We start from the raw sequence: 55,469 nt of genomic DNA on the forward strand, positions 1-55,469 counted from the left end.
GGCGGTGGGGTGCCACCAGCACCTGTCCGGCCAGGCGCGTCTGCCCGGCGACGACGCGCCTGGCCGGACAGGCCCTAGGCTTCCGGACGGCACTGGCCTCGACGCAGGAGTGGAATTGATGGTCGACCCCGCCGGGAAGCACCCGTACCCCGACGCCCTCCGGGCGGACGCGACGCCCGCACCGCACCCGCTGCTCGCGCCGGTGACCGGGCTCCTCGGCACCTGGGCGGGTCAGGGCCGCGGAGGCTATCCGACACTCGACGAGGAGTTCGTCTACGCGCAGGAGGTCACGTTCAGCCACGACGGCCGGCCGTTCCTCCACTACGAGGCGCGCGCCTGGCTGCTGGACGCCGACGGCGCTCCGCTGCGCCCGTCCGCCCGGGAGAGCGGCTGGTGGCGGATGCAGGCCGACGGCCGGGTGGAGGCGCTGATCACCCAGCCGACCGGCGTCGCGGAGATCCTGGTCGGCCGGGCGGACGCCGGTACGGCGGAGCTGACCACCTCGCAGGTGGCGCTGACGCCCACGGCCAAGGAGGTCACCGCCACCCGCCGCCGGTACACCTGGACGGACACCGACACCCTCGGCTTCCTCCACGACCTCGCGGCGGTCGGCCACCCCCTGCATCACCATCTCTCCGCACGGCTGCGGCGCACGGACGCGGGCTGAGGCGCCGGGGCGGACGGGTCGTACGGGCCCGTCGTGAGCACGAGGACGACGCCGGCGCCGTATCCGTACCCTGGACGCATGCGCATGCGCCCCACACTGAGCTGGATCCCCTCCGGGGAGCTGCCGCCGGGCACCACGGATCTGGAACCGGTCGCCTCCGCCCTGAGCACCGGGGGCGTCCTGGTGCTGAGCGGCGCCGGCATCTCCACGGAGTCGGGCATCCCCGACTACCGGGGCGAGGGCGGCAGCCTGCGCCGGCACACACCGATGACCTACCAGGACTTCACCGCGACCGCCCAGGCACGGCGGCGCTACTGGGCCCGCAGCCACCTCGGCTGGCGGACGTTCGGCCGCGCCCGCCCCAACGACGGACACCGGGCCGTGGCCGCCTTCGGGCGCCACGGTCTGCTCTCGGGAGTCATCACGCAGAACGTCGACGGACTGCACCAGGCCGTGGGCAGTCAGGACGTCGTGGAGCTCCACGGCAGCCTGGAACGGGTCGTCTGCCTCTCCTGCGGCGCCCGCACCCCGCGCCGCGAACTCGCCCGGCAGCTGGAGGAGGCCAATCCCGGCTTCGCGCCGGTGGCCGCCGCCGTCAATCCGGACGGTGACGCCGACCTCACCGACGAGCAGGTCGGGGACTTCCACGTGGTCCCGTGCACGGTCTGCGGCGGCATCCTCAAGCCGGACGTGGTCTTCTTCGGCGAGTCCGTCCCGCCGGCACGCGTCGAGCACTGCCGTCGGCTGGTGCGTGAGGCGACTTCCCTGCTGGTCCTCGGCTCGTCCCTGACGGTGATGTCCGGACTGCGGTTCGTCCGCCAGGCGGCCGACGCCGGAAAGCCGGTGCTGATCGTCAACCGCGACGCGACCAGGGGCGACCGGCACGCCGTGACCCGGGTCGCGCTCCCCCTCGGTGCGGCCCTGACCACCGTCGCGGGCGAACTCGGCATCGCCCTGGACGAAGCCGTGGCCTGAACCGGGACCGGGCCGGTGCGGCGCGTCCGACGGCCGCCCGGAGCGGCTCATCGAGTAGCCCGCCCGGGTGAACGGCCGGATACTGGCTACATGGCCCAGAAGACCGCGAAGGCACACGGGCCGTCCACCGTGACGGTCAAGGGGCGGGACTACCGGCTACGCAGCATCGGATTCTTCGTGCTCGCAGCCCTGACGATCTGGTTCATCGCCGCGAACACCGGCTCCGTGACCATCAGGCTGTGGATCCCGAAGGTCACCCTCCCCCTGTGGATCGTGCTGACCGTCACGCTCCTCGTCGGCATCCTGCTGGGGCTGCTGATCGCGTACCGCCGGGCCCGTCGCTGACCCGTCACGCGATCGGAGCCGCGCTCGGGGACGGCGCGGACCCCTGACCGGCCAGGACCGGCGGAATCCAGGTGACCCGCGAGGGGGGCGCTGCGTACCATCGGGCGCCCGCTGTTCGTGTCCTCGCCCCTGATCGGTCGTTTCGTGAAGTCTCTGGTTCCTGGTGTGCTGCGTGACGAGCCCCAGTTCGCCCGTCTGTTCATCGGGCAGTCCCTGTCGGTGCTCGGCGACCGTGTGTCGTTCGTGGCCGTGCCCTTCGCCGTGCTCTCCGTGGGCGGGTCCGCCTCCGACGTGGGGCTGCTGGCCGCCGCCGGGCTCGTGCCCATGCTGCTGTTCGCCCTGGTGGGCGGGGTGTGGGCGGACCGTTTCCCGCGGCACCGCATCATGCTGGCGTCGGACCTGGTGCGGTTCGTGGTGCAGGGGCTCGCCGCGGTCCTGCTGCTGACCGGCGTCGCGGAGGTCCGGTATCTCGTACCGCTGATGATCGTGTTCGGCACCGCCGACGCGTTCTTCATGCCGGCGGCAACCGGGCTGATGCCCCTGCTCGTCGGGGCCGACCGGCTGCGGGAGGCGAACGCGCTGCGCGGGTTCGTCCAGTCGGCCAGTCTGGTGGCCGGCCCCGTCCTGGCGGGAGGCATGGTGGCCCTGGCGGGACCTGGCGGCGCGCTGGCGGTGGACGCGCTGACCTTCGCGGCCAGTGCCGCGTTCCTGGCCCGGCTGACACCCCGCGCCGTGGCGCCCGTGACGTCGTCGCCCTCCTCGGGCGGAAGCTTCCTCAGGGAGCTGCGGGCCGGCTGGGCGCAGGTGCGGGGCCGCTCGTGGGTGTGGTCCGGCATGGTGGCGATCTCGGTCTACCACGTCGTCGTACTGCCGTCGGTGTTCGTGCTGGGACCGGTCCTGGCCGACCGGCAGTGGGGTGGCGCGGCCGGCTGGTCGATCGTGACCGCGGGCTTCGGCATCGGGTCGATCGTCGGGGACGTCTGCGCCTACCGGCTCAAGGTCCGGCGCCCCATGGCGCTCGCCGCGGCGGCGCTCGCCGTGGGTTCCTGCCAGGCGGTCATCATCGGGTCGGGCGCGACGGTCGCCGTGACGGCGGCCCTCGAAGCGGTCACCGGTGTCGCGGTCTCCCTCTTCTTCGTCACGTGGGAAACGGCGCTGCAGACCCACATCCCGGAGGACGCCCTGTCCCGGGTCAGCTCGTACGACTATCTCCTGTCGACGGGTCTCATGCCGCTGGGGCTCGCGCTGGCCGGCCCGGTGTCCGCGTCCCTGGGCGTGCGGCCCACGCTGTACGCCATGACGGTCGTCGCGGTCCCCGCCGCGCTCGCGCTCCTCTGCGTCCCCGGCGTACGCCGCCTGCCGGCGCACGCCTCCACGGCACCGGGCGACACCGCGACCCTCGCCGACCGCCCTCCCGGCGCCGCGGAGCTCAGCGCTCCGTAGGCGTTCGGCGGCGCTTCGGCCCGTCCAGGATGAAGATCGTTAGCCCATCCGCCGCCCCGTGACGGACCGTCAGCCGGACCGGTCCGACTCCCTCGACCTGGGCGAACACCGGCGTGTCGGGGGCGGTTGCGGCCGCCCGGGTGACCTCCGTCGCCCGCGCTTCCTGTTGCGGAGCTGACGGAGCGTCGGTTTTCTCGTCGGTGGAGATCACAGGAGCGCCGAGCGGACGGTTCGGCCACTGCCTTGCCGGAGGGTTCCCTTGCGAAACACACACGTTGGCGTCGGTGTCGGACTGCTCCTCGGGCTCATGGCCCTCCAGAGCCCGGCCGCCGCGGCCGCCGACGACACGCAGCTGCGGATCAACCCGGGCAACGCCCTGCCGGGTTCGACGGTCAGGGTCACCACCACGGCCTGCGGCCCGGACGTGACGTACGGCAAGGGCCAGTCGACGGTGGGGGGTCAGTTCAACATGTTCGGCGGCAACCGCAAGGGGGTCCTCGCGGGAGAGTTCCGGATCCCGGAGGAGGGGGCGTCCGGCATCGACACCGTCACCGTGAAGTGCCCGCCGCGGATCAAGCTGACGGACACCTACGAGATCGCCGAACGGTCGCCGAACGGCGCGATCCAGGCCGGATTCGGTGACGCCGAGGACAGCAACACCCAGGTCGCCGCGGGCGGTGCGCTGATCACCGCGGCCGCGGCCGGGGCCCTGTTCCGGATCCGCCGCCGCTCGCAGGCCGGCGCCCGGTCCTGACCCTCCGCTCCCGTCACCCCGGCCCGCCCGGGGTCCGTACACGCCCTGCGGGAACGGACCCCGCCGGCTCCCTCCAGGCAGGAGGCTCGACCGTGAAGGACCAGAGGGACAAGGCCGGTACGGCCCCGGGCACGTTCGTCCCACCGGTCGCCTATCTGGTCCTGTCGCTGGTGGCGGGCGTTCTGCTGGTGCTCGGCACGATGGTTGACCGGCGGCCCCCGCAGCCGTCGGCCGACCAGGCCTTCTCCGCCCCCGCGGGGGGACACGCCGGCGCTGCGGCACACCCGGCCGTCGCGCCGCTGCCCCGCTCCGAGCCCGTCCGGCTCCGTATCCCCGCGATCGGTGTCGACGCCTCCCTGGTCCGGCTCGGCTTGGACAGGGCGGGCGCGTTGCGGCCCCCGCCCGAGGGCGACCCGCATGTAGCCGGCTGGTACGGCGGAGGCACGGCACCCGGCTCGCGGGGCACGGCCGTGACCACCGGGCACGTGGACACGCGCGCCGGAAGTCCCGGGGTGTTCTACCGGCTCGGCGCCGTCACCAAGGGCGAGACCGTCGAGATCAGCCGCGCGGACGGCCGTACCGCCGTCTTCACGGTCGACGCGGTGGAGGTCTACGACAAGCACCGGTTCCCCGGGTCCAAGGTCTACGGCGGCTCCGGCCGGCCCGAACTCCGCGTGATCACCTGCGGCGGCCCGGCCGGTGACGACGGATACCGCGGCAATGTCGTGGTGTACGCGACCCTCACCGCCGTGCGCGCGGCACGGACGCCTCCGCGGACCTGAAGCACGCCTCCGCGGACCTCAAGCACGACACCCGCAGGGGCGCGGGCGGGAGCCCGGGCCCGAGGGACGTGCGCCCCGGGTACCTCTCCCGTCACGGCGCACGCCCTCGGTCCGGGCAGGTGTCAGCTCTTGGGCATCAGGACGGTGTCGATGATGTAGACGTTGGCGTTGGCGGTCTTCACGTTGCCGCAGACCACCTTCGCGGAGTCGTTGACCGTGTACGACTGGCCCGAACCGGAGGTCGTGAGCTTCGACTTCTCCAGCGTGGTGAACGAGCCGTTCTCCAGGTCCTTCGGCGTCAGCTTCTGGCCCACCACGTGATAGGTGAGGATCTTCGTCAGCTGCGCCTTGTCGTTGAGGACCTTGTCCAGCGTCGCCTTCGGGATCTTGGCGAACGCGTCGTTCGTCGGCGCGAACACCGTGATGTTCTGCGCGTTGTTGAGCGTGTCGACCAGACCCGCCTTCTTCACCGCCGTCACCAGCGTGGACAGCGCCGGGTTGTTGGAGGCCGCGGTCGCGACCGGGTCCTTGGCCATGCCGTCGAACGAACCGGCACCGTCCTTGGGAACCGACGAACAGCCAGGACCGAACGGCTGGTCCATACTGCTCGCACTCGCGCTCGCACTCGAACCACCCATGTCACCACCGCTCTTGGCCGCCGAACCGGCCGTCGTCGAGGCCGAGTCGGCCTTGCCCGAATCACTGCTCCCACTGGAGCAGGCGGTCATCACCAGGGGCAGCACTGCGGCAGCGGCGAGAAGACCGGTGGTACGACGGATACGCGTGTTCATCTTGTTCTCCTGATTCGTGGGCGCGGCACGATGCGGCCGCGTCCGGGGGTGTGACAGCGAAATGGCTCGATGGGCACGGGGCCCTGGTCATGGGGCGGGAGCGGTCATTCGACGCTCACGACGACGGAGTGCCAGCCGCTGGCGCCGTCGGGAATGGTGCGGGTGCGCCGGTCGGTCTGTACGGTGCCGGCGCGGTCGGTCGCGCGGACGGTGAGGGTGTGGCCTCCCTTGACGGCCCGCCAGGGAAAGGACCACTGGCGCCAGGTGTCGCGGGTGTCCTCGGCGGCGAGGTGGGCCGTCTGCCAGGGGCCGTCGTCGACGCGGACCTCGACCTTGTCGATGCCCCGGTGCTGGGCCCAGGCGACCCCGGCGACCATCACCGTGCCGGACCCGGGCCGGGCGAACGGCTTGGGCGTGTCGATCCGCGACTCGGTCTTGATCGGGGCCCGGCGGGCCCAGCCGCGCTTGACCCAGTACGGGTCGTAGGAATCGAAGGTGGTGAGCTCGATGTCCTCGATCCACTTGCACGCCGACACGTACCCGTAGAGTCCCGGGACCACCATCCGTACCGGGAAGCCGTGCTGGAAGGGCAGCGGCTCACCGTTCATGCCGAGGGCGAGCATCGCGTCGCGGCCGTCCATGACGTCCTCGACCGGGCTGCCGATCGTCATGCCGTCCACCGAACGGGCCACCAGCTGGTCCGCCGGACCTCCCCGGGAGGGCGGCTTCACCCCGCACTCGCCCAGCAGGTCGGCCAGACGCACGCCGGTCCAGCGGGCGTTGCCCACGTACGGGCCGCCGACCTCGTTGGAGACGCAGGTCAAGGTGATGTCCCGCTCGATCAGTTCCCTGCGGAGCAGGTCGTCGAAGGAGTAGGTGGCCGGACGGCGTACGCCCTTGCCGTGGACGCGCAGACGCCAGCTCGTGGCGTCCACCTTGGGCACCACCAGCGCGGTGTCCACCCGGTAGAAGTCACCGGTGGGGGTGAGGAACGGACTGATCCCGGGGACACGGAGTCCTGCGCCCTTGGGCACCGGTGCCGCCGGTGACCGGGGGCTGGGCAGGACGACGGTCCGGCGCGAGGCGATCGCGCCCTGTCCACGGGAGGCGTTCAGCGACCGGCCGGCCACGCCCACCACGGCGGAGGCCGCCGCGGCCGAGGCGGCCGCCAGGACGAATCCCCGCCGGTCCCATCCCTCGGACACGGACGGCCCCTCGCCCGTTTCCTCTGCCGCTTCCTCCGGCACGGACCCGGGCGCGGTCGCCGGTGTCCGAACGACCGCGGTCAGACGGCCCACCAGCGCGTAGAGGAGCAGAGCCCCGGCACAGGCCCCCACCACGGACGGCAGCGCGTCGACGAGGCCGGTCGAGTCGGGCCTGCCGACGGCGGCCGCCGCGCCCACGACCCCGAAGAGAAGGACCCCGGCGGCTCCGACCCGCCGGAACCGCACCGCCAGCACTCCCAACACCAGCGCCAGCACCGCGAGCACGGCGAGGATGCCGAGCTGCAGTACGAGCTTGTCGTCGGTGCCGAAGTGCCGGATCGCCCAGTCCTTGACCGGAGCGGGCGTCGCGTCGATGGACGCGCCGCCCACCGCGACGACCGGACCGGCCTGCGGACGCACCGCCGCCGCCACCAGTTCGGCCACCGCCAGTGCGGCGAAGCCGGCCAGCGCCCCGCTCAGCGCACCCAGCGCCAGACGCGGCACGCCGATCCGTGCTCTCCGGTCCTTCTCTTCATCCCTCACATGGGGAATCCGGTTCTGCGCGCCGGGCGGATTGGCCCCTCACCCGATCAGGTGAAAAGAAGGATCCCGCCCATCCGCCGGGCGTTCCGCAACGGATCATCCCACTTGAACGTCTCGGCGTTTCCGGCCGTTGGGGCCGCGGCGCTCCTTGCCCATGCTCCCCGTCCGCGGGAAGGTGGAAGAACGGTCAGGAGCGGTCGAAAGCCTCGGAGGGGACAGGCCGCATGTCTCAGGATGAAGCCGCCGCACCGCGCACCGGCCGCCGGGAGCAGAACGCGACGCTCACGGTGAGGCGCGTCGGGGACGGCGTGGACGTACTGTGCCTGTCCGGCGTCCTCGACACCGAGGGAGCCGCAGCGCTCGGCCTCGAACTGGCCGGACGCCTCCGCACCACACGCCCGGACCGGCACCTGGTCCTCGATCTGACAGGGCTGCGGCTGGTCAGCGCTGCGGGCATCCAGGTCCTGGACACCCATGTGCGTCACCTGTCCGACACCCCGGTCCCGGTGATCGTCGCCGCGCCGCACGCGCGGGACATCTTCACCATCGCTCCCGCCCACGGTCTGCTCCTCTGCGCCACCCTGGACGCCGCCCTGGCCACACTGCCCGGCAGCGCGTCCTCGGGCGGCACGCTTCCCGGCCCCGCACTCCCCGGACCCGGCGGTGCGCCGGGCACACCCGGGGAAGGGCCGGAGGACATCCTCGGCCGGCGCGCCGAAGCCCGTACGAACGCCGTCATCGGGATGGCGCAGGGGATCATCCTCGAACGCTATGCGCCGGCCGACGTCCGGAATGCCGCCGACCTGCTGCGCCAGGCCTCCGAACGCCACGACGTGCCCCTGCGGGTCCTCGCCTCCGCCATCGTGACGGCCCCCCGCCCCACGGCACGCCCGGACGCGTGGTTTCCCGGCCGGCCGGCCGTTCCCCCGCCCCGCTCACGCCTGCTCGACGGCGCGGACCAGCGGGCGCACGACCGGGACCATGTGCTGCGCGTCCTGGTCCGCGACGTCGTGGCGGCCACCGACGCGGACGGCGCCGAGGTGCACCTGGTCGACCCCGCTCTGGGCGACTCCCTGGTCCTGGAATCGCACGCGGGCCTCGGCTCCGCCTACCGGCATCACGTCGCACAGGTCTGCGGCCCACCGGCCGCGTGCGCCCGGGCCCGCCTGCTCGGACAGCCGGTGCTCGTCGCGGACGTCCTGACCGACCCGGACCTCACGGCCACGGTCGAGGGCCGCGCCGCGTCGGCCATGGGCAGCCGCGCGCTCTACGCGATACCCGCCGTCTCCACGGACGGCGCGTGCGAGGGCACCGTCACGATCCACCACGCCCGGCCCGGCCCCGGGCCGACCCACGACCAACGCGCCGCCCTGCGGACCCTGGCCGACGATCTGGCCCACTGGCACGCCTGGTACCGGCGCTCGGTCGTCCTCGACGCCCTGGAATACGTTCACGCGCACGCCTGAGACGACCGGGCTCGCGCGCCTGCCCGGTCGTCGCACCGATCCCGGCGGCAACGCCGTATGTCCCGGCCGGGGGCCGGGACATACGGAACGCGGTGCGCCGGCCGGTCAGTGGTGCGCGCCGACCGGCGCCGTGATTCAGCTCGGCAGCTTCCAGTTCTGCGCCGCCGAGCCGTTGCAGGTGTAGATCTGGAGCTGGGTGCCGGTCGTCGTCGTGGAGTTGGGGTCGTCGAGGCACAGTTTCGACTGGGGGTTGACCAGCGATCCGCCGGCGCCCGTGGTCCACTGCTGGGCGCCGGTGCCGTTGCACGTCCACAGCTGGACCAGGGTGCCGTTGGCCGTCCCGCTGTGGTCCACGTCCAGGCACTTGCCGAGGCTGCGGATCGTGCCGTCGCCGGCGACGGTCCAGTCCTGGGCGTACGTGCTGTTGCAGGTCCAGAGCTGGACGTGGGTGCCGTCGGTGGTGGAGGAACTCGCCACGTCGGCGCACAGGTTGGCCGCCACCGCGGAGGTGACGGGTCCCGTCCGGGCCAGGGCGGGGGCCGTCGTGTCACCCGCGTAGGACGGCGGGGCCGCGGACGCGGCCGTCGCCCAGGAGGTGTTGGCGGCGGTGCCGAGCGTGTAGTTCAGCGTGCCGCCCGAGGTGATCGCCGAGGCCGGGGCGTAGGCGTTGTTCCAGGCGGAGCCGTTCCAGGTCGCGGACTGGACGTAGGGGGCGTTGTCGGCGGCGCCATTGCCGTTGATCGTCAGGGTGCCGCCCGACGGGAGGGTGACCACGGCCTGGGTGAACAGGGGTGAGCCCAGGGCGAGATCGGAGGTGCCCGGGGTCTCGGGGAACATGCCGAGCGCCGACCACACGTACCACGCGCTCATCGCGCCGAGGTCGTCGTTGCCGTCGGCCAGCCCAGCGGGCGTGTTCGACCAGATCTGGTCCTGGATCGCCCGCACGGTCCCCTGCGTCTTGTAGGGCTGCCCGATGTAGTCGTACTCCCAGGGCAGTTCGATGCTGGGTTCGTTGCCGACCCACGCGTAGCCCTTGTCTCCGGTGTAGCTGCGCAGCACGGTGTCCAGGTAGTGGCTCATCGCCGTGTTGCCGCCCTTGGCGCGGGCCAGGCCGCCGATGTTGAACGGGATCATCCCGGTGTAGATCCAGGAGTCGGCCTCGACCATGTCGGTGCCGCTGGTGGGATCGAAGCCGCCGGTCCAGGAGCCGTTGGCGTTACGGGGCTCGACGAAGCCGGAGGCCGGGTTGAGCACGTTGCGCCAGCCCTGGGCGCGGTTGGCGTACGTCTTCTGGTCGGCGGTGTCGCCGAGCGCCCCGGCCATCGCCGAGAGCGCGAAGTCGGCGGTGTTGTACTCCAGCGTGGTGGCCACCGGACCGTAGAAGTTGCAGCAGCCGTAGCTGCCGTCGTGCGGCATGTAGCCGGGCGAGTTGAGGTAGTTGAGGCCCGGCCGGTCGTTGTTGGCGGTGTTCGCCTGCTTCACCATGTCGGCGAGGGCGGTCGTCGTGTCGAAGTTCCTGGCGCCGAAGGCGTAGTAGTCGGCGAGGATGCCGTCCGCCGGGTCACCCACCATGACGTACGACTCGCCGTTGTTCTCGGACCACTTGGGGAAGATCCCGGTCTGGGCGTAGTCGTCGACCATCGACTGCGCGGTGTCCGAGGCGGCCTGGGGAGCGACGAGGCCCTCCAGCTGGGCCTGCGAACGGTAGATGTCCCAGCCGGAGTAGTTGGCGTACTCGGCCTGGTGGCCGGAGTCCACGGTGTGGGTCCTGCCGTCGAAGCCGTAGTACTGGCCGTTGGTGTCGCTGATGACGTTCGGGTGCAGCAGCGAGTGGTAGAGCGCGGTGTAGAAGGTCTGCTGCTGCGCGGCCGTACCGCCGGCGATCTGCACCTTGCCGAGCGCGCTGTTCCAGGCGTTCTGCGCGGCGGAGCGGGTCGCGTCGAAGTCCCACCCGGTGTTCTCCGCCGCCCGGTTGGCCGTCGCGTTGGCCACCGAGACGTAGGAGATGCCGACCTTGGCCTGCACCACCGGGTTGGCCGTGGTGTTGAAGGTGACGTAGCCGTTCGAGGCGGCGGCGTTCGGAGAGGCGCTGTCCTTCGTGGCCTTCGGCGCCGCGGCGGCGGGCATCTTGCCGTGCAGCACCGGCTTGTTGGGCTTCTCGGCCGCGTTCTTGGACGCCGTCTTCGGCTGCGCGGGCTCGGCCTCCGCCGTCTTGGCGATCGAGGTGCCCTGCGAGGCGAACGGCTGGTCGAAGACCATGTCGAAGTACACGGTGTAGGTGTTCCCCGCGCCGCAGAAGTGCCCGCTGGTGACCTGGCCGCTGACTTCGGTGCTCGACACCTTGGTGAACTGTGTCGAGGAGGCGCCGTTCTGACTTCCCGTCAATTTGAAGATCAGGTTGGACTGGGTGCTCGACGGGAACGTGAAGCGTGCCATGCCGCTGCGCGTCGTGGTGGTCAGTTCGGTGGTCACCTGGTTGTTGAGGGCGACCTTGTACGACCCCGCGGACGCCGACTCGTTGGCGTGCGAGAACGCGTCCGTCGCCCCGGTGTTCACGGCGCCGACGGTGGGAAGCACCGGGACGTCACCGGCCGCGCCGCAGCCGGGCCCGGCGATGTGGGTGAGGCTGAAGCCGGTGATGGACGAGTCGTTGTACTCGTAGCCGCCGCCGTCGGGGCGCGACGGCGTGTCCGGGCTCCACTGGACCATGCCGAACGGCACGTCGGCGCCGGGGAAGTCGTCGGCCTGGTTCGACGTTCCGATGAACGGGTTGACCACGGTGGCGGGGGACGTGACCAGCGCGGCCTTTCCGGCGGCCCAGGCGGGTGCGCACAGTCCGGCGGTGGCCAGCGCCGTCGCCGCGAGTAAACCGATCGCGGCCCTTCCCGGGGGTCTCGACAGTCGTGTCATCACGGGGGTTTCTCCTCTGCTCGGGAGCGGGAGCCGAAACTGATTGACAACGTTGTCTTCCTGGCGGGAGACGGAACTTGATCAGCAGTCGGGTTCGACAACGTTGTCGCATCGTCGGGACAAGGCGTCCGGCGATGCGTACGCGGGGGCGCGGCCCCTGGGCCGCGAGCACCTGGGGGCACGGACGAGAACTGTCCGTGAAGCTAGCTACAAGGCAGGGTCATGTCAACGATTCGCGCAGAGGGCCGAGAACGAGGCCCGTCGGCGACGCTCCCGTCGGACGCGCGGCGGACGCGGGCGCGTGCGAAGATGCGCCGTCCGCCGTTCGGACGGACCGTGGAGAGATGACACATCCACTCGTACCCCCCGGTGAGACACCGCCCGTCGAGGGTTGTACCGCGGAAGCGCACCAGGAGCGGCCCGACGGCGGGATCTGGGAACACCCGTATCTGTGGCTCTCGTTCATCGTCGTGGGCTCGGTGATCGTCGCCGGGTACTTCGTGGCCCGGATCAGCGGATTCTGAACCGCCCGGCCCGCGCGACGCACGCGGGCGGCGGTCCGGGGCCACGGTTGCCCGGGCACCACGGCGGCGCGGTGCGTCTCGGTCGTCTCGGGCCGGCGGGCCCCTGCACCTGAACAACACCGGTGACGACAGGCCCTGTTCGGCGCGGACCGAGCGGGGTCGAGGAGGCGAGGAGCAATGGCGAAAGTGCTGTTCATCATGACGGGTGCGACGTACTGGGTGCTCAGGGACGGCACCCGGTACCCGACCGGCTACTGGGCCGAGGAGTTCGCCATGCCCTACAAGTCGGTCACGGAGGCGGGCCACGAGGTCGTGACGGCGACTCCGGGCGGTGTGACGCCGACCGTCGACATGATGAGCCTGCGCCCTTCCATGGTCGGCGGCGAGGAGACGGCGCTGGAGCTGGAGGAGATCATCCGCTCCGCCGAGACCCTGCGCCGGCCGCTCAAGCTGTCGGACGTCCGGCTGGAGGACTACGACGCCGTGTTTCTCCCCGGGGGCCACGGCCCGATGTCGGACCTGGCGTACGACGCCGACGCCGGCCGCCTGCTGACGGCCCAGCTCGCCTCGGGCAGGCCGCTGGCCATCGTGTGCCACGCGCCCGCCGCCCTGCTGTCCACGAGGATCCAGGGCAGCTCGCCGTTCGCCGGATATCGCGCCACGGGTTTCACCAACGACGAGGAGCAGGCCGTCGGTCTGGCCGCGAAGGCGCCGTGGCTGCTGGAGGACGAGCTGAAGGACCAGGTGGGCGTCGAGTTCAGCCGCGGCCCCATGTGGGAGCCGCACATGGTCGAGGACCGCAACCTCCTCACCGGGCAGAACCCCCACTCCGCGGCGATCGTCGCGGACCGCCTGCTCGAACTCCTCAAGTAGGAACGCCCGACGCTGCCGGTGCGCGGGCGGCCGGTGGTGCGGAGGCGGAGCGCTGCCGTAGCCTCGCAGACGGAACCAGTTCCGGATGCGGCGGCGTGCAGGAGGTCGGATTGACCGGCGACGAGGCGGCTGCGACGCGGCCCCGCAGACCCCTGCGGGCCGACGCGCGGCGCAACGAGGACCGGCTGCTGGAGGCGGCGGCCGCCGCGTTCGAACGGGACGGCGCCGGCGCCTCGGTCAAGGACATCGCCCGGTCGGCCGGTGTCGGCGTGGGCACGCTCTACCGGCGGTTCCCGTCCAAGGAACTGCTCGTCGCGGCGATCTACCGGCTGGAAGTTGAGCGGCTGTGCGAGGCGGCGCCGCGGCTCGCGGGCGAGCTGCCTCCCCCGGACGCGCTGCGGGCCTGGATGGAGCGGTTCATCGACTTCATGGCCGCCAAGGAGGGCATGGCCGACGCCCTGCGCGCGGTCCTGAGCGACGACGACGAGAAGCTGGAGACGCGGGCGATGCTCGCCGGGGCCATCGACCACCTGCTCACGCCGGCCGGCGGCCCGTCGGCGGCCCGGCCGGAGATCACCTCCGAGGACGTGCTCATGGCGCTCGGCGGGATCAGTCTGATGGCGGGCGCGGAGGGACGGCGCGAACTGGCGTCCCGTCTCATCGACCTGCTCCTGCACGGCATCGTGAAGCCCTGACCGGGTCCGGCGGGGAGGGTCGCGCCGACGCGGGGACGGGAACCCGCCGACAGCGGCCGCCCGTCGCCGTCACCAGGTCTGGTCTCCGGCCCGTACGAGGATCTCGTTGACGGCGACCCGGCGGTCCCGCGTCACGATGTACGAGACGGCGTCGGCGATGTCCTCAGGACGCAGCAACTCCAGGCCCTCCACCTGACGCTCGACCGCTTCACGGGCGCCGTCGCGAAGGTGCGAGCTCAGTTCGGTGTCCACCGTGCCGGGCTCCACCACGCTCACCCGCACCCGTTGCCGCATGACCTCCTGACGCAGGGCCTCGGTGAAGCCGTTGACGCCGAACTTGGTGAGGTTGTAGACCGCCGTCCCCGGCCGGGCGACCCGGCCGGCGGTGGAGCTGATGTTGACCAGGTCCGCGACCCGGCGGGGCGAGCTCTCCGCGGCCCGCAGCAGATGCGGCACCGCGGCGTGGGTGACGTACAGGAGACCCCGTACGTTGATCTCGATCATCCGTTCCCACTCGTCGAGCGGGGAGTCGGCCACCGGGCCGACCCCCATCGTCCCGGCGTTGTTGACGACGGTGTCCAGCCGGCCCAGTTCGGCGACGACGCTCTCGACGGCCTCCGCCGCCTGTCTCTGGTCGGTGATGTCCGCCGCCGCCACGAACGCGGTGGCGCCCTTGGCCCGCAGTTCGAAGGCGAGCTCGTCCAGGCGCTCACGCCGTCGCCCGAGCAGGGCCACCGCGGCGCCTTCCGCCGCGAGTGCCCGCGCCGTCGCCGCGCCGATGCCGCTGCTCGCGCCGGTGACCAGCGCCACCGTGTCCCGGAGCGGTCCAGTCGTTCCCGTCATGTTCCTTCGCCCTCCGTGCCGGCCGGGCCGCTTTCAGGGCAGCCCGACCACCTATGCGGAACCAGTTCCGTTTGACACGGTAAGCGGAACCGGTTCCCCTTGCAAGTGGCACACCGCACCCCGAAGCGGGGTCCTCGGTCAACGACCCACGCCCGAAGGGCAGTTCGCTCCGCGAGGCGCGCACGCGGCGGCGCTGGCCCCGCCGCCCGCAAGGCACTGTCCGGGCCGCCTCAGACCATCCAGGCCCGCTCGGACCGACCGGGCCGCCTCAGACCGTCCGGCCCGGATCGTTGGGGTGCGACTCCAGCGGGGTGATCACCGCTGTCATCCACGGCCACAGGGGCAGGCTCCCGAGGACCTTCTCGCGCAGTTCGGGCTCGTCCTCGGCGCGCCACACGCCGATGCTGCGCAGCTCGCCGACCGGACGCCACAGCCGGAACAGGCGTCCCTGGGCTGCGAGTTCACGGGCCCGTACGGCTTCGGCGGCGCGACGCCCGTCGACCTCCGCCGGGTCGGTGCCGTCGGGCACCGCGGTGGTCAGCTCGACCAGGAATTCCCTCACGGCCCACTCCTCCATGGATCGATCCGACGGGCCCGGGGTCGGCCGGCCCCCGGGGCGGTCCGAACCCACCCGGCGCGGGCCGCGGCCGCATCCACCGCGGGCTCGGTCCCAGTCTCCCCGCCACCCCCTTCCCCGTCTCGGCGAGCCGTCCGCCGACGGACTTTCCGTGATCAAGGACTGCTCCGAGTGGAGCCCATGAGTGGTGGACCTCCATCCCCCCGCCCAGGCTGGCCCACGTGGTGCCCGCCCGCCGCAGGCGGAGCGGGCTGTCAGAGAGACGGGATCACATGAGAAGACAGGTCATCAGAACGGGCTGTCCGCCCTCCGATCGCCGGAACGGCAGCAGCGGTAACGGCGGCGGCGCGGGCCGCCGGGAGCAGGAGAACGAAGGCGGTGGCCGCCGCGCGCACGACGCCCGCCGGGACCGCGACGGATCCGCCCCGGGGCGGCCGGCGAACGGCTCCGGAGCGCGCGCCTCCCGCACCGCACGTACCAGGGTCGCCGTGGCCGCGGCGGGCATGGCCTTCCTCGGCGTCCTGGCCCCGACGCCCGGCCACGCCGCGACGGCCCCCGCCGGCGGGCCCCGCCCGGGACCGCCCGCTCGCTTCGTACCCGGCCCCTGTCCGGCGACGGCGGAGCCGGTCCCCGGCCGGTGCGGGTTCCTCGAGGTTCCCGAGAACCGCGCCCACCCCGGCGGGCGCAAGGTCCGGCTGACCGTCGTGATCGTCCCGGCCGTCTCGGCGAAGCCCGCCGGGGACCCCGTGGTGTTCATGACCGGCGGTCCCGGGGCCGACGCCATCGACGACCTGCCGTTCCTGATCGGCGCGGGGGTCAACAAGGACCGCGAACTGATCGTCATGGCGCAGCGCGGAACACTCCATTCCCGGCCCGATCTGGCCTGCCCGGAGATCGACCGCTTCTACGCGGAGGCCGTGGGCCTGCGCTACGACGCACCGTCGACCGGACGCCGCCTGGTGCGCGCCGCCGCGCAGTGCCGCACCCGCCTCACGGCCTCCGGCGTCGACCTGAGCGCCTACAACACCACCGAGAACGCCGCTGACTTCGCCGATCTGCGCGGGGCGCTGGGCATCCGCCGGTGGAACGTCTACGGGTACTCGTACGGCACCGATCTGGCCCTCACCTACCTGCGGCGTCACCCGCAGGGCATCCGCTCGGTCGCGATCGACTCCGTCGTACCGCCCCGGATCGTCAGCCTGCCGTGGACCTGGGACAGCGCGCAGGAGGGGATCAACACCATCTTCGCGGCCTGCGCGGCCCAGCCCCGGTGCGAGAACCGCTACCCGGACCTCTCGCGCACGCTGACCCAACAGGTGCGACGGCTGGAGGCCCGTCCCCTGACGGTGACGGCACAGCCGCCGTCCGGCGGGAAGCCGGTCAAGGTCGTCCTCGACGGGGGCGCGCTCGTCAATCTGCTGGTCGCCAACGCCGTCCCGGCCGTCGACGTCCCCGCCGCGCTCGACGAACTCGCCCACGGCAATCCGGAGCGCTTCGCGCGCGCCCGCGCCGCCGGGGCCACGCCCGTCATCGGTGAGTTCGCGCACGGTCTCACCCAGTCGGTGGCCTGCGCCGAATGGGTCCCGGGCCACACGCGGGCCGACCTGCTGGCGGCCGGTCGGCGGGCCTTCCCCGGCTGGCCCGACTCCGTCCTGGCGCAGGCACCGCAGCTTCCGTTCGAGCAGGACGTGTGCCGTGTCTGGAACGTCCCGGACCGCACCCCGATTCAGCGCCTGACGACCGCCGGCAACGTGCCGGCGCTGGTGCTCTCGGGCACCTTCGACGCCAAGACGGGGGCGCGCTGGGGCGCGTACGCGGCACGCACCCTGTTCCGCTCGACCACCGTGCTGATCCCCGGGATCGGCCACTGGGTGGTGCCCCAGTCGCCGTGTGCCGCGAGTGTCCTGACCTCCTTCCTCACCCGTCCGAACGCGCCCGACACCGGTTGCGTGGCGGGCCTCGCGCCGAAGCCGTTCACGATCACGCCCACCCTGGAGACTCCATGACGTCCCTCCGCCCGCCCCGTCGCCACCGGTCCGTGCGAGGGCTGCCCGCCGCCCTGGCCGGAGCCACGGCGGGCCTCCTGCTCGCCGGTCTCACCGCGGCTCCGGCGGGAGCCGTGCCCGACACCGCGGCGCCACCGGGCACGACGGCCGGTACCGGCGGTCACTCCCGGTTCGTACCCGGCCCCTGCCCGCGGACCGCGGACCCGATCCCCGCGCTGGAGGGGGCCCACTGCGGCACGCTCACCGTGCCGGAGAACCGCTCCAGGCCCGGGGGACGGAGGATCACCCTCTCCGTCGCCATCGTGTCCGCCGCCACCCGCCGGCACGAGCCCGACCCGATCGTCTGGTTCGCCGGCGGTCCCGGCGACGACGCCGTGTCCGAGGCGCAGCTGGCGGTCGACGGCGGTCTGAACCGCGACCGGGACGTCATCTTCATGTCGCAGCGCGGCACCTACTCGGCCGATCCGGTGCTGACCTGCCCGAACATCGACGAGTTCAACGCCCGTGCACTCGGGCTCGTCTACAACGCGCCCTCCACGGGGCGCCTGCACGTCCGGGCGACGCGTGCCTGCCGCCGGAGCCTGACACAGCGCACCACCGACCTCGCCGCCTACAACACCATCGAGAGCGCCGCCGACTACGCCGACCTGCGCCTCGCGCTGGGCATCGGACGGTGGAACGTCTTCGGCATCTCGTACGGCACCGACCTGGCCCTGGCCTACATGCGGACCCACCCGCAGGGGGTCCGGTCGGTCGGCATCGACGGCGTCCTGCCGCCGTCGATCGCCGGAGGCGCCGTGACCTGGAAGGCGGCGCGGGAGGGCTTTGACGGCCTGTTCGCGGCATGCGCCCAGGAGGCCGCCTGCAACCGGCGCTACCCGCACCTGTCGAGGACCTTCGAGAGCCTCGTGCGCAAGCTCGAAGCCCATCCGGTGACCACCATGGTCACCGTTCCCGGCCAGTCCGGGCCGGTGAAGGTCACGATCGACGGCGGCGTCCTGGTGACCTGGCTGACCTCCGCGACCCATGTGGCGGCGGGAGTGCCCCGGTCGATCGACGAACTGGCCCACGGCAATCCGCAGCGGGTCGCCGAGCAGTGGGCGGGCGGCAAACTGAGCCCGCAGGCCGTCGGGCGGGTCGCCCACGGTCTCGCGTTCGGCGTCTTCTGCGGCGAGTGGACTCCGTTCGAGTCCGAGGCCGACGTGATCCGGGGAGGCCGCCGCGCGTTCCCCTCGTTCCCCCGCTCGGTCCTCGCCAACGCCCCGCAACTGCCGTTCCTGCACGCCGACTGCCGGGCCTGGGACATCCCCGCGTCACCGCGGTCGGTGCGTGACGTGACCCGCAGCGACATCCCGACGCTCGTCATGTCGGGCGGGTTCGACGCGCAGACGGCGCCGAGCAACGGCCCCTACGCGGCCCGCACCCTGAGCCGCGCCACCACCGTGACGGTCCCCTACGTCGCCCACGTGGCCTTCGCCGAATCGCCCTGCGCGCAGTCGATCACGACGTCGTTCTTCGACTCGCCGACGGCGCCGGACAAGTCCTGCCTCGCGGGTCTTCAGCCGCCCCGGTTCGAGATCGCGCCCTAGGGACGGGAGCGCGCACGGCCGAGGCGTCCGGGACTCCGTGCAGGTCGGTGACGGCCTGTCCGGAGTCGCCGGGCGCCTCGGCCATGTAGGTGCTCCCGCGCTACGGGCGCGGGATCAGTGACAGGTGTTGGTGTGGCTGAAGTCCACGACCACGCGCTCGGGGCTGTGGAGCTTGGAGACCTTGTACGTGGGCTTGGTCTGGAAGGCGGTTCCGAAGGAGACGACTCCTTCGAAGTCACCGGTCAGCGCCAGGCCCTTGAGCTTGGTCAGGTTGATCTTCACCAGGCGGGGACCGTGGTAGACGGACGTGCCCGCGCTGTTGTGAGCGACCGCGGGGGACAGCCTGATGGCCAGGAAGTACTTGCCCGCGAGCGGGACCTTCTTCCCGGACGGATCGTAGTGAAGGCTGCTGACCCGGCTCACGGCGACGGACGGGGCGCCGCCCTGGACGTCGATGACGAGCCGGTCGTAGGTGCAGTGGCCGCCCCAGCGGGCGTTGACGACTCGCGCGGGTGTCGTGGGCGACGCGGCCGCCTTCGACTGGGTGACCGCGGAGGCGGGGATCGTGGCGCCGACGGCGGTGAGCACGACGCCGGCGACTAGGGCTGCGCGGGATGAGTGATGGTGCATGACGCCCCCAGAGGCTCCTGGTGAAGGGGACAGACTATTTCACTGGGGGAGACATGTCCGGAGTTCAAATGGTTGCAGTGGTCCGTCCACGGTCCCGTGCGCGCCGTCGGGCCCGGATACCCGGCCGGTGCTCGCGCCGGGGCTAGGGTGCACTTCCGACGAACCGTCACGAAAGGATCTCCCGTGGGCTCTCGCCTCAACCCCTACATCAGCTTCGCCGGTGACGCCAGGCAGGCCTTGACCTTCTACCAGGAGGTCTTCGGCGGTGAACTGGCGATCCACGAGTTCGGTTCCTTCGGTTCCGAGGCGCCTCCCGGATTCGCGGACAAGGTCATGCACGGCGCGCTGGAGGCCCCCAACGGCTTCGCGCTCATGGGCGCCGACGTCCCGCCGGGGATGGAGCGCCGGGAGGGCAACAACTTCGCCGTGAGTCTGAGCGGCGAGGACGCCGGGGAGCTGAGCGGCTACTGGGCCAAGCTGTCCGCCGGGGGCGAGGTGTCCGTCCCGCTGGAGAAGCAGATGTGGGGAGACACCTTCGGCATGTGCACGGACCGGTTCGGCGTCCAGTGGATGGTCAACATCGCGGGAACGCCGTCGGCCTGACGGATCCGGCCCCGCGGAAGCCGCCCGGCACGAACCGCAAGGCCGCGCCGGGCGGCGGGCCGCCTCCTCTACGCCGGGTCCCTCGGGTTGTCGGACGCGACCAGGCCTGCGGCGTACGAGGGGTCACCGCCCGCCCTCTCCAGCAGCCCCTCCACGCTGTAGCAGGACGCCCCTGTCGAGGCGCCGAGGCCGAGAAGGGTGCCGGGGGCGAAGCGCTCCATGTACACCGAGGCGTCCAGGTCGGGGCGGATCTCGTCCAGCGCGCGGAGCAGTTCCCGGGCGAAGGCGTCCAGCCGGGCCTTCCGCACGGGGTCGCAGGCGTCGAGGGCGGCGGTGACGCCGACGTCGTCGGGGTCGTACTCCAGCAGAGTCGGCATCAGCTCGGGGGCGCCCATGATCTGCGCCGCCGCGAAGGTCAGGGTCCGCGCGCCCTCGGGGTCCGCCAGCAGGTGCGCCAGCAGCGGGACGGCGCGCGGGTCGCGTCGCCGGGCGAGGCCGCGGATGCCTTCCTCACGGACTTCCGCGCTTTCGTCGGTCGTCCTCTCCCAGAGCGCGTCCCGGATCGCGGGGCTGTCGGCGTCGGCCTGGAAGCCCAGCGTGAAGGTCGCCTCGTCGCGGACCTGCGGATCCCGGTCGCGGGTCAGCGCGATGAGAGCACGGATGCCCGGTCCGTCCGGCGTGCCGGTGACGGCCCCGGCGAAGGAACCGGCCACACTCCGGCGGGCTCCGTCGTCGGGGTGCCCGGCCGCTTCGGCCACGTCGTCCGTCTCCATCCGGGCATTCTGGCGCACGACCCGCGAATGGCGCTCGGCAGTTTTCACCGTCAGCCCGTTCCGACGCGTCCGTCAGCCGGAACGGGCTCAGGCCGTGGAGCCGGGGCCGGGCGGGATGTGGACCGTCATGATCAGGTGACAGGTCCCGACGCCCGAACCGCGGTAGGTGTGGGGGGCGTCGGCGTCGAACGTGGCCGTCCGGCCGGCTTCCACCGTGTGTTCCGTGCCGTCGACGACGAGAACCATCCGCCCCGCGGTGACACTGACGGTCTCCACGACACCAGCCTGATGCGGATGACTCGGGTACTCCTCGCCCGGCTCCAGGGTCCAGCGCCAGACCTCGACCGGGGCCGGCCCCGCGGTGGTCAGCATGAGCCGCGCCTCCCCGCCCTTCTCCCCCACCCACAAAGGCGTGACCGCATCGGCGGCCACCACCCGGACCCGCCCTTCGGCCGGTCCCTCCATCAGCGCGGACACCGAGACGCCCAGGGTGTCGGCGAGACGGACCAGCGTGGCGAAGTTGGGGTTCCCCTGGGCCTTCTCCAGCCCGACCAGGGCGCCCTTGCTGACCTTGGCGCGGCGGCCGAGCTCGTCCAGGGACAGCCCCGCGCGGGTACGGGCGGCCCTGACGTTGTGCGCGAGCGTCCGCAGCGCCGCTTCGGTCTCGGCCATCGCTCTCCCCTCCCCACGGGGTCATTGCACTGAACCTCACGGTCGTTCGGTTGACGACCTACGGTCGGTGCGTTGTACGGTGCAGTCGTTCCATTGATAGTAAGGGATGTACCCGTGATAGCTCTGCTGCTGGCCCTGGGCAGCTCCCTCGCCTACGGTTGCGCCGACTTCCTCGGCGGCCTGGGCGCCCGCAAGGCCCACGTCCTGCGTACGGTGATGATCGCCGCGCCCGCTTCGTTCGCCGTCGAGCTGCTGCTGTGGCCCTTCCTCGGCGCCTCCTTCGCCCCGGCGACCCTCGCGTGGGGCGCGGCGTCCGGGGTCGCGTCCGCCGCCGCGTTCGCCCTGCTGTACCGCACGCTCGCGATCGGTCCGATGAACGTCCTCTCGCCCGTGACGGCACTGGTCTCGGCCGTGCTGCCGGTCGGCGTCGCCCTGATGGAGGGGGAGCGGCCGGGCCCGGCCGGGCTGATCGGTCTGCCGCTGGCACTGGCGGCGGTGGTCCTGGTCAGCGCCGGAGGGGGCGCCGGTACCGCGCGCCCGTCGCGCACCGCGCTGCTGACGGCCTTCGGCGCCGGGGCGGCCATCGCCCTCCAGCTGGTCTTTCTGCACCAGGCTCCGGCGGGCAGCGGCGTCGGACCGCTGATCGTCGGACGGGCCGTGTCCACCGCCGTCACCCTCGCCGCGGCGGGGGTGATGTACCGCAGACTGGGTCCGGAGAGGCCCGCGTACGCGATGTCGGCGACGGCCGGAGTGCTGGACTCGGTGGCCAATCTGCTGTTCCTGTGCGCCGTCCGCGGTGGTGACCTCGCGGTCGTCGCCGTGATCACCGCCCTGTATCCGGCCGGCACGGTGATGCTGGCCCGTGGGGTGCTGGCGGAGCGGATCCACCGCGGGCAGCTGATCGGACTGGGTACCGCCGCTGTGGCCGTGAGCCTCCTCGCCCTCACCTGACCCCGCGCACCCGTACGCCCCTTCCCCCGCCTCCCGCACACAGGCCCCCACTCCCCCTCCAACCCCCTCGCCCTCGCCCTCGCCCTCGCCCTCGCCCTCGCCCTCGCCCTCGCCCTCGCCCGGAAGGATCGATCCCCATGTTCATCCAGCCCTGGGACGCCGCTCTCGACGACTCCGAATGGCGGACCTGGATCGCGGACGGCCACGACTTCGGCCTGCTCAGCGTCAACGGCCCGCCCGGACAGCCGCCCGCCGTCGTGCCCACCCACTTCACCGTCGACGGCACCCGCCTGCTGATCCACCTCGCCCGCCCCAACCCCGTCTGGACCGCGATCGAGACCGACCCGCACGTCACGTTCACCGTCATCGGCGACTACGCGTTCATCCCGGGCCCCTGGCGCGCCAAGCCCGGCGTCCCGTCCACGGACGGCGTGCCGACCAGCTACTACGCGGCCGTCCAGTTCACCTGCACGGCGACCGTCATCGACGAGCCCGAGGCGAAGGCGGAACTGCTGCGCCGCCAGCTGGCCCACTTCCAGCCGGAGGGCGACCACGCCCCCGTGGAGACCGACGAGCTCCCGTACGGGCGGATGCTGCCCGGCATCCGCGGCCTGCGCCTGGACGTCACCGACGTCCGCGCGAAGTTCAAGTACGACGATCACAAGCCCGTCGAACAGCGGGCCGACACCGCCCGCCGGCTCACCGAGCGCGGCACGGGCCTCGACACACCCACCGCGGCCCAGCAGTTGCGCCGCCTGGACCGCGTCGGCCCCTGGAAACCCTGACCTCCGCCGTCCCCCGCCACCGGCGCTCCCCCTCGACCGCCCCCTCCCCGGAAACGGACCTCGGATGACCACCTTCCGCATCACCCCGGCCGTCGCCGCCGCGTTCCCCGACGCCCTCGTCGTGGTCGTCACCGCCACCGGCCTGCGCGGCCACGAACCCTGGCCGGCCACCGTCACCGCGCTGGACGACCTGGAACAGCGGCTCACCGAAGCGACCTGGCTGCCCGCCGACGAGACCGATCCGCGCATCGAGGCATGGCACACCGCGTACCGCGCCTTCGGCACCAACCCGCGCCGGATCCGACCCAGCGTCGACGCCCTCGGCCGTCGCCTCACCAAGAAGGGCACCCTGCCGCGGATCAACCCGGCCGTGGACTCGTACAACGCCGTGTCGGTCCGCCACGGTCTGCCCGCGGGCGCCTTCGACCTGGACCACGTGACCGGTGACGTCGAGATCCGTCACGCCGACGGCGGTGAGACCTTCACGCCGCTCGGCGAACCCGGCACCGTCGAGAACCCCCGCCCCGGTGAGGTCGTCTACGCGGACACCACGGACGTCCTCACCCGGCACTGGAACCACCGCGACGCCCATCGCACCCGCGTCACCCGGGAGTCCACCCGTGTCGCCTTCATCCTCGAAACCGTCCAGGCCACCCGCGACGCCCGGCTCCTCAGGACCGCGGCCGACGAACTGCGCGAACTGCTCGACCCGCACGCGGACCACACGACGGTGGACTATCTCGGTCCAGGTGCCGACGCCGACGCCTGAAACGGACCCCCGTCGCCCTCAGCCGGACCCGCTTCGGGTCACAGGGCCGGTTCGGGCAGCTCTCCGGGCTTGACCACGACGACCTCGACACGGGTGCACCCGACCGCTTCCAGCGCACGCCGGCGCCGCGTGGCGGAACGCTTGTCGTAGCGTCCGGCGGAAGCCTGGGGCGCACCGTCCGGGTCCGTCCACGTCAGGCTGTAGCGGCGTTTCGCGGTCGACATGAAGCCGTCCTCTCTGGCGCCGGCGCGGTGCGCGTTCCGCCCCGGCCGGTTTCATGGTCCATACGATGCAGCAGCTTCACATGCTCCGGTCCGGACCGGAAGGACCAAAAGGTGTGGCGGAGGTCATCGCTTGAAAACGGGAGCAGGCGGCCGCTTCCGGGCAGGGGGCCGCGCTCCGGCGTACGCCGACGGGCCTCCGCGGACCGCACCACCTCCACCCGCAAGGCGGGTTTCGGCGTGGACACCGCCCGGGACGTGGGGGCGCCGCCGGTGCTCGGAACGGCTCGCGTCAGTTCTCGCCGCCGCCGGACTTCCGTTCGGCGGCCAAGGTCCTGACGGTGTCGCGCAGTTCGTCCGGCGTGAAGCCGAGGCAGCGCAGCACCCGCCCGGCCGTGCTCTCCTCGGCGTGGATGAGACCCAGCAGCATGTGCTCGGTGCCGACCCAGTCGTGACCGAGGCCGGCCGAGGCGCGGTGGGCCTGCTCGATGGCCTCCTTGCTCTCCGGGCGGAAGGGGATATGACCTCGTAGCGCCTTCGCCCCCGCCGGCGGCATGGCGGCCTCGACCGCCTCGCGGACGCTCCGCTCCGACCCGCCCTTCGCCGTCAGCACCTCGTGGGCCAGCCCCTGCGGTTCGCCGAGCAGGCCGAGCAGGAGGTGTCCGGTGCCGATGAAGTCGTGCTTGTGCGTCCGCGCGGATTCCTGTGCCAGCACGATGCTGTGCCGGTTCAGATGGGTGAAGCGCTCGAACGCGGCGGGCGCGTGGCGCTGCTGGGCCGCCTGCTTGGAGACCCCGATGGCGTCGCCGATCTGGGTCCAGGACGCGCCGGTCCGCTTGGCGTTGCTGACGTAGTGGTCGATGAGCTGGTCACCGAGATCGGACAGCGTCTGCGCGCGAAGCCGCGCCTCGCTGATGCGTGCCAGTTCGTCTGCTTCGGGAAGCTCCTCGTCGAGACGGGCGATCAGGTCGGCGAGGCTGATGTCGAGTGGACTCATGCGTCAATCTTAAGTTGACGACCGAGGAGCGTCAACTTGTAATTGACGATTTCTTCCCGGGTGCGGCTCCGGCCGCGACCCGCTCGGTCATCCCCGGCTGGGAAGCGTCCGAGGCAGTCCGAACCACGGGAGCACGCTGTTGTCGAAGCGGGTCAGTGCGGAGATGCGGCTGTCGGTGAGGGTGAGGACGTAGAGGCCGACTCCGTGGCTGATGCCGCTGGGGCCGCGCAGGTAGGCGCCGAAGGCCGGCTGGGCATTGGCGCGGGACGGGACCAGGTCGAACCTGCGCCCGGCGTCGAACAGGCCCGCGCAGAAGCGGGCCACGACGTCCCGGCCCTGGTACTCGAAGGGCATCGGCGGCATCGACATGAAGACGTCGTCGGTCAGCAGCGCCACCAGCGCGTCGACATCGGCGGCCTCCCACGCACGGACGAACCTGCCCACGATCGCGTCCTCCGCGGGTGAGCCCGCTACCGGCGGCCCGGGTTCACCGGCGCCGGCCCCGGACCGGTGGCGCCGCAGACCGGCGCGCGCCCGCTTCAGGGCGCTGTCGACCGAGTCGACGGTGGAGTCCAGCATGCCCGCCGCCTCACTCGCCCTGAACCCTAGGACGTCACGCAGGACGAGGACAGCGAGCTGGCGCGGCGGCAGCGCCTGGAGCGCGGTCACGAAGGCCAGCGAAACGGATTCGGCCTGTTCGTAGCGGGCCTCCGGGCCGAGCGGAACGTCAGCCGCGTCCTCCAGGAGGTCACCGGGCAACGGCTGAAGCCATACGATCTCGCCGAGCCGGGTCGGCTCGGGCGGTTCGACCCCTGGCACGTCCCACTCCTTGGCCGGGCGCCGGGCGGCCGCACGGCGTGCGTCGAGACAGCGATGGGTGGCGATCCGGTAGAGCCAGGTGCGCAGCGAGGCGCGTCCCTCGAAGCCACCGAGGCTCTGCCAGGCGGACAACAAGGTGTTCTGCAGAGCGTCCTCCGCGTCCTCGAACGATCCGAGCATGCGGTAGCAGTGCACCTTCAGCTCCCTGAGGTGCGGCTCGGTCAGCTCCCGGAACGCGTCACCGTCCCCGGCACGCGCTCTGTCGATCAGGTCGGCTGCCGCCATCGTCACCGTCTCCCTCTGTCCGCCGTTCGCCGCGTTTCCATCCTGTACAGGCGCCGCCCGGAAGGAGAACCGGGCGCTCTCCGCGCGCCCGGTTTCCGTGACTCGGGGCGCCTGTACCCGTGTGACCGGCGAAGGACGCCGGTGCGAGGAGGGATCGGTCATGGGAAAGATCGTGATGAGCGGACCGCAGAACGTGTCGCTGGACGGTGTGGTCCAGGACCCGGACGGCGAGGAGGGCTTCGAGCGGGGCGGCTGGTTCACCCGGTTCGGGGGCGCCGATCTGGCCGAGTGGAGCAGGATCGCGCTCGACGAGGCGCTGCGCGCCGAGGCCTGGCTGCTGGGACGCAGGAGCTACGAGTTCTTCGGCACCCGGTGGCAGCCCCGCACCGGCGACCTCGCGGACCGGCTGAACAGCCTGCCCAAGTACGTCGTGTCCTCGTCCCTCGAAGAACCCGGCTGGACCAATTCGACGGTCCTCCGGGGTGACCCGGTCACCGAGGTCTCGAAGCTGAAGCGGGAACTGGACGGAGAGATCGTCGTGCCCGCCAGTCATCGGCTCGGCCGTACGCTGATCGAGCACGACCTCGTCGACGAGGTGCGGCTGGTGGTGTTCCCGGTCGTGCTCGGGACCGGCGAGCGGTTCTTCGACGAGACCTGCGGCGGGAAGCCGCTGCGCCTGGTGGAGTCCAGGACCATCGGTGAGAGTCTGGCCTTCCTCACCTACGCGTTCGTCCACTGAGTTCGGCCCGGACATCAGTCCCGCGGAGCTTCGGGTATCTGGGCGGGGCCGTGGCGGTCGAGGGCGTCCTCCAGTTCGGCACGCACGTCGTGAGGGATCTCGCCGTCGCGTCCCCAGACCAGAATCAGCTCGGCGACGTTGCGGAGCTTGATGTTGGTGTGCTGGGAGACGTCCTTCAGCACGGCCCAGCCCTGGTCCGGGGACACCCGGCCGAGCGCGACGACCATCCCGATGGCCTGGTCCACGACCGCGTGGGACGTGACGGCCTCCTTGAGCTGCTGCACCTCCGCCTCCAGCTCGAAGACACGGTCGCCGTCGTCGTTCGATCCGCTGGATCCCGGTCCCATGCGTCCATCCTCCTCCGGTGCCACGGACCCTTCGCCACGAGCTCGCCCCGACAAGGACATTTCTGCTGAACCGGCCCTTAAAATGGCCTCGTTGACTGCTACCCGCCTGCCCGCGTCTCAGCTCCGCATTCCGCCGTCCGATCGCGTTCCGCCGTCCGACCGCACTTTCCACGATCAAGGAGCACAGGATGCAGGATCGGCCCGACGACGTCCCCACGCAGACCTCGGCCCAGCCGCCGGCTCCCGCCGGCCCCACGGTTCCCCCCGCCCCGGCACCGAACCCGTTCCCGACTCAGGCCTCCGCCTCGACCGCGACCTCGTCGGCCGGCTACGGGCCACCTCCCGGCTATGTCCCCGGCCAGCCGTATCCGTACGGGCAGGCGCCGGGATTTCCCCCACACTCCGGCGGAAAAGGCAACGCGGGACGGGCGGTGCTGTGGGCGACGGTCGGCGCCGTGGCCGCCTCCGCGTTATGGGCCGGAGGAATCCTCGTCCTCGGCCCGTTGGGCGGCAGACCCGATCTCGCCGGGTATCAGGCCAAGGCCAACCTCTGTCCCTCGGTCGACTACACGGCCCTGAGGACCGAGTACACCGTGGAGGACACCGCGCCCACGCACAACTCGCTCAAGGACAAGGCGCTCGACCAGAGCTACTGCAGCATCTCCCTGAAGACGTCGGCCAGTTCCTCGTACGCCGACGCGTATCTCTCGGTGGAGATGGACCTGCACAGGACGACCGACCCGTCCCCCGAATTCACGGCGGTGTGGTCCGCGTACGACCAGCGGTACGAGGGGTACGACGTGGAGAAGGTGTCCGGACTCGGCGACGAGGCCTACCTCGTGAGCGAGGACACCACGTCCGGTACGGGAACCAGCGGCAGCCGGGCGGTGACGCTCGCGGTGCGCGACGGCTGGACGACGTACCAGATGAGCTGGAGCACCTACTCGTCCTCGTACGCCACGACCACCCCGCCCGAGATCAGCGAGGTGTCGCGCTGGGTGAAGACCGACACCCGGTCGACCTTGGAGAACCTCCGGTCCGGCTGACCGCAGGACGGTGAACCCGCCCCCGGACTCGGGGATCAGAGGCTCTGCCATTCCCGTGCCGCCCGGGCCAGGTGTTCCCACACGGCCGCGACGGCCGAGCTCGCCGGTGTGTCACGGCGCGACGCCAGATACAGGGTGTTCAGCGGCTCGACCACCGGCCGGTGCATCCGGACCACCTCACCCGCGGCCAGTGCGGGAGCCGCGAGATAGCGGGGCAGTACGGAGATGCCCATGCCCGCCGCCACCGCGGCCAGCACGGCACGCAGGTCCGGTACGACGACGGCGACCTGGTTGGGCGGCCGTCGCCCGAACTCGCTGCGCCAGTAACGCCTGAGGATCGGGAGGTCGGTCGCGTAGGCCACCAGGGGCATGTGGGACAGCGCGGCAACGGGGTCGGCGGCCAGCCGCTCACGGTCCACGGCGTGCGCCAGCGCCGGCGGCCCCACCAGCAGGAACTCCTCGTCCACCAGCGGCGTCACCGACAGCTCGTCCTGCTGGGGGCGGACGGCGGAGACCACGAGGTCGAGCCGTGCCGCCGTGAGCGCGTCGAGCAGTTCCCCGGCCAGGCCCAGCGTCACCCGGATCCGGAGTCCCCGGGCCGAGAGCGGCGCCAGCGCGGGCAGCACCTGGAGGGACATCAGCTCGGCCGCTCCCCCGATGTGGACCGTGCCCTGGAGCATGGGTTCCTCGTCCGACGGAGCCAATGCGGTACGCAGCCCGTCGACATGCAGGCCGACACGGGCGGCCAGTGCCACCGCCCGTGGTGTGGGCCGGGCACCTCTGCTCGACCGGACGAACAGCGGCTCGCCCAGCTGTTCCTCGAGCCGGGCCAGTTGCCCGGTGACCGCCGGCTGGCTCACACCCAGCCGCGCGGCCGCCGCCGACAGCGAACCGGTGCGGTAGATCTCCAGGAACGTCGCCAGCAGGTCCAGGCCGGGCAAGGACACCTCCATCCATCACAGAGCTTATGGATTGCTCCGATCGTTCTCATTCTAGTGATGGCCTCACCGGTACGCGCGTGATCGCCGGACGTACGGCACCCCGTGCACATCCCCGCCGAACGGGCCACCCCTTCTCCATAACCCTTCTTATGGCGCGGCAGAGGTGGCAGGGCATTTCCGTGATGAATCCTGGGGTTGTTCCGAGCACGGCGGTACCGCGGTCCGCAGTCCCCGGCCGGCAGCCGCGGGCACCGATTTCCCCAGTCGTCCTACCGATGAGAGCAGGCATTCCGATGTCGAAGATCCTGATGATCGTCTCCGCCGCCGACCAGCTGGTCCTGGCCGACGGATCCACCCACCCGACCGGCTTCTGGGCGGAGGAGGTCGCCGCCTCCCACAAGGTGCTGCGCGCCGCGGGCGCCCAGGTGGACTTCGCGACCCCCGGCGCCGTCCGGCCGACGGTCGACGCGCTCAGCCTCGACGCGCGCGGCGGTGTCTCCGAGACCGACGCCGAGGAGTTCCGCGCCTACCTGGACGGCATCGCGGACGAACTCGCCGCCCCGCTGTCCCTGGCGGACGTGCGGCTGAGCGACTACGACGCGCTCTACCTGCCGGGTGGTCACGCGCCGATGGCCGACCTCGCCGAGGACCCGGCGCTCGGCCGCCTGCTGAACGAGGCCGACGCCGAGGGCACCGTCGTCGCCGCGCTGTGCCACGGCGTCGCCGCACTCCTCAGCGCCACGGCCCCGGACGGCACCTTCACGTTCGCGGGCCGCGCCCTCACGGCCTTCGCCGACGAGGAGGAGCGCCAGGGAGGTCTGGGCGACAACACCCCGTTCTTCCTGGAGAGCGTGCTGCGCGAGCGCGGTGCGGTGGTCGAGACGGGTGCGCCGTGGAGCAGCACGGTCGTCGTGGACGGCAATCTGGTCACCGGGCAGAACCCCCAGTCCAGCACCGCCACGGCCGAGGCCACCCTGAAGACCCTGGCCGCCCGCTGAGCCGTACGGGCCACTGACGACGAGTCGGCGGAGCCGCGGGGGTGTGCACCACCTCCACGGCTCCGCCGATTCGCCGTCGATGGCGTGAGGTTCGGTGCGTCGGTACCCGGACGTCAGGATCCCGTTCGTTCGAGCGGGGCGACCGGTTCCCACAAAGTCGGCAGGAGTACCGTCCGGTCGTCGCGCCTTCCCTGTTCGAACACGAAGTCCATGGCCGGCACCACATCGTCCATCAGGAGCGGCTGTGCCTGGAGCGGGCCGTCCAGCAGGGGCGTCATGAAATCGTCCCAGTGGATCGGGAAGACCGTCCTCGCGCCGGTGGCCCGCACCACTTCGTGCCAATAGGCCGTTCGGAACCGCTCGTCCTGCTTTCCCAGCATCCCGATCCCGAGATAGACGGCGTCGGCGGAGTGGGCGGCGAGCTTCTCGGGGATGAAGTTCGCGCTGGCCTGCACCAGGATGGTGCCGCTCACGTGCCTGACGAGGAGCGTGTAGCAGGTTCCGGTCCGCCACGCCCCGTACGGAGCGGGAGGGACCACGGGCTGCTCGATCTCTCCGGGTACGAGGTCTCCCGGACAATGGACGCTCTCCACGAACGTGATCTCAAGGTCCCCGAACGTCATCGACTCACCGTCGTGGACCGTGCGCAGCAGGTTCTCCGGCAGACCGTAGCCTCGGCCGATGTTCGCCGTCGATCGGGAACCGATCAGCGGTGCCTGGAACTTCGCGGCGATGACCGGGGAGTCGAAGGCATGGTCGTAGTGCGAGTGCACGCAGATGACGGCATCCAGGGAAGTGACGCCCGCACGGTGCAGACAGGCGTCGATGACGGCCGGGTCCGGGGCGATGGGCCCGGCGAGCACCTCTTCCAGGGACGGCCGGGAGAAGAAGCCGTCGATCATCACCGAGGTATCGCCGGCTCGTATCAGCATGCTGGAGGTTCCGAAGAAGGCCACGGTCGGCTCGTTCGGCTCCGGGGTCGTCCAACGCCCGTTCGCTCTGGGGTAGGCGCTGAGGGACGGTCGCTGAGACGCTGCGGTCACGTCAGGGGCCGTCACTGGAAGATGTCCGGGTGGTCGGTGCTGATCCGCTCCCAGATGGGCTGGAACTGGAACCAGCCGGCCAGCTCACCGCCGACCTGCCCGCGGGTCACCTCCGCCTCGGAATGCCGGATCTGTAGGGGCTTGGTGCCCAGTCCTGCCGCGGCAGCGTAGGCCGTCAACTGGGACTGGGCCGTTCGCTCCAGCGTCAGGAACCACCACGCGGCACTGTCCACGGACCGGCCCACGGTCAGCATGCCGTGGTTGCGCAGAATCACTGCCTTGTGCTGTCCCAGTGCGCGGCCGATCCGCTTGCCTTCCTCGGGGTCGACCACGACGCCGGTGTAGTCGTCGAAGACGCCGACGTCCTCGTAGAACGCGCAGGCGTCCTGCGTCAGCGGTTCGATGGTCATCTCCAGCGAGGAGAGCGTCTTGCCCATCGGACCGTGGGCGTGCGCGGCGGCCAGCACGTCCGGGCGGGCGGCATGGACCGCGCAGTGGATCGCGACCGCGGCGCCGTTGACGGCCCGTTCGCCCTCGACGACCTCTCCCGCCTCGTCCACCCGTACCAGGTCACTGCTCTTGATCATGCTGAAGTGCATGCCGAAGGGGTTCACCCAGAAGGTGTCCGGTTCTTCGGGGTCGCGGACGGTGATGTGCCCGGCCACGCCCTCGTCGAGCCCTGCCTTGCTGAACATGCGGAACGCCGCGGCGAGTTTGGCCTTGCGGTGCGCCCGTTCCTGTTGGGGCGTCTCGAAGACCGGCGGTGTGGCGACCTTCAGGTGCCTGCCGGCGACGAGGTCCATGTTCCGCTCCTGCGTGCTGCTCACGGGATCTCCTCGGTGGAAGGGGAAGGAGGGGGTGCGCCTGTCCGGACGTCAGGCGAGGATCTGGCTGATTGCCTTGCGGAGGTCACCGGCGTCGGCCGGTCCGCTCGGGCTGCGCCAGGCGATGTATCCGTCCGGGCGGACGAGGACCGCGCCGTCGTCGTGCAGGCCGTAGGCCCGTACGAAGCCGCCGTGGTCGGTCAGGCCCGCGGCACCGATGCGGTAGCAGTCGATGGCGGTTCCGAAATGGCCGGCCGCTTCCGCAGCGGCGGTGCACCACGCCTGGCCGGCGGGGGCCGCGAGCAGGGTGAACGAGGTGCCGATGAGGTCGAGGGTGGAGAGCTCGGCATCGCCTCTGTTGAGCGGAACGTGCGGTGCACGGCAACCGGGAGTCGCGGTCTGGACGTAGTCGGCATAGGGGTCGGCGACTTCAGGCACCTGGGTGCCGTCGGCAACGACCGCCGTGGAGGCGTAGGCCGCGCCGAACTCGACGCCCAGATGGTTGCCGTAGCGGCGGGAGACCGTGACGACCTCCTCCGTGCTCAGGCCGCTGTCACCGCCGCCGGCGGCAGCCGCGAAGATGCGCTGGACATTGACGGAATTCTCCAGCGACTGGCTGGTGATGCGCCGGGAAACCTCACGGCGCTCCGTGTCGTAGGTCTCGACCAGGGGCCATTCCGCCTGTCCTCGCACGTAGTGGGCCAGCTTCCACATGGCGTTGTGCATGCCTTGAAGGCCCGTGTTGACGCCCAGCCCTCCGGTCGGGGGGAACTGGTGAGCGGCATCCCCGCACAGCAGCACACGACCCTGGACGAGACGTTCGGCAACGGTCGCGTTGAGCTTCCACAGCCCGAGCGAGATGATGTCCGGCTCCAGGTCGTCGACGCCGACGGCGGCGCGGATCCACTCGCGGGCGCGGCTGTGGGTGAAGGTGTCGAGGGACCACTCCTCGGACTTGACGGTGATCTGGCAGAGCCAGCGCCCGGCGGCGTCGAGCGGTTGCAGCACTCCCGTCGCGTTCTCGTTGGAGACGAACAGGAGGACGCCTTTGCGGTCCCCGATGTGCCGTTCGATGTCGGCACGGAAGTAGCAGTTGACGATGTGATGCAGGTTCTTCGGGCCCTCGAGCCGGATCCCGAGCTGTTCCCGAAGTGGGCTTGCCGCACCGTCGGCCGCAATGAGTGCGACGCCGGTGAGGGTCTCCCGTGCCTGGGTCGCACGGTCCACCACGCGCAGTGCGACCTCGGTGTCGGAGGGGTCCGCCCCCTTGAGCAACTCGATGGCCTCGGTGCCGAAGCGGATGTCGACCAGTCCCGTCGCACGGGCGGCGTCCAGCAGGATCTCCTCGATGAGTTCCTGGGAGGACATCACGGGCTTCGCCGGGCTGATCCCTGGGCCAGGGCCTTCGAATCCCTTCGACTCGATCATGCCGAACTGCTCTCCCGTCACGGAGTGCAGGAAGCGGATCGGGCTCTTCCATCCATCGGGCGTGTCGATGCCCCTGAGCCGCCGATAGACGGCGTCACCCCAGCCCTTCGCGATCTCCATCGTGCGCGTGTTGAAGTTGCGTGTCTTCGGGTGCCGCGAAGTCGTCTCGTGCTTTTCGACCAGCACGGTGCGAACCCCGAAGCGCGCCAGTTCCAGCGCGGACGCGAGACCGACGGGCCCGCCGCCGACGACGATGACCTGCAACGCATTACGTTCAGTCATGCGATCCGCCTTTGAGAGGATGAGGGCCGGGAGACCCTCGGCATGCCGGAGGAAATCCACCCTCGCCTTAATGGAACATTTGTAACCGTAGGGAGGTGCGTCGCGTGGCGTCAAGAGGTGTGCGGCACGTCGGTGCGGATCAGGAAGGCCCGGTGGGCGCTCCCCGCATGCGCCCCGGCGGACGGAGCAGGGTGGTCACCGACCGGGTGCTGAGCGCCACGGCCGAACTCCTCGCCGCGGAGGGCTACGCCGCCCTCAACTTCCAGGACATCGCGAAGACCGCGGGCGTCAGCCGCACGACCATGTACCGGAGATGGCCGAACTGCGCCGCTCTCGCACTGGACGCCATCACAGCGGCCGTGACCGAGCGGATTCATGTTCCCGACACCGGAAGCCTCGCCACCGATCTGGCCGGACTGCTGCGCCAGATCGCCGACTTCATCACGTCCCCGCTCGGCACCGCGGCCCTGGCGGCCGGGCTCGAGATGGAATCGGCGGAAGGGCCTTCCGCCCGCACCACGTTCTGGACCCGCCGACTCGGCGAAGTGGCACCGATCTTCGAGCGCGCGCGGGCTCGTGGCGAGGTGTCCGACGGTTTCGACACCGAGGCGGCACTCGCCATGGCCGCCGGCGCCGTCTACTACCGCCTCCAGGTGACGGGCGGCGAGGTCGACGCACAGTGGATCGACCGCGTCGTGGGAATGCTCGATACGGGCCGATCACCCGCGTGACCCACAGGCCACACGCCTACGGGCAGCCCTTGGACGCATCGACGAACACCGCCGGCCCGGGCCACTCCTGAGCGGGACCGGTAATGCCCTGCGCGGCCCGCGGGTGCAGACTCTGCGCCGCCCGTTCAGACGGCCCGTCCGGCCCGGGGCGCGGACCGGTCGGACGTCACAACCCTCAGCGGCCGCTCACATCGGGCCACTCCCGCCGGTCGACGTCGAAGCCCGCGAGCATCAGGGCGAGCCAGCGTGCACGCGTCGAGGGGGCCGCGTCGACGGGAGCGGAGTGCAGCAGCAGGTAGACGTCGTCGACGGTGACGTCCGGATGCATGTCTCCGTCGCGCTGAGCCCGATCCACCAGACGCCGGCCCGCGGCGGCGGCGCGCTGCAACTGGTCGGCGCTGAATCTGCGGTCCTCGCTCAGGCGGTTCGCCGCGAGACGGAGTGCGTGATCCTCGGCGGCGGCGCTCACGTAGGCGGCCGCGAGCGCGCGGAACTCCTCCATCGCCGAGGTCCGCCCCTCCTCGACCCGCACCCACGCCGCCTCGGTGATGACCGCCAGACGTTCCAGGCCCCCCTCCAGCGCGGCGCTGATCAGGGCGGACTTGCTCGGGAAGTGGCGGTACAGGGTGCCGGCGGCCACACCGGCAGCCTCGGCGATCGCGTCGGTGGGCACATCAGCCCCGTGCAGGGTGATCAGCTCACGGGCGCTGTCCAGGATCTTGGCCCGGTTGCGCGCCGCGTCCGCCCGCAGCGTCCGATCCTGAGCCATCGCCTCACCTCTCTGTTCCGTCGGCCCCACTCTAGTCGCGATCCACCCGGGATTTGCCAAAACATGAGCGCGCGCTCACTATAGAAAATGAGCCAGCGCTCACCTTATGAGCGCCTCATCTGCCCGAGCACTTCTCGAAGCGAGGACCCATGCACATCACCCTTCTCGGCGCGACCGGCCCCACCGGACAGCAGGTCCTCACGCAGGCTCTGGAGAGCGGCCACACCATCACGGTTCTGGTCCGCGACCCCTCCCGCCTGCCCCAGCGCGACGACAGCCGCGTCACGGTGATCACCGGCGACGCCACCGTCGCCGGCGACGTCACGCGTGCCGTGGGACGCGGCCCCGTCATCTCCGCGCTCGGTCCGGGCAAGGACTTCAAGTCCACCCTGGCCACCCGCGCCGTCGCGGCCGTCCTTCCCTCGATGGCGGCGAGCGAGGCGAACCGCTTGGTCTGGCTGTCCGCCCTGGGCGCCGGCAGTTCGTCACAGCAGCAGTCCGTCATCCAAGGAGCAGCGTCCAAGATGCTGATGAGCCGGCTGATGGCGGACAAGGGTGTGGCGGACGACGACCTCGCCGCCAGTGACGTGGACTGCACCATCGCCCTGCCGGTGATGCTCACCAACGGACCGCGCACCGGCACCTACAAGACCTTCGACGCCGACACGCATGTCGGCCGGGTCGGCGGCAGGATCAGTCGGGCGGACGTGGCGGACTTCCTGCTCGCCGCGGCGACCGGGGAGCGTCCGGCACAGCGTCGAGTCATCCTGACCCACTAGGGAACTTCGGGCTTCGTAGCCTCCCTGCCGCAGCCGGCGACGCGAGGAACCGCATCGCCGTCAGGAACGACGCACCACCACGGCTCCGCAACCGATCCCCCTTCCCGTAGGGCTTGTCCGACTCCGCGCACATCAAGGACTCCTCTGTGAAAATCCATCACCTGAACTGCGGCACCATGCATCCCCCCGGCACCCACCTGGTGTGTCACGTCCTTCTCATCGAGACCGCGGGCAGCCTGGTACTCGTCGACTCCGGCTATGGACTCAAGGACATCGCCGACCCCAGGCGTCGGGTCGGACCCGCCCGACGCTTCGTCCGGCCCGTCTTCGACGCGGAGGAAACGGCGGCGCGGCAGGTCGAAAAGCTCGGGTTCAAGCGGGCCGACGTCCGTCACATCGTCCTCACGCACTTCGACTCGGACCACATCGGCGGTCTGGCCGACTTCCCCGATGCCCAGGTCCATGTCACTGCCGACGAGGCTCGCGGGGCCGTGCACTCCCCAACCTGGAGAGAGCGCATCCGCTACCAGCGGCCGCAATGGGAGCACGGCGTGAAGCTTGTCGAGCACCGTCCCGACGGTGAGCACTGGCGAGGGTTCGCCGCCGCACGTGAACTCGACGCGATCGCACCCGGCATCGCCCTGATCGCCCTTCCCGGACACACCCGGGGCCACGCCGCCGTCGCCGTCGACACGAGCGACGGGTGGCTGCTTCATACCGGGGACGCCTTCTACCACCGCGGCATCCTCGATCGGCGGCACCAGGTTCCGTACGCCCTGCGAAGCATGGAGACCCTCGTCGCGTTCGACCTCAAGAAAGTGCGCGCCAATCACGCGCGACTCGCTGAGCTGTACCGGCGCGGCGAACCCGACCTGGTCATCGTGAACGCCCACGATCCGGTCCTGTTCGAACAGGTCCGCGCCCGGGGCTGACGTGCCCTCACCGGGCAACTGTCGTCGGCCTCCACCGGCGTCGTTGAGCATCCACGTCGCCTGAAAGCCTCGCCGTCGGTCTCGGCCCGGACCCGGGTGAGACCTCGACCCTTCGCATCGGCTGGTGATCCGTTACGCTGCGGGCCGTCGATCGAAGGAAGACATGTTCAAGCGACTTGCGACAGCCGTGCTGACGGCCGCGCTCATAGCCGGGCTCGGCGCGTGCGGCCGCGATGCCGACGCGCCGGAGAACGGGCCGAACCACACGGCCGGCAGCGGCAACGGCAGCGGGAGCAGTGCCGGACAGTCCCGGCCGGACGCGGCCGCCACCGCCGACGCGAGCGTCTTCGGGCTGCTGGACGCGACGCGTCACCGCGCGGCCGTCACCACCCGGGCCACCCGGCCGCGCACGACGCAGAAGTGCACCACCGTCACGCGGCGGGTCAGGCACTCGACGAGCAGCGGCTCGGGCTCCAAGCGGCGCACCCGCACCTGGTACTCCACCGAGCACTCCAGGACCTGCAAGCGGGTCCGCAGCGGCACCGAGACCTACACGCGGGTCCTGCGGCCGGAGCGGTGGTGCGTCAGCCTCGACGACGCCGGCGGCAACGCGAAGCGGGACGACGTCTGGTACCAGGTCAACCGCACGACCTACGACACGGCCATCGGCACGGACCGGCACGCCCGCCTCCGCTTCACCCCCAAGCACGACGGCTGCTGACCCGCACCCCGGGCCCGCGCCCCGACGTACCGGGCCGCACCACGGCCGGCCGCCCACGCCAGGGTTGCCGGCCCGCGCGACGGCGAACGCGCGGATGCGGGCGGGGGCGCCGGAGTCGTAGTCGGTCTCCCTGTCGCCGCCCCCGGTCCTGCCCCTCAGCCGACGTGCAGGGTCCTGAAGCGATCGAGGTCCGCCGGGTCCCTGTCCGCGACCTGGACCGGTGGCCAGGCCCACTGCCGTACGCCTATGTCCGGCACCCGGGAGAACCGGATCCGCCCGCGCGTCCCCTCGACGTCGACGCCCGGCCATGCCTCGGCGATCCGCGCCCGGTCAGGGCCCTGGGAGCGCAGCACGTCGGCGAGGACCACGCCCGTGTCGTAGCCCTCGAAGGCGACGAAGGACGGCGCTCGGCCCAGCCGTCCGCGCAAGGCCCGCTCGACGCGCGCGCCCAGCGGGCTCAGCCGCTCCGGCAGGTAGCGCAGGAACGGGATCGCGGCCCCGTGTCCGCCCGACTGCCCGGCCCATTCGGTGAATTCGGGCTGCCCGGCCGGAGCGCCGATCATGATCTCGGACAGGCGCTCGTCGCCGCGGACCGCCTTGACGATCGACAGGGCCGGCTCGGGATGGCCGACCAGGAGGAGGAGTGCGGTCGCCCCGTGGGCGACGAGTTCGTCGCAGACGGTCGCGGGGGTGAGCTCGCGCATGTCGAGTTCGACGACGGAACCGCCGTGCGGGGCAAGGCAGTCGCGCAGGATGCCCGCGCCCGACGCCCAGTAGACACTCGGCTGGGCCGCAACGGCGATACGGGTGTGGCCCGCGCCGAGCAGGAAGTCCGCGTAGACCCTCCAGCCGTGGGACTGCGCGGGGGCGAGGCGCGCGACCCAGGGGGTCGGCTGCTCGGTGAGGGCGTCGAGGACCGCCGACGAGCAGAGGAACGGCACGCCGAGGGCGTCGGCCCTGGCGGCGACGGCCCGGGCGACGACGCTGTGGTACTCCCCCGCCAGGGCGGCGACGCCCAGACCTGCCAGTTCGTCCACCGCCGCCGCGGCCCTCCGGGGATCGGCCGCGGTGTCGCGGACCACGAGTTCGAGGGGCGTTCCGGCGATCCCGCCGTCGCGGTTGACCTCGCCGACGGCCAGCTCGAGTCCGGCGAGCAGATGCCGGCCCGCCTCGGCCCAGCCGGGCCTTGGTCAGCGGGACGAGCGCGCCGATGCGGACGGACGTTCCGTCGGTCCGCGGCCCCGCGGACGGCGGCACGGGCGGCGTCGGTGGCGTACTCATGTGTCGGCGTCTCCCATGTGAACCGTGCTGTCTCGCTGATCGGACCTCAGGCCGCCCGCCGGGGGCGCCCGGCCGCGGAACGGTGGGACACCGTCCCGCGGCCGGACCCGGGTCGTGCGAGGAGGGTACTCGGCGTTCCTACTGGTAGGTGACGGTGGTCGGGGTCCGCACGCCGCGGCGCGGGAGCGTGATGGTCAGCACCTTCGCGTCCGCGTCCCAGTGGTACGCCCGCGGGGACACCCGGACGCCGGACGCCGAGACCTCGGCCGGGGCGTGAGCCGCCATCAGGGCGATCGTCCACTGCCGGGTTCGGACCTGACCGGGGAAGGAACCCCTGGCCGCACCGATCGACACGGTGTGACGCTGCCCCTTCTGCGCGTACCGGATCAGCGTGGTGGCGCTCCGGTTCGTGTTCCGGGTCCTTCCGTCGTCCTCGTAGAGGCGGAAGGAGCCCGAACGGCCGGCGGCGATGGTGAGCGTGACGTCGGTCAGCGGATTCCCCGCGGCTCCCCTCACGTCGTGGGTGCGGGTGGCCAGGATGCCGCCCGCCCTGATGAACACCGGCATCGTGTCCAGCCCTGTGGTGATCTGACGGGTGCTCCCCCCGGTGTAGGTCTCGCCGGTGAAGTAGTCGGTCCACTGGCCCGGCGGGAGCCAGACCGAGGTGGTGGCGGAGGTGCCCGGTGTGGTGACGGGTGCGACGAGAACGTCGGAACCGTAGAAGTACTCGCTGTCCGCGGCGGTGTACGCCTCGGGTTCGTCGGGATACTCCAGGTAGGTCGGGCGGACGATGGGCACGCCGGTGCGGTTCGCCTCCTCGGCGATGGTGTAGGTGTAAGGCACCAGGTTCTCGCGGAGGTTGAGGAACTTGTCGGCCGACTGGCGTGCCGCGGTGGGGTATTGCCAGGGCAGCCGGTCGCTGTGGTTGCTGTGCAGCCGGTCGACGGGCTGGAACGCGCCGAACTGGACCCAGCGGGCGTACAGGTCGTCGGGCAGCCGGTGGGTGGTGCGGGTCTGTCCGCCGTCGGTGTACTGCTCCGAACCGGTCAGCCCTGTCGTGTCGTTGTGCCCGCCGATGTCATGGGTGATGGCCGCCATCCCGGTCGCGGCGGACTCGCCCGGGGTGTAGCCGACCTCCAGTTTCAGCGCGCCCCAGGTCGAGGAGGTGTCGCCGGTGAAGTGGACGGTGCTGCGCTTGTCGGCCCACGGTCCCGTGGGCAGTGCCTGCTGGCCGCTGTAGCCGCCCGCCTGCAACGAGCCGTACGCGCGGGAGAGGACGAATCCACGGCCGATGGCCGCCGAACTGGCGGTGGCGTACTGCTGGTTGATCCACGCGTCCGGTGTGACTCCCTGGAGCGAGGACCGGGACGCGTCGCAGCACCAGTCGAGCCACCAGAAGTCGTTGCCCTGCTGGTCCATGGTCCGGTGCAGGTCCATGTACGCCTTGAGCTGGTCGGGGTCGCCGAAGTCGAAGGTGTAGCAGTTGTTCTCGACGGAGGCGCCCGACGCGCAACCGCCCTTCGTCAGCTTGCCTTTGGCCGTGGACTGCGCCTGGGCGAACTGGGGGTCGGAGGCGAGGATGCTCGGGTGCACATTGAGTGTGTTGTGCAGCCCTTGCGCCGCCGACCAGTCGAAGAAGCCCTTGGGATCGGGGAACTTCGCGGGATCCATCTCCCAGCCGCTCCAGGTGTTCACGGCCTTGAAGTCGGTGTCGGTCACCAGGACGTCCAGCGGTGTGCCTTCGGCGCGGAAGGCCGGGAGGATCGTGTTCTCGTAGTCCGCCGCCGTGCGGTCGATGTACTCCGAGTACCAGACCCCGTAGGCCCAGGTGGGCAGCAGCGCGGGCGGGCCGGTCAGGGTGGCCAGATCGCCGAGTCCCCGCTTGTAGTCGTGTCCGTAGCCGAAGACGTAGCCGTCCTGGTAGGGCGCGCCGCCGTGACCGGGGCGCGGGGTGGCCGTGCGGGCCGTGGCGTCGTACACCGCCGACGTCGTGTCGTCGAGGAGGTACCAGCCGTCCCGGTTGAGCAGGCCGGGCGTGGTGGGGACGGAACTCTCGTTGCCGGTCACGCCGTCGAGTCCCCGGCGGTAGCCGCCGAGCGCGAGATGCGGCACGGGCGCGGGCGCGTCGGGGGCGGCCACCGAGAGCGTGTCCGCGTTGACGTGGCAGCTCGCCGCGTCGGGGCACCCGAGGGTGATGTCGTTCGTGCCCGCGTTCAGGGTCACGGGCAGCGAGGCCGTCTGCCAGTCGTCCCAGTCCTTCGTCACGGGGAACGCCATCGTGGCGGTGGCACCGGCCGCCGCCACGGTCGCGGTGCGCTGCTGGTGGAGGCCGTCGCCGCCGACGCCGTCCGCGTAGCGCACCCGGAGTGTGTAGACGCCGTCGGCGGGCACCCCGACCACCCGGGTCGTCAGACTCGATCCCTGGTGCAGGTCGCCGACGAAGCCGCTGCCCGCGTAGCCCTTGTGATCGGTGGCGGCGATCGCCGTGCCGCCGATGCGGCCGGCCTCCGCCTCACAACTCGTCCCGTACGCGCAGTCCGTGATCGCGGTGGTGGAGACGGGCGGGTAGGGGTCGCCCGGCCGGACGAGCGCGACGCTGTCGACGTTCACGTCACCCGAGTCCGAGGCGGTCCGGGTCAGGGCGAGGGTGTGACGGCCCGCGCCGAGCCGGACGCTCGCCGAAGTGACGTTCCAGGTGTCCCAGTTGGCCGTGACCGGCAGGGTCACGGTCTGCTGCGCGCCGCCGTCCACGGCGAGGGTCAGCGTGCGGGTGGTCGTCTGGCCGTCGCCGCCGCGGGAGTTGGCGTAGCGCAGGTCGAACTGGTACGTCCCGGCATCCTTGACATCGATGTCAGCGGCTGCCGAGACGCCGGTTCCCTCGAATCCCGCGGCGAATCCGCTCCCGGTGTGACCGGCGTGGTCCGAGGCGACGGACAGCCCGTCCAGACGCAGGTTCTCGGCCTCGCAGAGCGATCCGAGCGCACAGGTCAGGCGCTGCCAGGGAGCGGCGGTCACGGGGGTTCCGCCCGCGGTCGCCCGCAGCGAGAGGTTCTGGGCGCTGAAAGGTCCTGAGCCGACCTTGTAGCGCAGGCTCATCGCGCTCGTCGTGATGGTGAGCCAGCCGTCGGACGTCGTGGCGGTGTACGCCGCCGGCTCGAACCCGTCGCGGCCGATGGCGTTGAAGGTCGGTGCGTCGGTGAACCGCTGGTCGCCCGCGTATTCCGTACGGATCAGGGTGGGCGAGAGGATCTCGAAGCGGGCGTCCCCCGAGGAGACGGCCGGGATCGCCCGGGCGTGCGCGCCGGCGGCCGGGGACGAGCCGGCTCCGGTCAGGGTCAGGGCGGCGGTGACGGCCAGGACCGCGACGACGCTCGCCTGCCGTCGTACGGATCTCCGCCGTCGCCTCTTCGACGCCGTGGACGTCTTCGGCACAGTCGTCATACGCAACATCCGTTCTGCTCTCAGCAGGGAGCCTCGCCCCCTGTGCCGGTGGAGAACCGGAGTTGCCGTGCCGCTCGCGGGCGGTGTCCGGGCTGCGGCATCCTCCGGCGGTGCGGCGGTGCGGCGGTGCAGGATGCGACGGGTTCTCGGCCCGCGTCCGAGAGATCGGCCCTGGGAATCAGAGCACGACGGCTCTCGCGGTGTCCATACGGCCGACCCCGCCGTTCCGGGTGGCCAGAACGTGTACACAGGCGTTGGCATAAGCGCCCGGGTCAGGGCTCGCGCGGACCCGAGGCGTCGGGGAAGCGCCGCGCACGGGCCCACGCGAGTTGTTCCGCCGCGCTGTTCAGGAGCGTGTCGAGGACGACGGGGTAGGCACTGTGGTTCATCCGCCCGGCCAGGAGCCGGGCGGTGGCCGCGATGTGCGGGTGGGTACCGGCGGGCAGCTCGGCGTACGTGGACCGCCACATCTCCTCGTCCGCCGCGCGGGCCTCGTCCGTCAGCGCCAGGGACCCGGCGTCCAGCGCTGCGAAGGCGAGGGTGAGGTCGATGAACGCGTGGTAGACGACGACCGCGTCCGCGTCCGGGAAGCCCGCGCCGCGCAGGATGCCGAGGATCGTCTCGTCGACCGCGATCTCCCGCGGCCGGCCCGTGACCCGGCTCGCCGTGAGCACGGCCGCCCGGGGATCGGCGAGGTACGAGGCGTGGATCGCCTGGCCGAGCGCCCGCAGGTCCGAGCGCCACTCGCCGGCGGCCGACCAGGTGTCCAGGGCCCGCCCCATCAGCTCCTCGCCGATGGCCCTGGTCAGGTCGTCCAGACCGGCGAAGTACCGGTAGAGGGTGCTGGGGTCGGCCCCGAGGGCGAGACCGAGTCTGCGGGCCGTCAGTCCGGTGCTGCCGTGCTCGCGCAGCATCCGCAGCGCCGTCCGCACGATCAGCTTCTCGGACAGCACCGTGCCCTGCCGGGTCGGCCGCCGCCTGCGCCGCTCCGTCTCCGGCACCACCTGCTTCGCCATGCCGATCCTTTCCCGCTCACCGTGCGCCGGGGCTCCTTATGCCAACATGATTGACCTTAACCGAGGGCATCACGTTGCATCTGTCCAGCCCGGAGGCGCACGTCTCCGGCGACGAAAGGTGTGTGACATGCGAGTACTTCTCGTGGGCGCGGGCGGCGTGGGCACCGCCGTCACCCGGATCGCGGCCCGTCGCGACTTCCTGACCCACATGGTCGTCGCGGACTACGACCTCGCCCGCGCCGAGGCGGCGGTGGCGGCTCTCAAGGAGCACGGGGACCGCTTCAGCGCGATGCGCCTGGACGCCACCGACGAGGACGCGGTACGCCGGGCGCTCACCGAGGAGCGGTGCGACGCGCTCCTGAACGCCACCGATCCGCGGTTCGTGATGCCGCTGTTCAACGCGGCCCGCGCCGCGGGCACGCACTATCTCGACATGGCGATGTCCCTGTCCGCGCCGCACGCCACCCACCCTCACGAGCAGTGCGGCGTCAAGCTCGGCGACGCCCAGTTCGAGCAGGCCGACGCCTGGGCGGACTCGGGCCGGCTGGCCCTGGTCGGCATGGGCGTGGAGCCCGGCCTGTCGGACGTCTTCGCCCGGTACGCCGCCGACGAGCTCTTCGACGAGATCGAGGAGATCGGTGTCCGCGACGGAGCCGACCTGACGGTCGAGGGCTACGACTTCGCCCCGTCCTTCAGCATCTGGACGACGATCGAGGAGTGCCTCAACCCCCCGGTCGTCTACGAGAAGGACCGCGGCTGGTTCACCACCGCGCCCTTCAGCGAGCCCGAGGTCTTCGACTTCCCCGAGGGCATCGGCCCGGTCGAGTGCGTCAACGTCGAGCACGAGGAGGTCCTGCTCATCCCCCGCTGGGTGGACGCCCGCCGCGTGACGTTCAAGTACGGCCTCGGCGACGACTTCATCGCCAAGCTGAAGACGCTCCACGAGCTGGGCCTGGACTCCACGCGGAAGGTCACCGTCCCCTCCGCGAACGGGCCGGTGGAGGTCTCTCCCCGTGACGTGGTCGCCGCCTGCCTGCCCGACCCGGCGACGCTGGGCGACCGTATGACCGGGAAGACCTGCGCGGGCACCTGGGTCAAGGGCACGAAGGACGGCGCGGCTCGCGAGGTGTACCTCTACCACGTGGTCGACAACCAGTGGTCGATGCGCGAGTACGGATCCCAGGCCGTGGTGTGGCAGACCGCGATCAACCCGGTCATCGCCCTCGAACTCATCGCGGGCGGAGTCTGGTCGGGTGCCGGTGTCCTCGGCCCCGAGGCCCTGCCGCCCCGCCCCTTCCTCGACCTGCTCAACGAGTACGGCTCGCCGTGGGGCCTGCGCGAGGAGGTCTGACGCCCCGGGCGTGGCCCATGGCACACGGCGAGGGCGCGGACACCGGCGGAAGGTGCGGTATGAAGTCTGGTGTGCAAGATCAGACGCCTCCCGCGACCGTCCGCGTGTTCATCGCCCTCGCCCCGCCCGACCACGCGAAGGAAGAACTGGCCCGGGAGCTGCGCCCCGCCTACGGCACCCACCCTCAGATGCGGTGGAACCGCATCGAGGACTGGCACATCACCCTCGCGTTCCTCGGCGAGCTGCCGGTGGGGACGGTGCCGCTGCTGCGTCCGCCGCTGGCCGGGCTCGCGGCGGCCCGCCGGCCGCCGTCCCTGGCTCTGCTGGGCGGCGGCCACTTCGACGACCGGGTGCTGTGGAGCGGAATCGGCGGGGACCTGGACGCGCTGCACGCCCTCGCCACGGAGGTGCGTACCACCGTCAAGGACAGCGGGGTCGTCTTCGAGGAACGACCCTTCCGCCCCCATCTGACCCTGGCCCGCGCCCGCCGGGGAGACCACTCCTCGGCCGGCGAGATCGCCCGGGGGCTGGCCGGGTTCACGGGCGGCCGGTGGGCCGCCGAACGTCTGCATCTGGTCGGCAGCAACGTCGGCCGCAGCAGCGGCCCGATCCACTACCGCGACATCGAGGCGTGGCCCCTCGGCGACGGGCACCCGGCCGGAACCTGAGACACCGGCCGGGCGGCCCCTGGTGTCCAGGAGCGGTCCGGCCGGCATCTGCGCCTGGGCGACCGGGTCCTGCTCCCCGGGACGGGAGCACGGACGGCGGCCGGCCGGCTCACGCGTCGGAGTCGGGCTGGCTCCGCGCCGCCGCGTAGGCCTGTGCCGGGGTCATGGGGACTCCGTTGAGGCTGACGGTCCGGTACGGGCTGACCTGGGCGCAGGACTTGCCCTCGGCGGTGGAGGCGTGGGCGTCGGCGACCGCGGCCTTGCTGTCGGCCGAGGCGGACGACCCTCCGGGGTAGCTGCTGCCGCTGGGCCAGTCGCTGCCGACCACCAGGACCAGACCGGAGCCGGTGCCCTGCTTCAGATGCGAGGAGGGCAGCCCCAGGGCCTTGGCGGCCGTCTGGGCCGCACCCTTCTGTCCGGTGCCGTAGGTGAGGGTCGTGGAGGTGGCCGAACTCGGGGCGTTGGCCGTGGTCGTGCTCGGGCTGAAGCCCTTCGCGGTGAGCGCGGTGGCGACGGCCGAGGCGCGGCCGGTGATGCCGGTGCCGTTCTCCACCGTCACGGCGACCTGGGAGGCGGGCACGGGCGAGGCGGTGGCCTTGCCGGTCGCCGAGGCCGCCGAGGACTTCTTGCCCGATCCGGTCGTCAGCGACTTGTCGTCGGCGATCGTCGCGAACAGGTTCTGCGCGCCAGGACCCACCACGACACGGTTCTTGTCCGCCGGGTCGGGAGCCGTCTGCATGGTCGTGAAGGTCATCCGCTTCGTGGGCACCTTGTCCAGGTCGGACGCGAGGCCGACCAGCTTCTTCACGGTGCCCAGGCCCTCGTCCACGGTCAGCGCCTTGGTCGCGGCGTCCGCGAGGCTGTAGACGGCGGTGGGGTCGGTGAGGGTCCCGGCGCTCTTGAACTTGCGGATCATCGCGCTCAGGAAGAGGTGCTGCGAGACGGTACGGCCCAGGTCGCTGCCGTCGCCGAAGCCGTGCCGGGAGCGGACGAACTCCAGGGCCGCGACGCCCTTGAGGGTGTGGCTGCCCCTGGACAGCTTCAGGTGCGAGTAGGTGTCGTACACGTTGTTGTCGACGCATACGGAGACACCGCCGACGGCGTCGGACATCTTGACCACGCCGGAGAAGTCGAGCTTCACGAAGTGGCTGATCGTGATGCCGGTGAGCTGGTGGACCGTCGCCACCTGGCAGGCCGGACCGTACTGGAGCGCGCTGTTGATCTGGCCGTAGTAGCCGGTCGTCGACTGTCCGGTCACGGGGTCCTTGCAGGCCGGGACGTGGGTCATGGTGTCACGCGGGATGCTCATCACGGTGGCGTTCGAGCGGTCGGCGGCCACATGGACCACCATCTCCACGTCGGCGTTGCTGCCGGTCTGCACCCCGGTACGGGAGCAGCCGCCGCCGAGCTTGCAGTCCGCCTTGCTGGTCCGGCCGTCCGAGCCCATCACCAGGATGTCGATCGGGGTGCGGCCGAAGGCGTCCGCCTTCTCCGTGCCGCCCTTGCCGTCCAGCGGAAGGGTGTCGATGTTGCCGTTGAGATGCTCGTAGAACCAGTAGCCGACACCCGCGGTGCCCAGCACCAGGAGCGCCAGACATATGCCGGCGATCCTGAGCACCCGCCTGCCGCGGCCCGCCCGGCGTGACCTTCTTCCGCCGCGCGAGCGGGAGGCCGCCCTGGACGCGGACCGGCTGCCCGGGAGGCGCGTTCCGTCGGGGTCCGACGTGCGCTGTCCGGGAACCCGGGACGTTCGGCTGCGCGTGGCCTGGCCACCCGAGCCGTCCCACGGGTCGCTCATCTCCCACTCCCATGAACAGTCGGGCCCGTCAGCCCCGGTCCCCGAGAAACACGGCCGGGGGTGTGGTGCGCGTACGGGCGGATGAAGCGGGCGTCTACTTGAGTTGCGTGATTGCGCAATCTAACAAATCGATGACTGGAGCAGCAGGGATCCCCCCTCCATTCACAGGTGAGGGATCTCATGTCACCGGTGGGACGTGTGGTGGAACCGTCTCCTGAAGCCAGACGCCCGACGGGGCCTTCGGGTTGCGCGGTCTCCGCCGACTTCGGCACGCGGGCCCCTCTCACACCCTTCTCGAACCCGGCTCACACCCGGTTCACGTCACGGTGGTCCCGTACGGCACGGCCGTCACACCGGGCCGGCACCGGATTCCCCGCCCGGCGCCGCGCCCTCGCCGTCGTGGCGCCGGGCGAAGCGGTTTCCGGCGGCGCGGAGCCCGGCGGCGTAGAGGACGAGGACCAGGCCGAGCAGCGGATACGAGACGGCGGGCAGCGCGGTCAGGCCGAGCGCGGGGCCCAGCGGTGAGACCGGAAGGACGAGACCCACGGCGCCGAGCGCGGTCGCCGCCCACGCCACCGGGCCCGGACGGCGGGACACCGCGGACCGCCGGCCGACGCCCAGCATCACCATCACCGCGGCCTGGGTGAGCAGGTTCTCGGTGAACCAGCCGGAGTGGAACACCGCCTCGCCGTCCCCGGTCCCCCGCCCCGGCCCGTGCAGGGCGAGCGCGAGAACCCCGAAGGTGGCCAGGTCGGCGACGGCGTTGAGGACGCCGAACCCGGTGATGAACCGCAGCAGGTTCCCCGGGTCGAGCACGGTGGGCCGGTCCGGCACGCGGGGCCGGGGCCGGTCGTGGGCGAAGGCGAGCTGGGCCGCGTCGAAGCACAGGTTCTGGAGGAGGACCTGCGCCGGGAGCATCGGCAGGAAGGGCAGCAGGAGACCGGCGCAGAGCATCGCGAGGACGTTGCCGAGGTTGGACGAGAGGGTGACGCGCAGATACCTGACGAGGGTGCCGCCCGCGTGCCGGCCCGCGTCGACGGCGTGGGCGACGGCGGCAAGGTCCTTCTCCGCGAGCACCACGTCGGCGGCGTCGCGGGCGACGTCGGCGGCGCCGCGCGGGGCGATGCCGACGTCGGCGGCGCGCAGGGCGGGCAGGTCGTTGACGCCGTCCCCGAGGAAGCCGACCGTGTGGCCCGCGCTCCGCAGGGCCTCGGTGACACGGGCCTTGTGCTCCGGGGTGCAGCGCGCGAACAGGGTCGTACGGCCGACGGCCCCGGCGAGTGCGGTGTCGTCCAGCCGGTCGATGTCCTCGGCGGTGAGCACGGCGTCCTCGGTCACGGGGACGCCGAGGTCCAGGCACGTGCGGACCGCCGTCCCCGGATGGTCGCCCGTGAGGATCCTGACGGCCACCCTCCGGTCGGCGAGGATCCTGAGGGCGTCGGCGGCGGTGGGCGCGAGCGCGTCCCGCAGGGTGATGACGCCCCGGAACGCGAGGCCGCGCGCGTCTCCCGCGGTGTACGTGCGCCCGGCGGCGGAACGTTCCGCCGTGGCGACGGCGAGGACGCGCGCTCCGCCCTCGGCCTGCCGGGCGGCGAGGGCGAGGATCCGTTCCCGTTCGTCGTCCGCGAGGGCGCAGCGTTCCAGGACCGCGGAGACGTCGCCCTTGACGACCAGGGTGTGCGTGCCGAGCCGGCCGGGGGTCCTGACCACCGCGACGGAGAGGCGCCGGTCCGGGGCGAAGGGGACCGTGGCGACACCGTCGTACGCCGTGAGTTCCTCCTCGTCGGCCGCTTCGAGGATGGCCTCGTCGAGGGCGTCGGGCTGGGGCAGGTCGCCGAGCTGGAGGGTCCACCACGCGTTGACGGCGGCCCACCGCAGGACTCCGGGGTCGTCACGGCCGTCCGGGCCGAGGGCCCGGTCGGCGACGGGCCTGTCCTCGGTGAGCGTCCCGGTCTTGTCCAGGCAGAGGACGTCGACCGCGCCCATGTCGTGCAGCGCGGGGAGCCGCTTGACGATGACGCCGTGCGCGCCGGCCAGCGCGGCGGCCCCGCGGGCCAGACAGAGGGTGACGAGGACCGGCAGCATCTCGGGGGTCAGTCCGACCGCGACCGCGACCGCGAACGGCAGCGTCTCCAGGCCGCGTCCGCGCAGGGCCGCGTTCGCCATCAGGACCAGCGGCGGGGTCAGCAGCATGAAGCGGATGAGGATCCAGGAGATGCCGTGGACGGAACGGTCGAAGGCGCTCTTCGTCCGCGGGAGGGCCGTGCGGTCGTGGGCCTGGGCGAACCGGGTGTGCGCGCCGGTCGCGGTGACGACCGCGGTGGCGCTGCCGGTGGCGACGCTGCTGCCCTGGAAGCAGAGCCACGGCTGTGCGAACACCCCGCCGTGGGCCGGGTGGGCGAGGTCGTCGGCCGTCTTGGCGACGGGTTCGGACTCGCCGGTCAGCGCGGCCTGATGCACGGTCAGGCCCGCGGTGCGCAGCAGCCGGACGTCCGCAGGCACCAGGTCGCCGGGGCCGAGGCGGATCACGTCGCCCGGCACCAGGTCGGCCACGGGTATCTCGCGGGCCGAGGGGGCGGCCTCGTCGTCCGCCCGCCGGACGACGGTGGCGGTGGCGGCGACGAGCTCCCGCAGCGCGGCCGTGGACCGGTCGGCGCGGTACTCCCCCGAGGCGCGCAGCGCGCAGCTCACCAGGACGAGCAGCAGGATCACCGAGGCGGTGCCCCAGGCGAGGACGGCCGCGGAGACCAGGCCGAGACAGGCGAGCACCGCGGTGAAGGGGTCCCGCAGGCCGCGTACGAACAGCCGCGGCCAGGAGGCTTCGCGCCGGGCCGGGCCCCTGTTCTCGCCCAGCAGGGCCGCGCGTTCCCCGGCCTGCTCCTCGGTCAGCCCGCGCGGGCCGCCGCCGAGTGAGCGCAGCACCTCCAGCACGGTGGGAGCGGGGTGTTCCGGCCGGACCTCTCCGAGGTGCGCTGCTCCGGCCGGCTGACCGGGCGTCGCGGTGTCGTGCCTCAAGTCCCCGGTGGCCTCAGCCACCGGTCCCGCGCAGCTCGCGCAGGGGCACGAGGGCGGGCCGCGAACGCGCGGTGAGCTGTCCGACCATCACCCGTACGACGGTGACGATGTCGGGGTCGTCGACGTAGTAGACCTGACGGCGGCCCTCACGACGGGACCGCACGAGTCCGGCGAGCTTGAGTTTGGCCAGGTGCTGGCTGACCGCCGGGAGCGCTCCGCCGACGCGGTCGGCGAGGTGGGTGACGTCGCATTCGCCCTGCGACAGCGCCCACATCAGGTGCAGCCGGGCGGAGGAGGCGAGCAGCCCGAACGCGACGGCCGCCTCGGCGAGGACCTCGGCGGACGGATCGGCAGGGGAGGACGGCTCCTCGAAACCACCGGCGTTCCCGGTCACAGCGTTCTCCCGCCCACTTCACTGCTCACTCATGCGCCGCACCAGTGTAGGGGTCGCATAAATCGAGCCACGGGCCCCCCGGGAAGGTCTCCTTCCGGCCGTACGGACGACCGGGCGGCCGCCGTCCGGAACGGACCGGAAAGGACCGGAAAAGGAAACAACCAGCCCTAAAACGCCCACCGGTGGCGCAACGGCGTGGGGCCGCCGGGGCCGGGCGGTATCCCTGGGGACGTCGATCCTCTGGACGAAACGGACTCACCATGCCGACCCGGCTCCCCCGCACCCTCGTACGCCACCGGCGCGCCTCCGCGTCCGCACGGCGGCGTTCCCGGCTCACCGTCCTGCTCTCGGCCGCCCTGCTGACCCTGACCCCGGTCGCACCGGCCCTGGCCACACCGACGGTCGCCGGCGGCGTCCACCACCCGAAGGACGGCGCGCCGCCGTTCGCCAAGACCCTGACGCCGGATCTGATCGCCCTGATGCAGCGGCTGCGCGTGCCCGGAGCGGTCGTGTCGATCCGTACTCCGCAGTGGGGCACGTGGACCAAGGCGCTCGGCACCGAGTCGCTCAGGACCGGAAAGCCGATCTCGGCCGACGACCACTTCCGGGTCGGCAGCATCACCAAGACCTTCACCGCCACGGTGATCCTGGAACTCGTCGACGAGGGCCGGATCAAGCTGGACGCCCCGGTCGCGCGCTACTGGCCCGGCGTGCCGAACGGGCGCCGCATCACCATCCGGCAGCTGCTCCAGATGACCAGCGGTCTCTACAACTACAGCGAGGACCTGCACTTCAACCAGGTCCTCGACGACCGCCCCGAGACCCAGTGGACGCCCGAGGAACTGCTCGCGATCGCCTTCCGCCACCGGCCGTACTTCCCGCCGGGGCAGGGCTGGCACTACTCCAACACCAACTACGTGCTCCTCGGGCTGATCGCCGAGCGGATCACCCACAAGCCGCTCCAGACGCTGCTCCGGGACCGGGTCTTCCGCCCGGTCGGCATGCGCGAGACCAATCTCGCCACCGACTCGGCGTTCCCGTCGCCCCATCCGCGCGGCTACCAGTTCATCAGCAACGTGGACAGCCTCACGGCGCCGGTGCTCACCGGCAAGGACGCGGCGTGGGCGGACTGGTCGGCGGGCAACCCGATGGACGTCACCGACGTGAACCCGTCGTGGGCCTGGGCGGCGGGGTCCGGCATCTCCACGCTGGACGACCTGCACCGCTGGGCTCCCGCGCTCGCCGACGGGAAGCTGCTCAGCCGGCGGACCCAGCGTGAGCGGCTGTCCTTCGTCCCCACCTCGGACCAGCCGGGTCTGCCCACGTACGGGCTGGGGATCGCCGACTTCTACGGCTTCCTCGGGCACGACGGCCAGATCCCCGGGTACAACAGCTTCGTCGGCTACGACCCGAAGCTGAAGGCGACCGTCGTCGTGCTGGTCAATCTGAACCAGTCGCCCGACGGCTCCGCCCCTTCGGACCAGCTGTCGAAACTGATCCTGTCGGAGGTGTTCCACCTGCCGAAGCCGTGAGCTCCGGAGGACGACGGCCGGGGGCCGGACCGGGGGTACGGTCCGGCCCCCGGCCGCGTCCTCGCGTCCGCCGGGCGAGGAGCGGGCAGGGAGCGGGCGGCGGTCAGAGCCCGTCCAGGCCGGCCAGCAACTGCGGCCACGCGGCGGCGAATCCGGGATGCAGCCGCAGCGAGCCGAGCTCGGTGGGGGTGCACCACCGGTAGGCGGCGCCCTCCCCGTCGCCGCGGCCGGGGGAGAACGGCTCCGTGATCTCGGCCACGACGGTGTGGTAAGCCCACCCACCGTGGTCGTCGACGTACGTGTGGAGCCGCCTGAGCGCCGGAACCCCGCCCAGTTCCTCCGCGAACTCCCTGCGGGCGCCGTCCCACGGACTCTCGCCGGCGTGGAGCGCGCCCCCGGGAGTGCTCCAGGTGCGGCCGTGGTGGACGCGCCAGGAGCGACGTTGCAGGAGGAACCGGCCGTCCCGGCGCACGAGCAGTCCCGCCGCGCCGTGGGGACCCCAATGACGGCACCCACGCCGGTCCCTGACATATCCGCGGCCGCTGTCGGCCATGCGGCCTCCCTCGTGTTGTGTGCCGGGCTCGCCCCGCGGGACGCGCAGCCCGTGTTTATCCCGTACGACAAAGGAAACGCGGCAGGTGAAGGGGACGCCCGCGGACGACGTCCCGTCACCGGAGGACGCAATGATCATCCTCGGAGTCATCCTGCTAGTCGTCGGCCTCGTCGCCGGCATCGGAATCCTCTGGACCATCGGGATCATTCTGGTCGCGATCGGCGTCCTGTTGTGGATCCTCGGAGCGGTGGGCCGCGAGGTCGGCGGACGACGGCACTACTACTAGGTCACCACCGGAGGCCGGAACACCCTGGGGCCCGGCAGCGCCGGGCCCCGGCGTGTGCCCGGTCCGCGTCACCGAGTCGCGGACGCGCCACCCGTACGACGCCGACGGCTGTCAGTCGCCGATGAGTTTGGCGTAGTCGGCGGCGGAGAGCAGGTCGCGGCCGGAGGCACCGGCCTTCGGCCTGATCCTGAACAGCCAGCTCCCGTAAGGATCGTCGTTCACCCCCTCGGGCTCGTCGAGGACGTCCTGGTTCACGGCGATCATCTCGCCGCCCACGGGGGCGAAGACGTCGGTGGCGGCCTTGACGGACTCGATGACACCCGCGGCGTCACCGGCCTCGACCCTCTTGCCCATCATGGGCAGATCCACGAACACGACGTCACCGAGCTGCTTCTGCGCATGGTCGGTGATGCCGACCGTCACCGTTCCGTCGGCCTCGAAGCGCGCCCACTCGTGCTCGTCGGTGTACTTGAGGTCGTTCGGAATGATCGACACGGGGAGCTCCTTCGCTACGTTACGTGATCGGCCGATGGCAGATTGCCACGCCTTGAGGCGAGATGACCGTCTCCACGCGCGCCGGTCACCGAAGGATCGATTCACCGCCGACCGGTCCCGCGGCGTCCGGTTCGCGGGGCGCCGCGGCCGGCTCCACAGGGTGAGAGGGGAGGCCTCACCGGGCGACTCGGGCCGGCACGGACAGGTGCTGACGGGTGCCGACGTGCGCGAGCAGAAGCCGACGGGCGCGGACGGGCGCCAATGAACGTGCACACCAGCGCCGATCGGCTTCGCGCGGTCGCCGTCGCAACGTGGCAACCGGGAACGCGGCGACCCGGCGCCTGAGCACGGCCGCGGTTTCCGCGGGGAGGCACCGCGTCCGACGGCTCCCCCAGAGGGCTCGGGTACGGAATCCGACAGCCCGGGACGGTGCCGGTGCACACCTCCAGCCGGTACGACAAATCCAGCGCCCGGGGAGCACGGGCGCGCCCGGGTCATTTTCCCGTGCGCGCCGCACCCGGCATATGCCGTTTCAACCGTGCCCCGAGGGCCCAATCGACCACGCCCGACGGCACGGGGCAGCCGGGGGAAAGTTGCTGGTCACAGCCTTGGAACGACGGAGACGATGCCGACGGCGCCCGCAGCGGCGCAGCGCACCGGTACCGTCCGGTGATCCGGTGTGCGCCTTGGCGCGGTCGAGGATCCGCCGCTTCATCATCGCGCCGGGGCGAATATCTTCGGAAAAGCCTCCTTTAGCGCCGTTGTGGTCGAACTTACGCATTCCCCATACTTCGAGTCGTCGCCGCCCCGCCAGGGACGCCGGCCACCACCCGAGAGGCACGACCCGATCCCGCTCCCCCGGGTCGGCGCAACTCCCCGCTCCCCGCTCCCCGCTCTCCAGGCCGGCCGGATCCCGCTCCTCTTTGCCGTCCCGCCTGCACACGTCCCTGCCCTGAGGAGAAGTCCGATGGACAACCGGTACGAGGCCTACGCCTACGCAGACCCGATCTTCTACGACTCGCCCCGCCGCTGGGGCGCCCAGGAGGAGTTCGCGGCCGTCACCCGGCCGCTGCCCGCCGGATGGGAGCGCGGCGACCTGGAGATCTGGTCCGTGGTCCGCCCCCAGGACGTACAACTGCCCGCACAGGGCTGGAAGATCCACGTGTCCTCCTGCGCCGAGGACGCCGAGGCGGTGCTGGAGCAGGTCCACGACTACTGTCTGCGCGAACACGTCACGTTCAAGTTCCTGCGCGGGCTGCCCATTCTCCAGATGCAGAACTCCAAGTACTCCCCGCGTGGTTCGAGCGGAAAGTTCTGCACGCTCTACCCGGTGGGCGACGCCGAACTGCGGCGGTGTCTGGAGGGCCTCGGCCCGCTGCTCGCCGGCCGCCGGGGCCCGTACATCCTCAGCGATCTGCGCTGGGGCGAAGGACCGCTGTATCTGCGTTACGGGGGCTTCGCCGAGCGTCACTGCCACAACGACGCCGGTCAGCGCGTGCTGGCGCTCGAGGACCCGGACGGCCGACTCGTCCCCGATGTCCGCGGCGCCGGCTTCTCGGTCCCCGA

The 55,469-nt window shown here is 71.7% G+C and carries 52 protein-coding genes and 2 pseudogenes (1 of these 54 running past the window's edge); 29 read left to right on the forward strand and 25 right to left on the reverse strand.

Going from position 1 to position 55,469, the window contains the following annotated elements:
* The first annotated feature begins 118 nt into the window (after nt 1-118).
* From ACFWI4_RS28300 to ACFWI4_RS28325, 6 genes are all read left to right on the forward strand, one after another.
* Nucleotides 119-667 (forward strand): FABP family protein, encoded by a 549-nt coding sequence (locus tag ACFWI4_RS28300; RefSeq protein ID WP_387201604.1) that lies wholly within the window; start codon nt 119-121, stop codon nt 665-667.
* A gap of 78 nt (nt 668-745) precedes the next feature.
* Nucleotides 746-1,642, forward strand: coding sequence for an NAD-dependent protein deacetylase (locus ACFWI4_RS28305; RefSeq protein ID WP_387201607.1), 897 nt, complete (start codon nt 746-748; stop codon nt 1,640-1,642).
* Nucleotides 1,643-1,732: 90 nt separating this feature from the next.
* Nucleotides 1,733-1,987, forward strand: coding sequence for a lipopolysaccharide assembly protein LapA domain-containing protein (locus tag ACFWI4_RS28310; protein WP_385393418.1), 255 nt, complete (start codon nt 1,733-1,735; stop codon nt 1,985-1,987).
* A 144-nt stretch (nt 1,988-2,131) separates the two neighbouring features.
* Nucleotides 2,132-3,430: an MFS transporter gene (locus ACFWI4_RS28315; RefSeq protein WP_387201610.1), complete on the forward strand. Its 1,299-nt coding sequence runs from the start codon at nt 2,132-2,134 to the stop codon at nt 3,428-3,430.
* Between the two features lie 259 nt (nt 3,431-3,689).
* Entirely contained in the window at nt 3,690-4,184 is a 495-nt protein-coding gene (locus ACFWI4_RS28320; protein ID WP_387201613.1) for a sortase, read from the forward strand.
* Nucleotides 4,185-4,384: 200 nt separating this feature from the next.
* On the forward strand, nt 4,385-4,966 hold the full coding sequence (locus ACFWI4_RS28325; RefSeq protein WP_387201770.1) for a class F sortase: 582 nt from the start codon (nt 4,385-4,387) through the stop codon (nt 4,964-4,966).
* A gap of 122 nt (nt 4,967-5,088) precedes the next feature.
* On the opposite strand, the gene ACFWI4_RS28330 is transcribed toward ACFWI4_RS28325, so the two are convergent.
* Complete coding sequence (locus ACFWI4_RS28330; protein WP_387191930.1) at nt 5,089-5,757, reverse strand: fasciclin domain-containing protein; 669 nt, start codon at nt 5,755-5,757, stop codon at nt 5,089-5,091.
* 104 nt (nt 5,758-5,861) lie between these two features.
* Nucleotides 5,862-7,466, reverse strand: coding sequence for a molybdopterin-dependent oxidoreductase (locus ACFWI4_RS28335; RefSeq protein ID WP_387201616.1), 1,605 nt, complete (start codon nt 7,464-7,466; stop codon nt 5,862-5,864).
* Between the two features lie 263 nt (nt 7,467-7,729).
* Here ACFWI4_RS28335 and ACFWI4_RS28340 point away from each other — a divergent pair, with 263 nt between their 5' ends.
* Complete coding sequence (locus tag ACFWI4_RS28340; protein ID WP_387201619.1) at nt 7,730-8,971, forward strand: hypothetical protein; 1,242 nt, start codon at nt 7,730-7,732, stop codon at nt 8,969-8,971.
* Between the two features lie 135 nt (nt 8,972-9,106).
* Here ACFWI4_RS28340 and ACFWI4_RS28345 read toward each other — a convergent pair whose 3' ends face one another.
* Nucleotides 9,107-11,881, reverse strand: coding sequence for a lectin (locus tag ACFWI4_RS28345; RefSeq protein ID WP_387201622.1), 2,775 nt, complete (start codon nt 11,879-11,881; stop codon nt 9,107-9,109).
* A gap of 344 nt (nt 11,882-12,225) precedes the next feature.
* On the opposite strand from ACFWI4_RS28345, the gene ACFWI4_RS28350 reads away from it, so the two are divergent.
* The 3 genes from ACFWI4_RS28350 to ACFWI4_RS28360 all read left to right on the forward strand — a co-directional run bounded on the left by ACFWI4_RS28350 (nt 12,226) and on the right by ACFWI4_RS28360 (nt 13,973).
* Nucleotides 12,226-12,405: a DUF6480 family protein gene (locus ACFWI4_RS28350; RefSeq protein ID WP_387201625.1), complete on the forward strand. Its 180-nt coding sequence runs from the start codon at nt 12,226-12,228 to the stop codon at nt 12,403-12,405.
* Nucleotides 12,406-12,582: 177 nt separating this feature from the next.
* A complete protein-coding gene (locus ACFWI4_RS28355; protein WP_387201628.1) occupies nt 12,583-13,278 on the forward strand; it encodes a type 1 glutamine amidotransferase domain-containing protein in 696 nt (231 codons plus the stop codon).
* Between the two features lie 110 nt (nt 13,279-13,388).
* Nucleotides 13,389-13,973: a TetR/AcrR family transcriptional regulator gene (locus ACFWI4_RS28360; protein ID WP_387201631.1), complete on the forward strand. Its 585-nt coding sequence runs from the start codon at nt 13,389-13,391 to the stop codon at nt 13,971-13,973.
* A gap of 69 nt (nt 13,974-14,042) precedes the next feature.
* Here the strand turns inward: ACFWI4_RS28360 and ACFWI4_RS28365 are convergent, their stop codons facing one another.
* Together ACFWI4_RS28365 and ACFWI4_RS28370 are read right to left on the reverse strand one after the other, a co-directional pair.
* Entirely contained in the window at nt 14,043-14,816 is a 774-nt protein-coding gene (locus tag ACFWI4_RS28365; RefSeq protein ID WP_387201634.1) for an SDR family NAD(P)-dependent oxidoreductase, read from the reverse strand.
* Between the two features lie 268 nt (nt 14,817-15,084).
* The gene (locus ACFWI4_RS28370) at nt 15,085-15,378 is read right to left on the reverse strand and encodes a muconolactone Delta-isomerase family protein (protein WP_387201637.1); all 294 of its coding nucleotides are present in this window, start codon (nt 15,376-15,378) and stop codon (nt 15,085-15,087) included.
* A 287-nt stretch (nt 15,379-15,665) separates the two neighbouring features.
* On the opposite strand from ACFWI4_RS28370, the gene ACFWI4_RS28375 reads away from it, so the two are divergent.
* Both ACFWI4_RS28375 and ACFWI4_RS28380 read left to right on the forward strand, forming a co-directional pair.
* On the forward strand, nt 15,666-17,399 hold the full coding sequence (locus ACFWI4_RS28375) for an alpha/beta fold hydrolase (protein WP_387201640.1): 1,734 nt from the start codon (nt 15,666-15,668) through the stop codon (nt 17,397-17,399).
* Nucleotides 17,396-18,988, forward strand: coding sequence for an alpha/beta fold hydrolase (locus ACFWI4_RS28380; RefSeq protein WP_387201644.1), 1,593 nt, complete (start codon nt 17,396-17,398; stop codon nt 18,986-18,988). The genes ACFWI4_RS28375 and ACFWI4_RS28380 overlap by 4 nt, the downstream gene beginning before the upstream one ends.
* A 114-nt stretch (nt 18,989-19,102) precedes the next feature.
* Here ACFWI4_RS28380 and ACFWI4_RS28385 read toward each other — a convergent pair whose 3' ends face one another.
* Nucleotides 19,103-19,618 carry a hypothetical protein gene (locus ACFWI4_RS28385; RefSeq protein ID WP_385393382.1) on the reverse strand — a complete coding sequence of 172 codons (516 nt, stop codon included), beginning with the start codon at nt 19,616-19,618 and terminating at the stop codon, nt 19,103-19,105.
* Between the two features lie 183 nt (nt 19,619-19,801).
* On the opposite strand from ACFWI4_RS28385, the gene ACFWI4_RS28390 reads away from it, so the two are divergent.
* On the forward strand, nt 19,802-20,221 hold the full coding sequence (locus ACFWI4_RS28390) for a VOC family protein (RefSeq protein ID WP_385393380.1): 420 nt from the start codon (nt 19,802-19,804) through the stop codon (nt 20,219-20,221).
* 68 nt (nt 20,222-20,289) lie between these two features.
* On the opposite strand, the gene ACFWI4_RS28395 is transcribed toward ACFWI4_RS28390, so the two are convergent.
* Both ACFWI4_RS28395 and ACFWI4_RS28400 read right to left on the reverse strand, forming a co-directional pair.
* The gene (locus ACFWI4_RS28395) at nt 20,290-20,994 is read right to left on the reverse strand and encodes a HEAT repeat domain-containing protein (protein WP_387201647.1); all 705 of its coding nucleotides are present in this window, start codon (nt 20,992-20,994) and stop codon (nt 20,290-20,292) included.
* Nucleotides 20,995-21,081: 87 nt separating this feature from the next.
* Complete coding sequence (locus tag ACFWI4_RS28400) at nt 21,082-21,666, reverse strand: helix-turn-helix domain-containing protein (RefSeq protein WP_387201650.1); 585 nt, start codon at nt 21,664-21,666, stop codon at nt 21,082-21,084.
* A gap of 114 nt (nt 21,667-21,780) precedes the next feature.
* Between ACFWI4_RS28400 and ACFWI4_RS28405 the strand changes: the two genes are divergently transcribed.
* The 4 genes and pseudogenes from ACFWI4_RS28405 (at nt 21,781) to ACFWI4_RS28420 (ending at nt 24,171) form a co-directional block, all read left to right on the forward strand.
* On the forward strand, nt 21,781-22,617 hold the full coding sequence (locus tag ACFWI4_RS28405) for an EamA family transporter (RefSeq protein ID WP_387201653.1): 837 nt from the start codon (nt 21,781-21,783) through the stop codon (nt 22,615-22,617).
* Between the two features lie 42 nt (nt 22,618-22,659).
* Nucleotides 22,660-22,731: pseudogene (locus ACFWI4_RS28410) on the forward strand (hypothetical protein); the annotation flags it as partial.
* A gap of 23 nt (nt 22,732-22,754) precedes the next feature.
* The gene (locus tag ACFWI4_RS28415; RefSeq protein ID WP_387201656.1) at nt 22,755-23,402 is read left to right on the forward strand and encodes an FMN-binding negative transcriptional regulator; all 648 of its coding nucleotides are present in this window, start codon (nt 22,755-22,757) and stop codon (nt 23,400-23,402) included.
* A gap of 64 nt (nt 23,403-23,466) precedes the next feature.
* Nucleotides 23,467-24,171, forward strand: a complete 705-nt coding sequence (locus ACFWI4_RS28420) for a B3/4 domain-containing protein (protein WP_387201659.1) — start codon at nt 23,467-23,469, stop codon at nt 24,169-24,171.
* Nucleotides 24,172-24,209: 38 nt separating this feature from the next.
* On the opposite strand, the gene ACFWI4_RS28425 is transcribed toward ACFWI4_RS28420, so the two are convergent.
* From ACFWI4_RS28425 to ACFWI4_RS28435, 3 genes are all read right to left on the reverse strand, one after another.
* Nucleotides 24,210-24,395 (reverse strand): hypothetical protein, encoded by a 186-nt coding sequence (locus ACFWI4_RS28425; protein ID WP_387201662.1) that lies wholly within the window; start codon nt 24,393-24,395, stop codon nt 24,210-24,212.
* A 289-nt stretch (nt 24,396-24,684) separates the two neighbouring features.
* Nucleotides 24,685-25,389, reverse strand: coding sequence for a Clp protease N-terminal domain-containing protein (locus tag ACFWI4_RS28430; protein ID WP_387201665.1), 705 nt, complete (start codon nt 25,387-25,389; stop codon nt 24,685-24,687).
* 87 nt (nt 25,390-25,476) lie between these two features.
* The gene (locus ACFWI4_RS28435) at nt 25,477-26,493 is read right to left on the reverse strand and encodes an RNA polymerase subunit sigma-70 (protein ID WP_387201668.1); all 1,017 of its coding nucleotides are present in this window, start codon (nt 26,491-26,493) and stop codon (nt 25,477-25,479) included.
* Between the two features lie 160 nt (nt 26,494-26,653).
* Between ACFWI4_RS28435 and ACFWI4_RS28440 the strand changes: the two genes are divergently transcribed.
* Nucleotides 26,654-27,232 (forward strand): dihydrofolate reductase family protein, encoded by a 579-nt coding sequence (locus ACFWI4_RS28440; protein WP_387201671.1) that lies wholly within the window; start codon nt 26,654-26,656, stop codon nt 27,230-27,232.
* Nucleotides 27,233-27,246: 14 nt separating this feature from the next.
* Here the strand turns inward: ACFWI4_RS28440 and ACFWI4_RS28445 are convergent, their stop codons facing one another.
* Nucleotides 27,247-27,579 (reverse strand): ANTAR domain-containing protein, encoded by a 333-nt coding sequence (locus tag ACFWI4_RS28445; protein ID WP_387201674.1) that lies wholly within the window; start codon nt 27,577-27,579, stop codon nt 27,247-27,249.
* A 188-nt stretch (nt 27,580-27,767) separates the two neighbouring features.
* On the opposite strand from ACFWI4_RS28445, the gene ACFWI4_RS28450 reads away from it, so the two are divergent.
* Nucleotides 27,768-28,625: a hypothetical protein gene (locus tag ACFWI4_RS28450; RefSeq protein WP_387201677.1), complete on the forward strand. Its 858-nt coding sequence runs from the start codon at nt 27,768-27,770 to the stop codon at nt 28,623-28,625.
* Between the two features lie 35 nt (nt 28,626-28,660).
* Here ACFWI4_RS28450 and ACFWI4_RS28455 read toward each other — a convergent pair whose 3' ends face one another.
* Nucleotides 28,661-29,578 (reverse strand): LysR family transcriptional regulator, encoded by a 918-nt coding sequence (locus ACFWI4_RS28455; RefSeq protein ID WP_387201680.1) that lies wholly within the window; start codon nt 29,576-29,578, stop codon nt 28,661-28,663.
* Between the two features lie 281 nt (nt 29,579-29,859).
* Between ACFWI4_RS28455 and ACFWI4_RS28460 the strand changes: the two genes are divergently transcribed.
* A complete protein-coding gene (locus tag ACFWI4_RS28460) occupies nt 29,860-30,564 on the forward strand; it encodes a type 1 glutamine amidotransferase domain-containing protein (protein ID WP_387201683.1) in 705 nt (234 codons plus the stop codon).
* Between the two features lie 113 nt (nt 30,565-30,677).
* Here ACFWI4_RS28460 and ACFWI4_RS28465 read toward each other — a convergent pair whose 3' ends face one another.
* The 3 genes from ACFWI4_RS28465 to ACFWI4_RS28475 form a co-directional block, all read right to left on the reverse strand.
* Nucleotides 30,678-31,622, reverse strand: coding sequence for an MBL fold metallo-hydrolase (locus ACFWI4_RS28465; RefSeq protein WP_387201686.1), 945 nt, complete (start codon nt 31,620-31,622; stop codon nt 30,678-30,680).
* Complete coding sequence (locus ACFWI4_RS28470) at nt 31,619-32,410, reverse strand: class II aldolase/adducin family protein (protein WP_387201773.1); 792 nt, start codon at nt 32,408-32,410, stop codon at nt 31,619-31,621. The genes ACFWI4_RS28465 and ACFWI4_RS28470 overlap by 4 nt, the downstream gene beginning before the upstream one ends.
* Before the next feature lie 72 nt (nt 32,411-32,482).
* On the reverse strand, nt 32,483-34,141 hold the full coding sequence (locus ACFWI4_RS28475; protein ID WP_387201689.1) for an FAD-dependent monooxygenase: 1,659 nt from the start codon (nt 34,139-34,141) through the stop codon (nt 32,483-32,485).
* Nucleotides 34,142-34,293: 152 nt separating this feature from the next.
* Between ACFWI4_RS28475 and ACFWI4_RS28480 the strand changes: the two genes are divergently transcribed.
* Nucleotides 34,294-34,872: a TetR/AcrR family transcriptional regulator gene (locus ACFWI4_RS28480; RefSeq protein ID WP_387201692.1), complete on the forward strand. Its 579-nt coding sequence runs from the start codon at nt 34,294-34,296 to the stop codon at nt 34,870-34,872.
* A 175-nt stretch (nt 34,873-35,047) separates the two neighbouring features.
* Here ACFWI4_RS28480 and ACFWI4_RS28485 read toward each other — a convergent pair whose 3' ends face one another.
* Nucleotides 35,048-35,641 (reverse strand): TetR/AcrR family transcriptional regulator, encoded by a 594-nt coding sequence (locus ACFWI4_RS28485; protein ID WP_387201695.1) that lies wholly within the window; start codon nt 35,639-35,641, stop codon nt 35,048-35,050.
* A gap of 149 nt (nt 35,642-35,790) precedes the next feature.
* Between ACFWI4_RS28485 and ACFWI4_RS28490 the strand changes: the two genes are divergently transcribed.
* The 3 genes from ACFWI4_RS28490 (at nt 35,791) to ACFWI4_RS28500 (ending at nt 38,073) form a co-directional block, all read left to right on the forward strand.
* Complete coding sequence (locus ACFWI4_RS28490) at nt 35,791-36,420, forward strand: NAD(P)-dependent oxidoreductase (protein ID WP_387201698.1); 630 nt, start codon at nt 35,791-35,793, stop codon at nt 36,418-36,420.
* A 146-nt stretch (nt 36,421-36,566) separates the two neighbouring features.
* The gene (locus ACFWI4_RS28495; RefSeq protein ID WP_387201701.1) at nt 36,567-37,352 is read left to right on the forward strand and encodes an MBL fold metallo-hydrolase; all 786 of its coding nucleotides are present in this window, start codon (nt 36,567-36,569) and stop codon (nt 37,350-37,352) included.
* A 163-nt stretch (nt 37,353-37,515) separates the two neighbouring features.
* On the forward strand, nt 37,516-38,073 hold the full coding sequence (locus ACFWI4_RS28500; RefSeq protein ID WP_387201704.1) for a hypothetical protein: 558 nt from the start codon (nt 37,516-37,518) through the stop codon (nt 38,071-38,073).
* Nucleotides 38,074-38,228: 155 nt separating this feature from the next.
* Here ACFWI4_RS28500 and ACFWI4_RS28505 read toward each other — a convergent pair.
* The 3 genes and pseudogenes from ACFWI4_RS28505 to ACFWI4_RS28515 form a co-directional block, all read right to left on the reverse strand.
* Nucleotides 38,229-39,354: pseudogene (locus tag ACFWI4_RS28505) on the reverse strand (ABC transporter substrate-binding protein).
* A gap of 138 nt (nt 39,355-39,492) precedes the next feature.
* Nucleotides 39,493-42,693 (reverse strand): TIM-barrel domain-containing protein, encoded by a 3,201-nt coding sequence (locus tag ACFWI4_RS28510; protein WP_387201777.1) that lies wholly within the window; start codon nt 42,691-42,693, stop codon nt 39,493-39,495.
* 374 nt (nt 42,694-43,067) lie between these two features.
* Nucleotides 43,068-43,811: a TetR/AcrR family transcriptional regulator gene (locus ACFWI4_RS28515; protein ID WP_387201707.1), complete on the reverse strand. Its 744-nt coding sequence runs from the start codon at nt 43,809-43,811 to the stop codon at nt 43,068-43,070.
* A gap of 127 nt (nt 43,812-43,938) precedes the next feature.
* On the opposite strand from ACFWI4_RS28515, the gene ACFWI4_RS28520 reads away from it, so the two are divergent.
* Entirely contained in the window at nt 43,939-45,162 is a 1,224-nt protein-coding gene (locus ACFWI4_RS28520) for a saccharopine dehydrogenase family protein (RefSeq protein WP_387201710.1), read from the forward strand.
* A gap of 71 nt (nt 45,163-45,233) precedes the next feature.
* A complete protein-coding gene (gene thpR / locus ACFWI4_RS28525; protein ID WP_387201713.1) occupies nt 45,234-45,830 on the forward strand; it encodes an RNA 2',3'-cyclic phosphodiesterase in 597 nt (198 codons plus the stop codon).
* Between the two features lie 109 nt (nt 45,831-45,939).
* On the opposite strand, the gene ACFWI4_RS28530 is transcribed toward thpR, so the two are convergent.
* The 3 genes from ACFWI4_RS28530 to ACFWI4_RS28540 all read right to left on the reverse strand — a co-directional run bounded on the left by ACFWI4_RS28530 (nt 45,940) and on the right by ACFWI4_RS28540 (nt 51,037).
* Entirely contained in the window at nt 45,940-47,628 is a 1,689-nt protein-coding gene (locus ACFWI4_RS28530) for an LCP family protein (RefSeq protein WP_387201715.1), read from the reverse strand.
* A gap of 348 nt (nt 47,629-47,976) precedes the next feature.
* A complete protein-coding gene (mgtA, locus tag ACFWI4_RS28535) occupies nt 47,977-50,664 on the reverse strand; it encodes a magnesium-translocating P-type ATPase (protein ID WP_387201718.1) in 2,688 nt (895 codons plus the stop codon).
* Nucleotides 50,657-51,037 carry an ArsR/SmtB family transcription factor gene (locus ACFWI4_RS28540; RefSeq protein ID WP_387201721.1) on the reverse strand — a complete coding sequence of 127 codons (381 nt, stop codon included), beginning with the start codon at nt 51,035-51,037 and terminating at the stop codon, nt 50,657-50,659. The genes mgtA and ACFWI4_RS28540 overlap by 8 nt, the downstream gene beginning before the upstream one ends.
* Before the next feature lie 260 nt (nt 51,038-51,297).
* On the opposite strand from ACFWI4_RS28540, the gene ACFWI4_RS28545 reads away from it, so the two are divergent.
* Nucleotides 51,298-52,569: a serine hydrolase domain-containing protein gene (locus tag ACFWI4_RS28545; RefSeq protein ID WP_387201724.1), complete on the forward strand. Its 1,272-nt coding sequence runs from the start codon at nt 51,298-51,300 to the stop codon at nt 52,567-52,569.
* Between the two features lie 103 nt (nt 52,570-52,672).
* On the opposite strand, the gene ACFWI4_RS28550 is transcribed toward ACFWI4_RS28545, so the two are convergent.
* Nucleotides 52,673-53,122 carry an NUDIX domain-containing protein gene (locus ACFWI4_RS28550; RefSeq protein ID WP_387201727.1) on the reverse strand — a complete coding sequence of 150 codons (450 nt, stop codon included), beginning with the start codon at nt 53,120-53,122 and terminating at the stop codon, nt 52,673-52,675.
* A gap of 130 nt (nt 53,123-53,252) precedes the next feature.
* Here ACFWI4_RS28550 and ACFWI4_RS28555 point away from each other — a divergent pair, with 130 nt between their 5' ends.
* Entirely contained in the window at nt 53,253-53,408 is a 156-nt protein-coding gene (locus tag ACFWI4_RS28555) for a DUF6131 family protein (protein WP_387201781.1), read from the forward strand.
* A 111-nt stretch (nt 53,409-53,519) separates the two neighbouring features.
* On the opposite strand, the gene gcvH is transcribed toward ACFWI4_RS28555, so the two are convergent.
* Complete coding sequence (gene gcvH / locus ACFWI4_RS28560; RefSeq protein ID WP_387201731.1) at nt 53,520-53,903, reverse strand: glycine cleavage system protein GcvH; 384 nt, start codon at nt 53,901-53,903, stop codon at nt 53,520-53,522.
* Nucleotides 53,904-54,870: 967 nt separating this feature from the next.
* Here gcvH and lanKC point away from each other — a divergent pair.
* Nucleotides 54,871-55,469: the beginning of a class III lanthionine synthetase LanKC gene (gene lanKC / locus ACFWI4_RS28565; protein WP_387201734.1), read on the forward strand. 2,104 nt of this gene lie beyond the right edge of the window; 599 of the gene's 2,703 nt are visible here — the first part of the coding sequence; its start codon is at nt 54,871-54,873; the stop codon falls past the right edge of the window.

This window comes from Streptomyces sp. NPDC127038, from assembly GCF_042725875.1.
Taxonomy (GTDB): domain Bacteria; phylum Actinomycetota; class Actinomycetes; order Streptomycetales; family Streptomycetaceae; genus Streptomyces.

What these genes read in the sequence shown, in the direction of transcription:
- ACFWI4_RS28300 (WP_387201604.1), top strand. Translation starts at nt 119, where the DNA reads ATGGTCGACCCCGCCGGGAAGCACCCGTACCCCGACGCCCTCCGGGCG.
- ACFWI4_RS28305 (WP_387201607.1), top strand. Translation starts at nt 746, where the DNA reads ATGCGCATGCGCCCCACACTGAGCTGGATCCCCTCCGGGGAGCTGCCG.
- ACFWI4_RS28310 (WP_385393418.1), top strand. Translation starts at nt 1,733, where the DNA reads ATGGCCCAGAAGACCGCGAAGGCACACGGGCCGTCCACCGTGACGGTC.
- ACFWI4_RS28325 (WP_387201770.1), top strand. Translation starts at nt 4,385, where the DNA reads ATGGTTGACCGGCGGCCCCCGCAGCCGTCGGCCGACCAGGCCTTCTCC.
- ACFWI4_RS28330 (WP_387191930.1), bottom strand. Translation starts at nt 5,757, where the DNA reads ATGAACACGCGTATCCGTCGTACCACCGGTCTTCTCGCCGCTGCCGCA.
- ACFWI4_RS28340 (WP_387201619.1), top strand. Translation starts at nt 7,730, where the DNA reads ATGTCTCAGGATGAAGCCGCCGCACCGCGCACCGGCCGCCGGGAGCAG.
- ACFWI4_RS28345 (WP_387201622.1), bottom strand. Translation starts at nt 11,881, where the DNA reads ATGACACGACTGTCGAGACCCCCGGGAAGGGCCGCGATCGGTTTACTC.
- ACFWI4_RS28350 (WP_387201625.1), top strand. Translation starts at nt 12,226, where the DNA reads ATGACACATCCACTCGTACCCCCCGGTGAGACACCGCCCGTCGAGGGT.
- ACFWI4_RS28355 (WP_387201628.1), top strand. Translation starts at nt 12,583, where the DNA reads ATGGCGAAAGTGCTGTTCATCATGACGGGTGCGACGTACTGGGTGCTC.
- ACFWI4_RS28365 (WP_387201634.1), bottom strand. Translation starts at nt 14,816, where the DNA reads ATGACGGGAACGACTGGACCGCTCCGGGACACGGTGGCGCTGGTCACC.
- ACFWI4_RS28375 (WP_387201640.1), top strand. Translation starts at nt 15,666, where the DNA reads ATGAGAAGACAGGTCATCAGAACGGGCTGTCCGCCCTCCGATCGCCGG.
- ACFWI4_RS28380 (WP_387201644.1), top strand. Translation starts at nt 17,396, where the DNA reads ATGACGTCCCTCCGCCCGCCCCGTCGCCACCGGTCCGTGCGAGGGCTG.
- ACFWI4_RS28385 (WP_385393382.1), bottom strand. Translation starts at nt 19,618, where the DNA reads ATGCACCATCACTCATCCCGCGCAGCCCTAGTCGCCGGCGTCGTGCTC.
- ACFWI4_RS28395 (WP_387201647.1), bottom strand. Translation starts at nt 20,994, where the DNA reads ATGGAGACGGACGACGTGGCCGAAGCGGCCGGGCACCCCGACGACGGA.
- ACFWI4_RS28400 (WP_387201650.1), bottom strand. Translation starts at nt 21,666, where the DNA reads ATGGCCGAGACCGAAGCGGCGCTGCGGACGCTCGCGCACAACGTCAGG.
- ACFWI4_RS28415 (WP_387201656.1), top strand. Translation starts at nt 22,755, where the DNA reads ATGTTCATCCAGCCCTGGGACGCCGCTCTCGACGACTCCGAATGGCGG.
- ACFWI4_RS28420 (WP_387201659.1), top strand. Translation starts at nt 23,467, where the DNA reads ATGACCACCTTCCGCATCACCCCGGCCGTCGCCGCCGCGTTCCCCGAC.
- ACFWI4_RS28425 (WP_387201662.1), bottom strand. Translation starts at nt 24,395, where the DNA reads ATGTCGACCGCGAAACGCCGCTACAGCCTGACGTGGACGGACCCGGAC.
- ACFWI4_RS28430 (WP_387201665.1), bottom strand. Translation starts at nt 25,389, where the DNA reads ATGAGTCCACTCGACATCAGCCTCGCCGACCTGATCGCCCGTCTCGAC.
- ACFWI4_RS28435 (WP_387201668.1), bottom strand. Translation starts at nt 26,493, where the DNA reads ATGGCGGCAGCCGACCTGATCGACAGAGCGCGTGCCGGGGACGGTGAC.
- ACFWI4_RS28440 (WP_387201671.1), top strand. Translation starts at nt 26,654, where the DNA reads ATGGGAAAGATCGTGATGAGCGGACCGCAGAACGTGTCGCTGGACGGT.
- ACFWI4_RS28445 (WP_387201674.1), bottom strand. Translation starts at nt 27,579, where the DNA reads ATGGGACCGGGATCCAGCGGATCGAACGACGACGGCGACCGTGTCTTC.
- ACFWI4_RS28450 (WP_387201677.1), top strand. Translation starts at nt 27,768, where the DNA reads ATGCAGGATCGGCCCGACGACGTCCCCACGCAGACCTCGGCCCAGCCG.
- ACFWI4_RS28455 (WP_387201680.1), bottom strand. Translation starts at nt 29,578, where the DNA reads ATGGAGGTGTCCTTGCCCGGCCTGGACCTGCTGGCGACGTTCCTGGAG.
- ACFWI4_RS28460 (WP_387201683.1), top strand. Translation starts at nt 29,860, where the DNA reads ATGTCGAAGATCCTGATGATCGTCTCCGCCGCCGACCAGCTGGTCCTG.
- ACFWI4_RS28470 (WP_387201773.1), bottom strand. Translation starts at nt 32,410, where the DNA reads ATGGACCTCGTCGCCGGCAGGCACCTGAAGGTCGCCACACCGCCGGTC.
- ACFWI4_RS28475 (WP_387201689.1), bottom strand. Translation starts at nt 34,141, where the DNA reads ATGACTGAACGTAATGCGTTGCAGGTCATCGTCGTCGGCGGCGGGCCC.
- ACFWI4_RS28485 (WP_387201695.1), bottom strand. Translation starts at nt 35,641, where the DNA reads ATGGCTCAGGATCGGACGCTGCGGGCGGACGCGGCGCGCAACCGGGCC.
- ACFWI4_RS28490 (WP_387201698.1), top strand. Translation starts at nt 35,791, where the DNA reads ATGCACATCACCCTTCTCGGCGCGACCGGCCCCACCGGACAGCAGGTC.
- ACFWI4_RS28500 (WP_387201704.1), top strand. Translation starts at nt 37,516, where the DNA reads ATGTTCAAGCGACTTGCGACAGCCGTGCTGACGGCCGCGCTCATAGCC.
- ACFWI4_RS28515 (WP_387201707.1), bottom strand. Translation starts at nt 43,811, where the DNA reads ATGGCGAAGCAGGTGGTGCCGGAGACGGAGCGGCGCAGGCGGCGGCCG.
- ACFWI4_RS28520 (WP_387201710.1), top strand. Translation starts at nt 43,939, where the DNA reads ATGCGAGTACTTCTCGTGGGCGCGGGCGGCGTGGGCACCGCCGTCACC.
- ACFWI4_RS28530 (WP_387201715.1), bottom strand. Translation starts at nt 47,628, where the DNA reads ATGAGCGACCCGTGGGACGGCTCGGGTGGCCAGGCCACGCGCAGCCGA.
- ACFWI4_RS28545 (WP_387201724.1), top strand. Translation starts at nt 51,298, where the DNA reads ATGCCGACCCGGCTCCCCCGCACCCTCGTACGCCACCGGCGCGCCTCC.
- ACFWI4_RS28550 (WP_387201727.1), bottom strand. Translation starts at nt 53,122, where the DNA reads ATGGCCGACAGCGGCCGCGGATATGTCAGGGACCGGCGTGGGTGCCGT.
- ACFWI4_RS28555 (WP_387201781.1), top strand. Translation starts at nt 53,253, where the DNA reads ATGATCATCCTCGGAGTCATCCTGCTAGTCGTCGGCCTCGTCGCCGGC.